The sequence below is a fragment of the Rhodanobacter sp. IGA1.0 genome (assembly GCF_040208325.1).
Taxonomy (GTDB): domain Bacteria; phylum Pseudomonadota; class Gammaproteobacteria; order Xanthomonadales; family Rhodanobacteraceae; genus Rhodanobacter; species Rhodanobacter spathiphylli.
Genome location: NZ_CP157948.1, coordinates 55,856 through 113,016 on the forward strand (window position 1 = coordinate 55,856; position 57,161 = coordinate 113,016).

Below are 57,161 nucleotides of genomic sequence, written 5' to 3' on the forward strand. Positions count from 1 at the left end.
GCTGTTCCTGCTCGGCGCGATCATCCTGTTCCGTCGCTGCATGCACTGGATGAGCTTGCCCGCCACACGCAACGAATGGGGTGCGATGATGCGCGAAACGCTGCACAGGGACGCGGACGAGCCGGCCGCACCTTCCGGGCAGCGTGACGGGGGAACGCCATGAGCCTGTTCGACCGCCTGGCCAAAGTGAAAGCCGCCCAGCTGCGCATGCGGTTCGCGCGGCAGGAACTCGCGACGCCGGCCGCGCTGCTGCTTGCACGGGGCCGCGACAACCCTTTGACCACCGTGGGCGTGGCCGCCGGTGCCGGCGTGGTGCTGGGCACGCTGGACGTGCACCCGCTGCGCGTGCCGGGAGTCGGCTCGCTGTTGAGCGGCGGTCTTGCCGAAGTGCTGGCGCAGGGCACCCGCCTGGTGGCCGACTTCGCCGAGGTCAGCATGGCGAAGCACGCCGCGGCGGACATCGCCGAGCCCGGCGAACAGGCATGAGCAGACCGGCATGAGCGAACCCGAGCCACTGCCGTCGCTGGCGCCCGGCACCCCCGTCGGCCTCGTCGCCGAGGTCGCGGTCGCCGAAGGGTTCGAACCGCCGTCCGGCCAGGACACCCCGCTGCGGCGACGCAATCCGGTGCTCGGCATACGCCGCCACCTGCGTGCGATCCGCCTGGTCTTCAACGCCTTGCTGCTGCTGGCCCTGCTGTACACCATCACGCTGACCAAGGCCTTGCTGATCCCGCTGGTGCTGGCCGCCTTCATCGGCCTGGCGCTGAATCCCATCGTGGCCTTCGGCGCCCGCCTGCGCATCCCGCGCTGGCTTACCGCGATGGTGCTGATGATCGGCCTGATCACCGGCATCGGCAGCGGCGTGGGCCTGCTGGCCCAGCCGGCCATCGGCTGGTTCCACGGCGCGCCCACCGCAATCCGCAGCTTCGTGCCGAAACTGCGCAGTTTCACCAAGCCGCTGGAGGCAGCCAACCGTGCCACCCAGACCCTGGTCAGCGGTTCCAGCACCCGCGCGGCGGTGCCACAGTCCACGCCGATCTCGATCAGTGCCTGGGACGTGGTCTCCACCGCACCGAAGGTGCTGGCGGCCGTGCTCAGCGTGCTGCTGCTGGTGTTCTTCTTCCTGATCTACGGCGACTCGATGCTGCGCCGGCTGGTGGAGATCACCCCCAGCTTCGCCTACAAGCGACACGCGGTGACGATCGTGCGCGGCATCCAGACCGAGATCTCGCGCTACCTGCTCACCGCGCTGCTGATCAACGCCAGCCTCGGCGCGATCACCGCCGGCATGCTGTGGCTCTACAAGGTGCCCGACCCGCTGCTGTGGGGCGCGGTGGCGATGTTCGCCAACTTCATTCCCTATGTGGGCGCGATCGTCACCACCACCTTGCTGGCGGTGGTGTGCATGCTCTACGCCAACGACGCCAGCCTCGAAGTGTTCCTGCCGGTGCTGACCTTCGCCGGCATCACCGCGGTGGAAGGCAACCTGATCACCCCGCTGATCCAGGGCGCCAGCATGCGGCTGAGCCCCATCGCGATCCTGCTGTGGCTGCTGGTCTGGGGCTGGCTGTGGGGCATCCCCGGCGCGCTGCTGGCCGTGCCGATGCTGACCTGCACCAAGCTGATCACCGAGCGCGTGCGTGGCTGGGAGTGGTTCGCCCACATCGTGCAGCGCTAGCCGGCAGGATCAGCTGGCATCGGTTCCGCGCTCGCTGTCGGCGTGATGCCGTGGGCGCGCAGCACCCGGGAAATGTCGAAACGCCAGAGATTGCGCGAGCCGTTCAGCGGCGACTGCAGCCGCCGCTGCAGCGAGGCGTCGTCGTCGCGGGGCTTCGGAAAGCGCACCTCGCCGCGGCGCGCGCTCGACACGAACAGTTCGCCGAACGCCGGCCCCAGCGACGGCGCGTTCTCCAGCGTGCGGCTGTTGACGTCGCCGCCCAGGTGCTCGGGCTTGCTCCAGCCACCATCCGGCTGGCGGAACACGATGTAGATGTCGGCGCTGCCCAGCGCATCGCCTTCGTTGCCCGCGTACAGCAGGAAGCGCCCGGCCGGGTCCACCGCGGGGTCCATGCGGTTGTTCGCGGGATCACCCAGCGGCACCTGCTCCGGCATGGCATGGCCGTGATCGCGCGCCACGTAGATCTGGTAGGCCTTGCCGGAATCCGCGCGATGCGCCGAGAAATAGATGTCGCCGTTGGCCGCCACCGACGGGTTGTAGATCATCGCCCCGTCGTTGAGCGCGCCGTCGACATGCACCGGCGCGGCCCATCCGCCAGCGGCCTGTCGTTCGACGAACCACAGGTTCGTGCCGGGAAAACTGCGTCCGTTCATGGTCGCCGTCACCGGCGTGCCGCCCGGCCGCAGCGGCCGATTGGAGACGAAGTACAGGCGCCGGTCATCGGGCGACAGCGTCGGCTCGGAGTCGTGCCACTCGCCGGAGAACCCGGCGACGCGGCGTCGACCAGCGATCGCCCGCGCGATGCGAGACCATGATGGTGTCGTCGGCTTCGGCAAGATCCGAGCGCATGAAGTACAGCGTGTTTCCGTCCGGCGTCAGCGCAACCGAGGTTTCCTGCAGGCCGGTGGAGATCACGCCCGCTCCCAGCAGTTCGCCAGCGCTAGCCAGCGGTGATGCGAACGCGAGTGCGAGGCTGGCGACGAGGGCGAGGTTACGTGGCGTCATGGCTGGTTCCGGTCGAGTGATGGGGGCTTGCCGCGGCCTCGCGCGAGCGGGGCGCGTCAAGCCACGGTGCCAGCGACATTTTCCAGATGTGGTCGTTGCCGTTGTCCCACGCGCGCATCCGCGCCAGGTCGGCCCGTGCCTGCGCGCCCGTGCGCGGGTAGCTCACCTTTGCGGTGTAGTTGCTGGTGAAGTACAGCGTGCGGGCGTCCGGGCCGAGGTGCGAACCCCAGGGCTCGTAGCGGTTCACCGCGTCGCCCAGGTCGATCGGCGTGCCCCAGCCCGCGCCGTCGCGGAAGGCGATGTACAGCCGGTCGGGTTTGTCCTTGCCCGCGTAGTTCGCGTCGAACACGATGAACGACTGGTCCGGCGCCACCGCTGGATCGAGTTCGTGTGCGGCCGGATCGCCCAGCGCGAGGCGCTGCGGTGCCTGGTAGCGGCCATCGCGCCAGGCCGTGCGGTAGAGATGGAACTCGTGGGTGGCCTCGTCGCGCCGCTGGTAGTACACGTCGCCATTCGCCGCCACGCTGGGCGAGTACACACTGGTGCCCACGTTCACCGCGTCGGGCAACCGCTGCGGCTCGCCCCAGCCGCTGCCGTGGCGGTCCACCCGCCACAACTGGCCGCCGCGCAGCGCCGGACCGCCGGCCACCGCGGCGCGGTTGGAGGTGTACACCAGGAACGAACCGTCCGGCGCCATCGCCGGATCGTGGTCCTGCCATTGCCCGGAGAACGAGGCGATCCGCGGCGTCGACCAGCCGTTCCCCACGCGATGCGCTTCCATGATGAAACCGTTCCAGCGCGCCTGCTGGTCGAAGTAGACGGTATTGCCGTCCGGCGCGAAGGTCAGGCAGTCCACGCCGGACGGACCGGAGATCGCGCCGGGGGCGAAGATTTCCGGCGATGGGGAAGTCGCGCTGGCCGCGTGGATCGCAGTCGCGCCGAAAATTTCCAGCGCGACGAGGCTGCTGGCGAGCAAGGTGAGCGAGCGGTGGGCCATGCGTATTCCTCGACGCGATGATGTGCGGCCGAGTCTGTATAGCGGCGCCAGCGCATCGCCGCCGCTTTGTGACGAGCGGGGAGCCGGCGTGACCAGCGGTCATCAGCGCGGGACAATCGGTCCGGTGTCATCAGGCGAGCCTCGCACCTCACCCCGCGATGATGGCAGGCATCGCACTTCAGCGAATGGGCGCCCAGTCGAGCTTGTACGCTGAGCAATTCGCCGAAGACCAGGCGGCACGACGGATTGCTTGACGAACCCCATCGTGCCGTCGACCATCCGGGCTCACCAGCCGCACAGACGATGGTCACTCATGGGCAATGCTCCCTGTGTGTTTCGTGGCAGCTGGGCCCAATCCAGGAAAAATCACACCACATGTTTGAAAACGCCTTCAACAACATGGACCGCGTCATGCGCAATGACGAGGGCCTGGCGTCCGAACTGGACTACGCCGAACAGACCTCGTGGCTGTTATTCCTCAAGTACCTCGACGACATGGAGAAGGAGTGGGAGGACGAGGCCGGGCTGGAAGGCCGCGAGTACAGGCCGATCCTCGACGAACCGTATCGCTGGCAGTCGTGGGCCGCGCCGAAGACGAAGGATGGCGCGCCCGACCTCAACGCCGCGCGCACCGGCAAGGACCTGATCGAGTTCGTCAACGGCGAGCTGTTCCCCTACCTGCAGACCTTCCGCGAAACCACCGAAGATCCGGATTCGCTGGAATACAAGATCGGCGAGATCTTCTCCGAAATCGCCAACCGCTTCCGCTCTGGCTACTCGCTGCGCGACGCGCTGGAGATCATCGACCAGCTCAACTTCGGCAGTCAGCAGGCCAAGCACGAGTTGTCGGATCTCTACGAAACCCGCATCAAGCGCATGGGCAACGCCGGCCGCAACGGCGGCGAGTACTACACGCCGCGCCCGCTGATCCGCGCCATGATCAAGGTGGTCAATCCGCAGATCGGCGAAACCGTCTACGACGGCGCCTGCGGCTCGGCCGGGTTCCTGTGCGAAGCGTGGAACGCGATGCGCCGCGACGACCTCTCCGCCGCCGACTGGGACACGCTGCAGCGGCGCAGCTTCTACGGGCAGGAAAAGAAATCGCTGGCCTACGTGCTGGGCGTGATGAACATGATCCTGCACGGCATCGACGCGCCCAACATCCGGCATACCAACACGCTCAGCGAGAACGTGCTCGACATCCAGCAGAAGGATCGCCACGACATCGTGCTGGCCAATCCACCATTCGGCGGCGGTGAGCGCAAGGAGGTGCAGCAAAACTTCCCGATCAAGTCCGGCGAAACCGCCTACCTGTTCCTGCAGCACTTCATCCGTAAGCTGAAAGCCGGCGGCCGCGGCGCCGTGGTGATCAAGAACACCTTCCTCAGCAACACCGACAACGCCAGCGTGGCGCTGCGCAAGGAGCTGCTGGAAACCTGCAACCTGCACAGCGTGCTGGATTGCCCCAGCGGCACCTTCCAGGGCGCGGGCGTCAAGACCGTGGTGCTGTTCTTCGAGAAGGGTTCCAGGACGCGCAAGGTCTGGTACTACCAGCTCGATCCGGGGCGCAGCCTGGGCAAGACCAATCCGCTCAATGACGAGGATCTGGTCGAGTTCGTCGCCTTGCAGGCGGACAAGGACGACAGCGCGAAAAGCTGGTCGGTGGCAGTGAGGGATCTGGACACCGCGACGTGGGATCTGTCGGTGAAGAATCCGAACGCGTTGGAAGCCCAGGCGCTGCGCAGTCCCGAGCAGATCATCGCCGACATGCTGGCGCGGGATGCGGAGACGGCGCAGATTCTGGAAGAGATTCGGGGGATGTTGTGAGGTTGCCCGGTGTTGCTCGTGGGTTGAGCCAGCAGAACTGTGTCCCGCTTGGCTCTGTCGTCTCAGTGGAGAAGACCAAGAGCAGGGGACTTTTGCCATACGTAGGACTTGAAGACATATCGAGCAACACTGGTGAATTCACCGGATCGACGTTGCCCGCTCAGGTCAAAAGCGACACCTTTTACTTCACTCCGCGTCACGTTCTTTATGGGCGATTGCGCGCCTACTTGAATAAGGCGCTGCTGCCAACGTTCGAGGGACATTGCTCGACTGAAATCTTCCCGTTGTTGCCATGCGAGAGATTGGATCGGAATTTCCTGTTTCACTGGCTTACATGGTCTGAGACCTGCGAGCGCATAGCAGCAACTGCGACGGGAGCGAGAATGCCCCGTGCCAACATGAATGAGGTGATGGAGTTTGAGATTCCATTGCCGCAGTTGGAAGAGCAGAAGCGGATCGTTGCGGTGCTCGATCAGGCCTTCGCCGCCCTCGACCGCGCCCGCGCCCATGCCGAGGCCAATCTGGTGGACGCGAACGAGCTACTCCGATCGGTGCAGATCACCGCGGCAGCAAACCACAAGGATTGGATCACGGCAGAAATTTCCACAATCATCAAGGTTAGAAGCGGTGATTTTCTGCCGAGCAAAGCTATGGCTGCGTCGGGAACCATTCCAGTGTTCGGAGGCAACGGACAAACCGGGCTGCATAATGAGTCAAATCTGAAAGGAAGAAATATTCTCATTGGCAGGGTGGGCGCCAAGTGTGGGAATGTGCGCGTTGTAGATGGCCCGATATGGCTCACGGATAACGCGTTTCATGTCAGCAAGCTTTACAGAGACTTCGATCTGGACTTCCTAGCCCTTCTTCTGAGCAAGGCTGATCTTAGAACTACGGCGAACCAAGCCGCACAGCCTGCTATTTCAGGTACAACGATTGGAGTAGTGAAGGTTCGGTTCCCAGATTCAATTGAAGATCAAAGACGTCACGTCATGCGAGTGAGGTCCATTGAGACAAAGACCTTGGAGCTTGTCGAAGCTTATGAGCGGAAGCTCTCAGAGCTAACCACCCTCCGCCAATCCCTCCTGCAAAAAGCCTTCTCCGGCGAACTGGCATGAGCGAGCAAACCCCCGTCAAACTGGCCGACCTCGAAGATGCGCTGCTCTTCCTGGACGCGGGTGGCGACACGGAGGCCTGGGTGTGCCGGGACACGGGCACGGTGCTCCGGCACAGCGACGAGTTCGACGAGTTCGATCCGCTGCCGGCGGACATCGAAGACGCGGCGCGCTACGTGGCGTTGCCGAACAAACGCGACCTCGACCTGGGCAAGCCGCTGGCGCTGGAGTTCGCCCGCACGCAGCTGCCGGATTGCTACGAGCAGGTATGCGCGATGTTCTCGCACCGCGGCGCCTACGCCCGCTTCAAGGACCTGCTGGATCGCCACGACAGCCTCGACGCCTGGCATCAGTGGGAGAGGGAACAGACCCGACAGGCGCTGCGCGAATGGTGCGCGGACAACAGCATCACGCTGGCTGAGTGAGCGATGGCGCCAACGTCTGCGCGGTCCCTGCCGCAATATGCGTTTTCGGCCAGCTGCCGTAATGCCGCGCCGCAACCTGTCCACTCGTCAAGGACAGGTCTTACGCGTTGGGATCGGGAGCTGAGTCGCTGACCCAGTCGATCTGCCCATCGTCGCGCAGTGCACTGGCGTCGAAGCCGTTTTTGAGTGTGATGGCACGCGTTTTCAGATGCCCGCCTGAGCGCAGGCGTTCACAGTATTTGTGCAGCGTGGAGGCATCTTCGGTCAGGATGAAATCGATGCCCTCGTGGCCGGCCTGGGCCAGAAGTTTCACGTCGTCGCGCACCACCGCACGGCTTTCCCGGGCGTCCCGCTGACCGAGCGCGCTCCACAGGTTTGCGGCCTTCTGTCCATGCGGAACATTGAAGTCGAGAACGCGGAAGTTGTTCAGTGGCAGATCCGTGATGGGTTGCTTGATTCCGAATTCCGCAGCCACGATGGCCGAGAAGATCATCGGCATGTTGTTCTTCAGCAGGTAGCGGTAGTACTGCTCGGCCGTGGCGTGGTGGGCGCGGTGTTGACTGACGAATGAAATCAGAAAGCTGGTATCCAGCAGCACCGATGCGCTCATCCCTGTCCGCTCCGCAGGCTTTCCAGCCAGTCATCAGGCACGTCCGCCCAAGCCTGGGTGCCCTTGCGCACCAGTTCGCCGAATGCCGCCGCGTCCCAGCTCGGCTGGTGATCCTCGAAGCCCAGCAGGGTGAGATTGCGCAGTTCGCCGCTCTGCAGGTTTTCCTCGGCGGAAATCCGCAGGACGGCTGGCTTGTAGAGACGATTGCGCTCGTCATCGCCCAGCAGCTTTTGCGTGCTGGCGATGGTCAGCACCTTGCCGTTGTCCAGCTTCAGGTGGACGTTGGCCTTGCTGGTGCCGCCCAGGTCGGTGATCTGGCCGTGCAGGTACTTGCTGACTTCCACCCACACGGCGGCTGTCTGGTCCCGGTAATCGGAGTCCGCATCCACACGGATGATGGCCGCGCCGCTCTGATCGGCCAGCGTGTAGCGGCGGCGAGGATTTTTGCGTGCAGCCACCTGCCAGCGTTCCATCACCGCGGCGCGCTTGGGGTCAATCAGACCCAGTTGGGCGCTGTTTTGCAGCTGTTGAACATCAGCCCACAGGGTGGTGGCTGTCAGCAGGCCGACGGCAACCAGGGCGAGTGACCCTTCTTCGATGGCAACCATCACTTGATTGAGGTTGACGTCCTTGCCGGAACCAGCCAGAAACTCGCCTACATCGTTCTGGAACTGCCCCAACAACGCCAGCGGGACGTGCGCAGGCCCGACCTCGGCATCCTCGATGCGGTCGTTCAACGCGAAGCGAAGGGTGTTGGCCGGTTGCATGCGCTTGATTGTAGTGTTTGGCGGTGCCGATTGGGGTAGTCGCCTACCTGAGCGTTGCGTCATCCGCTATCACAAGAGCGACGGTCCGTCGGTGGCGTGAGCGCGCCCGGTGGCTGGCGAGGGTGAGGGCGGCTGAAGGACCGGCAATAAGAACCCCCGCGTAAGTTCCGAGGAACCAAGAGGAGGGGGCATGTTGGGTGCAACTTCAATACATGGGCACGGCGGCAGGCGCACTGGCATTGGAAGGGGTCAGGATTCGCCCCGCCAGAAAAGCGAAAGGCCCCGGTGAACGCACCGAAGCCACGACGCCGGCCGGGATCTCCCAACCCACTTGCGGGCAAGTTTGCTTAGCAGGGGCCGGGCGCGCAAGCGTCCGGCCATCGCGGAACGTTGCACCGAACGTGGCTTCCGGCCACCATCCGGACATCAGGGGCAACATTGACAGGCATGAACGAAACCGAAGCCGATACCCGCGCCAACCGCATCGATCCGGTGCTGCGCGAGGCCGGCTGGGGCGTGGTCGAGGGATCGCGCGTGCATCGCGAGCTGATCTGCCCCGGCCGCATCACCGGCGGTGGCGGGCGCGCCAATCCGCTGTCGGCCGATTACGTGCTGAGCTACTGCGACCGCAAGCTGGCGGTGATCGAGGCCAAGCGCGCCGGCCTTGGCCACACGGTGGGTGTGGGCCAGGCCAAGGACTACGCCACGCGGCTGCAGGCGCGTTTTGCCTACGCCAGCAATGGCATCGGCTGGTATGCCATCGACATGATCACCGGCACGGAAGGCGATATCGCCTTGCCGTTTCCCTCGCCGCAGGAGCTGTGGGCGCGCTGCTTCCCCGAGGGTAACGACTGGCGCGACCGTTTCGGTGCGGTGCCGTTCGAGACCGGCGGCGGCAAATGGCAGCCGCGCTATTACCAGCACAACGCGATCACCGCGGTGCTGGAGGCGATCGCCAAGGGCGAGCAGCGCATCCTGTTGACCCTGGCGACCGGTACCGGCAAGACCTCCATTGCGTTCCAGATCGCGTGGAAGCTGTTCGAGTCCAGCTGGAACCTGAGCCGTGATCCGGTGCGCCGTCCGCGCATCCTGTTCCTGGCCGACCGCAACATCCTGGCTGACCAGGCCTACAACGCGTTCAGCGCGTTTGCGCCCGACGCGCTGTGCCGCATCAGCCCGGACGAAATCCGCAAGCAGGGCCGGATTCCGAAGAATGCCAGCGTGTTCTTCACCATCTTCCAGACCTTCATGACCGGTACGGACCAGGACGGCGAACCGCAGTTCACCTTCGAAGGCTATCCGCCGGACTTCTTCGACTTCATCGTCATCGACGAATGCCATCGCGGCGGTGCCCGCGACGAAAGCAGCTGGCGCGGCATCCTCGAATACTTCGCGCCCGCCGTGCAGCTGGGCATGACCGCCACGCCCAAGCGCGACGCGAACGTGGACACCTACCGCTATTTCGGCGACCCGGTGTACACCTACGCGCTCAAGCAAGGCATCGGCGACGGCTTCCTCACCCCGTTCAAGGTGCGCCAGATGGCCAGCACGCTGGACAGCTACACGTACTCCGACGAGGACGAGGTGATCGGCGGCGAGATCGACCCGGACAAGGAGTACACCGAGGCCGACTTCAACACGAAGATCATCATCGACGCGCGCGAGGAAAGCCGCGTGCACGAATTCATGGACCAGATCGACCAGCGCCAGAAGACGCTGGTGTTCTGTGCCACGCAGGACCACGCCGCGCGCGTGCGCAATGCCATCAACCAGATCAAGGACAACCCCGACCCGCATTACTGCGAGCGGGTGACCGCCGACGACGGCAAGCTTGGCGAGCAGCATCTGCGCGAGTTCCAGGACAACGAGAAGACGCTGCCGACGATCCTCACCACGTCGAAGAAACTCTCCACCGGCGTCGATGCGCGCAATGTGCGCAACATCGTGCTGCTGCGCCCGATCAAGTCGATGATCGAGTTCAAGCAGATCATCGGCCGCGGCACGCGCACCTTCGACGGCAAGGACTTCTTCACCATCTACGATTTCGTGAAGGGCTACGAGAAGTTCGAAGACCCCGAGTGGGATGGCGAGCCGTTGCCGCCGGATGAGCCGACGCCGAAAACTCCACGCGAAACCGATGGGCAGGACGATCCGCCGAAACAGACCGACGGCGGCGTAAGGGAGACGCCGGAACCCACGCCAAAAATCATCGTGAAACTGGCAGACGGCAAGGAGCGCTCGATCCGCTACCTCGCCGCCACCACGTATTGGCACGAGGGCCGGCAGATCACCGCGCAGGAATTCATGCAGCAGTTGTTTGGCGACCTCAACAATCTGGTTGCCTCGGAAGAAGATTTGCGTGCGGTATGGAGCGACCCAGATCGGCGCGAAGCCTTCCAGCAGCGGTTGAAGGATCTCGGCTACGATGCTGATCGTCTGGACGACATGCGGCGCCTGATCGACGCCTCCAACAGCGACATCTTCGACGTGCTGGCCTATGTCCGCTTCACGCTGGCGCCGTTGTCGCGCCACGAACGCGCCGGTAGCGCGCGCGCGACGGGACTGGATGGCTACCAGCGAGAGATGCGCGGTTTCCTCGACTACGTGCTGGAGGCCTACGAGAAGCACGGCGTGGACGAGCTGGCATCAAGGAAAATCGCCGACTTCCTGCGCATCCGCTACGGTGGCACCAACGATGCCAAGCGCCTGCTCGGCCCGGTGCCCGCAATACGCGAGGCCTTCATCGCGATCCAGGCGCATCTCTACCAGTAGTTGCAGCGGTACGCCGAACCATGGAGTAGGCGGAAGCAGGTCGAATCACATGTTCGCAGAGAAAGTTCACTCTGGCCCTTGAGGTTGGCTCAGTAACGCGGGCGGGGCTTTTTCGGCGGTGGACCGGGTTCGGTAAAGGCCATGCCCACGATGGCGGCATCGGCAATGATGGTTTCCAGAGCAGCCTTGCCCGCTTCGTTGACATAGAGCACCGCGGCGGCGGTCAGCGGGTCCTTGAACACGGCCGCGTCGACTGGCACCCGTTCCTCAATGAATGCTTCTTTCACGATCGAGCCGCTCGGACGCTTGGCCGAGCGAGCCTCGTCGATGCATGGGATGAGATTCGTCACGTTGTAGAACCAGCGCGATTCACCCGCGCAGTCCATCTCCAGGAACTGCCCGAAACGTGACAGGAAGGGCTCGAGCGCCGTCTTCGACTTGTCATTCATGACCAAGGCACCAGGCGTCAGCGCACTGACGTCCGCCAGCGGCCTGGGTTTCTTCTTTCCAGGTTCCACGAACACTTCGACCTTGGGCTTGCTTGACCAGGAGAGGTTGGCGCCAGTGGCGTCGAACATGCCCGACTCGACGTCCTTGTCGCTGGCAAAGACCAACGGAGCGAAGTCATTGACGGAGCCACTTTTGAGTTCCCATACCTTCACTTCCATCACCTCAGTAGTCGAATTCATCATTGAGGATGTCGTACCGGATGTCCTGCAGAGCCTTCCGGCCGTTTGCCTGGTTCGAAGGCTTCGCGAGGATCAGCCGCGAGGTCACTGCGAGGTGGTAGGCCGTCGTGTGAATGACTTCGTGCGCTGTTGCCGCATCGAGACCAGGGACCACTGACGTCCATTTCTTTGGGAGGTACGAGCCGTTGTCTGCGTCGTTGATGCCTATGCCCAGCGGAAGAGCAGTGCACGCGAACGGCTCGCGCGTTTGTCTGCGACAGCTACGATGTGATGCGCATCGGCCTGGGCGTGCTTGGTGTGGCCAGTAGCCTTCGAGATGTTGCGGGCAAGTGTGCGCGAATGCCTCACCTTGCGGTTCGCGTCGGCGCGGAGCTTCTTCGCCTTGGCCGGCAAGGTCACGCCGTTTTGATAGCGTACCCGCGCCAGGCGCCGCTGCATAAGAAACTCGTTCCTGAGTTCGTAGGCATTGGCTTGCACGTCGGTCGCGACGATCAGGTTGGCTTCGACCGTCAGCTCGAGGATGTCCTGTGTCGTGTCCGCTGGGGGTGCCGCGAGGTTTGGACTTCCTGTGTCCATCTTCATCTCCCTGTGGTGCATCAGCCGGAATCAGTGGCATTTCGCCGAAGGAGGTACGCCAACTTGCCGCAAGAGTAGTGCGCAACGCGGATGGGTGACAACGCTCGCCGGCGACAATGCGACGTGTTTCAACGCAATCCGAGCACGCTCCGCGCCCCCGCCCGAAACCGCCGACTCAGATCCAGCCGCGTCCCGTCATGGAGCACCACCTCGGCCCCGCCCTTGAACATCGGATGCACCTCGCGAACCCGCGCCAGGTTGACCAGGGTGCCGCGGTGGATGCGCAGGAATTGCGCGGGGTCGAGTTGCGCCAGCACGTGGCGCAAGGTGTCGCGGTGCAGGTAGCGGACGGGGCCGACGTGGATGTGCAGGTAGTTGCCGTCGGCGCGGATCCAGTCGATGTCGTCGACGGCGAGCACGCGGATGTGTTCGCCGTGGCGCACGCTGAGGCGTTGGGCGTAGCCCCCGGCGGCCACGCTTTCGAGCGCCGGGCCGGCGGTGGCGTGCAGGCCTTGCCAGTGCTGGTTGACGCGCGCCATGGCCTGGTCGAAGCGGGCCTGTTCGATCGGCTTGAGCACGTAATCGAGCGCCATCGCGTCGAACGCGCGCAGCGCGTGTTCGGCGAAGGCGGTGGCGAACACCACCAGTGGCAGGCGGTCGGGGGCGAGTTCGTCGAGCAGCTCGAAGCCGTCCATGCCGGGCATCTGGATGTCGAGGAACAGCAGGTCGGGACGCAGCACGCGCACGGCCTGCATCGCTTCGGCGGCGTTGCCGCATTCGCCGACGATGTCCACTTCGTCGTGGCTGGCCAGCGCCTGGCGCAGGGCGAGGCGCGCCAGCACTTCGTCGTCGACCAGCACGGTGCGCAGGCGCGGCGTGCTCATGCGGCGTGCTCGATGTAGGGCAGGCGCACTTCGGCGCGGGTGCCGCCGCCGGGGATCGCGCTGAGCTCGAGTTGCGCCGCGTCGCCGAACAGCATGCGCAGGCGCGAGCGCGTATTGCCCAGGCCGATGCCTTCGGCCGTACCCGCCGGCGGCAGGCCGAGGCCGTCGTCATCGACGCGCAGTTCCAGCTGGTCGCCGTCGCGGCGCGTGGAAATGCGCAGGACACCGGCGCCGGGCTTGTCCTGCAGTCCGTGGCGCAACGCGTTCTCCACCAGCGGTTGCAGGATCAGGTTCGGCACCGCCGCGGCCAGCGTGTCGTCGTCCACGTCGAGCTCGGTGCTGAGCCGGTCCTGGAAGCGCACCTGCTGGATGCCGAGGTAGCAGGCGAGGAATTCCAGCTCGCGCGACAGCGGCACCTGCGGCGCGTGGCGTTGCTCCAGGGTGAGCCGCAGGAAGTCGCCCAGGCGGGCGATCATCAGCCGCGCCTGCAGCGGGTCGGCCAGCGCCAGCGCGGAGATCGCGTTGAGCGTGTTGAACAGGAAGTGCGGCTGCAATTGCATGCGCAGCGCCTGCAGTTGCGCCTGCGCCAGTTGCGTCTCCAGCTGCGTGCGGCGCAGCCGCTCGTCGCGCAGGTGGCGGCGTGATTCCATCCCGCGCAACACCACCAGGATCACCCAGTAGGTGAGCACGGCGAGGTGGAAGCTGTAGGCAAACTCCATGCGGATGTACGCGCCCAGCGTGTGCACCTCCATCCGCCCCGGGCCGCTCAGGTTCCAGAACAGCACCAGATGGGCGAGCAGTTGCAGCAGCGCCACGCCCAGGCTGGCCGGCACCTGCACGGCGAGGAAGCGGCGCCAGCCATGCGTGGCGCTCTGCCGCCCCAGCCAGGCGACCAGCGGCACCAGCGCCATCCACAACCAGGAGTTGGAGAGGTTCCAGCTGAGTGCGCGCAGCCAGCTCGGCGGATAGCCCTCGCTGATCGAGGACAGCCCGCCGCTCAGCGCATAGGACAGCGCCAGCCCGGTCCAGAAGGCGAACGCCAGCGCGTGCTTCTTCCAATGAGTAGTGTCGTGCCCGGTCACGCGATGCTCCCGCGCGCCGGTCGATGGGTGACGCGCCAGGACGGCAGTGTGCCGCCGTGGCGCCGGAGGAAACAGTGCTGGACGGCAGGGCGGTTCCGCAGGGTCGAACTCCGGACGCCCGGTGCCTCGCGCCAGTGCGCTGACAGCGACCGTGTTCGTGGTGGCTCACGCCGAGCCGGAAGCGGCCATCGGCGGGACTCGCGCGCATGAAGTGGATGCTGCCGTCGCCACGGCCCGGCCGCGGCCGATGTATCGGACTTCGCCGCGGCGGACGCAGCCATCGTCGCCGCCGCCGCCAGGCCCGGCGCAAGGATCGAGGAGCAACGCGCGGATCGTCGTTTCATGCCTTCACCCCGGCAGCAGATGCCGCCGAGGCGGGCATCGCGCCGCATCGGGCGTTGCCGTTGCGGTGACAGCCGGCCCCGGCGCGTTGACGAACGGCGTGTTCGCGCCGGCGGGCGGTCGGCGGGATTCACGGCCTGCCGTCAGGCGCTGGATCATCGGCGAACCTCACCACCGTGTTGCTGCCGGGCCATTCGTGGTGCCGGACGATGTCGCTGTCGGCGGGCCGCCACGGCTTGCCCAGTCGGGCGATGTCGTCGTAGCGGCCCAGCCGTTCGAACCTGCGGATTTCGAACGGCAGGCCTTCGCCGCCGAGCGGAGAGCTCGCGTCGGCGACGTGAAAGTGCAGGTGCGGACCGGTCGATTCGCCGGAGAAGCCCAGCGCTGCGATGACCTGGCCCGTGCGCACGCGCTCGCCCACCGCGACGCGGATGCTGCTCTTGCGCAGGTGCTCGTAGAACGCGTAGCGGCCGTCGGCAAGCTGCAGGGCCACGTAGTTGCCCGCATCGTCCGCGGGGACGGGATGAGTGCGCTGCGAGATGCGGGTCGGTTCGTCCATGCCGTCTCGCACCGCCGCCACGCGCGCATCCGCCACCGCCAGCACGTCGGCGCCGTGGCCGTACCATGCCTGCGCCAGGTCGGCGTCGCTGGTGGCGAAACGGCCGTGTTCGTCCAGCTTCACCCAGTCGATGGCGAAGCGGCCGGGCAGGCGGGCGTGGCCGTCGAGGCGGTAGAACACTCGCCGATGGCCGCGCGGCCAGTCCGCGTCATGGATCGCGGCCCACGGCCCGCCGCGCAGCGGTGGCGCCAGCAGCGATGGCCTGGTCCGCGGCAATGCCAGTGGAGTGTCGCTGACCCGGGACCTGCCGCTTGCGCCGGCAACGCGATAGCTCACGCGGTGGCGGAGGGTATCGATGCCGGGGTGGCCCGGCAGGGAAACATCGATGAACAGCACCACCTGCTGGCCGGGCTCGATCACTGTTCCCGCGGCTGGCAGCGAAGATGTCGTGTCCGACGAGGGCGCAGGCACCGCGCCGAAGCGAGCGATGTGCTGATCCAGCGTCTTGCCCGACAGCTTCGCGATGGGCCGTCCGTCGTGCCCGTCGCCCACGACGAATTCCTCGAGCGTGATGCGCCTGGCGGAGCGATTGGCCAGCAACACTTCATAGTCGAGCTGCCCATGACCTCCCACGCGCACCAGCGTGGGTGGTAGCGGAATCGTCAGGTCCAGGCCATCGCCAACCGGGGCGCCGTGTGCGCGGGGGGCGATGGCGCAGGCCGCGACCAGCACCAGGGCCAGCCAGGCCTTTGTCGCAAGGGAAGGTTGCATGGCTACGCTCGGTTCCTGGTCATGACGCCGTCGCGGGAGTCGTGCAGGGTGACAGTGGCCGATGCCGTTGTCGCCGATACCGTGACGACCGGCGACCTGGCGATGACAAGCGGCACGGCGACGGTACGGGCGGCGGTCCGTGCAATGTCATGACCGCCGGGTGCCTCGCTGCATCCGCCTGTCACCGCATGGCGCACCTTCGTCACCGCGACGATGCGGCACATGCGCACGCGCCCCACATTGGCCTGGCGGCGCATCGTCCGCGCAAAGAGGGTCGCAGCAATGCACAAACAACGCAGGTTTTCCGCGGCCGTGGCGTGCACCGCCGTGCTGGCGCTGGCGGTGAACTGGACCATGGCGGCGACCGTCGCCACGGCGACAGGCAGCGATGAGGAAGAACATTCGAGCGCAGCGGTGATCGCGGTCGACCAGCACTGGCTGGAAGCCGAACTCGGTGGCGACACCGCCTGGCTCGACGCCCTGCTGCTGCCCGAGTACCGCTCGATCAGTGCCGACGGGACGGTGCATGCGAAAGCCACGATCATGGCGCACGCCGCGAAGAACCGCGGCAACGACGAGGAGCGACGCAAGGTCGAGGCGTGGCTGAAGACGCACCCGTCGGGCCAGGACGTGGTGATCCACGGCGACACCGCGATCCTCACCTTCCACGACCCGAAGCAGGGCGCGGCCAGCGGTGTGCGTTCGTGCGACGTCTTCGTCTACGTGGACGGGCGTTGGCACGCGCTGTACTCCCAGCACAGCGCGGCTGGTGCCGGCTAGCGCGGGGAGTCTGCCCGTCGAAGATGGAAGCTGCTCACCGGTGGAAAGCGTCGCCGTTCCATCGAGCGTGGAGGGTCGATGCCGTTCGACTTCGGTGCTGCGCACCTGCGTTCCGGGCGAACGGCGGGACGGGCCTCAAACCTCGGGCCGGCTCCGTTCGCGCGGAAGCTCGCCCGCGCCAGCAGGCCCGCGCGGCAGCGGGAGCAGGCAAGCCGACCTGCCCGGCCTCACCAGGCGATGCGCTGGCGGTCGCGATAGAAGCCGCCGGTGAGTGGCGCGGGCAGGCAGGCGGCCCAGACGATGCCCGCTGCGCCGTCGGCGACGGGGCGTCCGCCGGGGCCGCCCATGTCGGTGGCGACCCAGCCGGGGCAGACCGCGTTGACCTGGATGCCGCTGCCGTCGAGTTCGTTCGCCAGCACGCGCGTGTACGCATTCAGCGCCGACTTGGAGACGCGGTAGGCCGGGCAGTTGGCGCTGTCGGTGGTGCTGGCGCCGCAGCCGCTGGAGACGTTGACGATGCGGCCGTAGGCGTGCCGGCGCATCAGCGGCAGCATCGCGCTGGACAGCCTCCAGCTGCCGAACAGATGGATGTCCATCGCGTCGCGCGCCGCGGCAATGTCGGCGGTGGCCGGCCGCACCGCGGGGTCATAGTGGGCACCGGCGTTGTTGACCAGCACGTCGAGCCGGCCATAGGTGATCTCGATCCAGCGCGCCAGCGTGTCGATCTGATCCTGCCGGGTGACGTCGAGCTGCACCGCGATCACCTCGCCGGCTGCGCCGGCCAGCTTGCGCGCCGCATGCAGGCCCTTGTCGAGATCGCGCGCGCCCAGCAGCACGGTCATGCCGCGCTCGCTGAGCTGGCGCGCGACCTCGAAACCCAGGCCGCGATTGGCGCCGCTGACCAGCGCCACGCGGTAGACCGGCGTGGTCGCGGGCGCCGCCGGGACGCGTCGGGCGGGCCGGCTCATGGGGCCGCGTCGCCCTTGGCGACGGCGCTGCACTGCTCGTCGCCGCAGGCCTGCCAGCCGCCGCCCAGCGACTTGTACAAGGCCACGGCGCGGGTGTTGATCGCCGCCTCGGCCTGGGCCAGGTCGTCCTCGGCGGCGAGCTGGGTGCGCTCGGCATCGAGCAGTTCGAGGAAGCCGGTGGCGCCTTCCTGGTAGCGCACGCGGGCCAGGTCGGCCGCGCGCTTGCTCTGCGTGGCTTGCTCGATCAGGTGGTCGACGCGGATGCGCTGCTGGTTGAAGCCGGTGACCGCGTTGTCGATGTCCTCGATCGCCTCCAGCACGCTGCGCTGGTAGTTCGCCTGCGCCGCATCGGCGCGTGCCTCGCTGGCATGCAGGTTCGCGCGCACGCGCTGCACGTTGAGGCCGGACCAGCTGATGCTGGGCGCCAGCGACCACGCCCGCGTCGACGGGCTGCCGAAATCATTGCTGCGCCCGGACAGGAAGCCGAGGAAGCCACCCAGCGAGATGTGCGGGAAGAAATCCGCCTTGGCCACGCCGATGCGCGCGGTGGCGGCGGCGTACTCGCGTTCGGCCATCCGGACGTCCGGACGGCGCGCCAGCACGTCGCCGGCGTCGCCGATCGGCAAGGTCGTGGCGATCGGCGTGAAGCTCTTCGGCGACACGTCGATGTCGAGCTCGCCCGGGCGCTCGCCGAGCAGCACGGCGAGGCGGTACTCGCTGGCGCTGGCCTGGGTCTGCAGCAGCGGCAGTTGCGCCTGCACCGCGCTGAGCCTGGCCTTGGCGCTGGCCACGTCCTGCTCCGCGCCGGTGCCGACCTGCTGGCGCACTTCGGTCAGGTGCACGGTCTGGCGCTGGTTGTCGATGTCGCGCCTGGCGATGTCCAGCCGCAGCTGGCTGCCGCGCAGTTCGAAATAATTGCGCGCGACCTCGGCCAGCAGGCTGACCTGGGCATCGTGCAGCGCGGCCTCGCTGGCGCCGAGATCGGCGCCGGCCGCTTCCACCGAGCGGCGCACGCCGCCGAACAGGTCCAGTTCCCACGACGCGTCGAAGCCGGCCTGGTAGGTCGTGGTGGTGCTGCGCTGGTCGCTGAAGCCCGGCTGCTGGCCGCGGCTGCGGGTGTAGTTCACGCCGGTGTCGATGGTCGGCAGACGGTCGGACTTCGCGTTGCTGAGCAGCGCCCGCGATTCCTGCAACCGCGCCACCGCGATGCGCAGGTCGAGGTTGTTCGCCGCCGCCCGCTGGATCAGCGCGTCCAGCGTCGGATCGTTGAACTGCTTCCACCACGCGGCCTGGAACGCCGCGTTGCTTTCCTGCACGGCGTCGAGGCCCTGCAGTTGCGGCGCGGCAATTTTCCCGGCGTGGTAGTCGGGACCCACGCTGGCACAGCCAGCGAGGATCAGGGCCGCGCTGAGCGCGGCGATCTTCAGCATCGTTTTCATCAGTGGTTCTCCAGCGCCGGCAGCGCATGCGCCGCGGCTCGTTCGGCTGCGCGCGCCTCGCGGCGTTCGACCAGGGCGCGAATCAGGACGTAGAACAGCGGCGTGTAGATCAGCCCGAAGATGGTCACGCCCAGCATGCCGGCGAACACCGCCACGCCCATCGCGTGACGCATCTCGGCGCCGGCGCCGTGCGAGGTAACCAGCGGCACCACGCCCATGATGAAGGCGAACGAGGTCATCAGGATCGGGCGCAGTCGCAGCTTGGCCGCTTCCAGCACCGCCTCGTGGCGGCTCATGCCTTCATGCTGGCGTTCGCGGGCGAACTCCACGATCAGGATCGCGTTCTTGCACGCCAGTCCGACCAGCACGATCAGGCCGATCTGGGTGAAGATGTTGTTGTCGCCACCCGAGAGCCACACGCCGGCGATCGCGGACAGCAGCACCATCGGCACGATCAGGATTACCGCCAGCGGCAGCGACCAGCTTTCGTACAGCGAGGACAGCACCAGGAACACCAGCAGCACGCACAACGGGAACACCAGGATCGCGGTGTTGCCGGCCAGGATCTGCTGGTAGGTCAGCTCGGTCCACTCGAAGCTGAAGCCGTTCGGCAGGTTGTCCTTCGCCAGCTTCTCCATCGCCGCCTGCGCCTGGCCCGAGCTGTAGCCCGGCGCCGGGCCGCCGTTGATCTCGGCGGTGGCGTAGCCGTTGTAGTGCTGCACGCGGTCCGGGCCGGCACCCTGCTGCACGGTGACGAACGAACCCAGCGGCACCATCTGGCCCTGCGCGTTGCGCGTCTTCAGCTGCAGGATGTCCTGCGGCGTGTGGCGGAACGCGGGGTCGGCCGACACATTGACCTGGTAGGTGCGGCCGAAGCGGTTGAAGTCGTTGACGTAGAGCGAGCCCATGTAGGCCTGCATGGTCTGGTACACGTCGCCCAGGTTCACGCCTTCGGCCTTGGCCTTCTCGCGGTTCACGTCGGCGTCCACCTGCGGCACGCTGACCTGGAAGCTGGAGAACAGGCCGGCGAGCGCCGGGTCCTTGCGGCTGGCCGCGATCAGGTTCTGGGTCTGCTGGTACAGCTCGTCGAAGCCGCGGTCGCCGCGATCCTCGATCTGCAGGCGGAAGCCGCCGATCGTGCCCAGGCCCATCACCGGCGGCGGCGGGAACACCGCGATGTACGCGTCCTGGATCGAGGCGAACTTCTGGTTCAGCGCGCCGGCGATCGCACCGGCCGACAGCGAAGCGTCACGGCGTTCCTCGAACGGCTTCAGCGTGACGAACACGATGCCGGAGTTGGTCGAGTTGGTGAAGCCATTGATCGACAGGCCGGGGAAGGCCACGGCATGTTCGACGCCCGGCTGCTTCAGCGCGATCGCGCCCATGCGCTGGATCACGTCTTCGGAGCGGTCGAGCGACGCCGCGTCGGGCAGCTGCGCGAACGCCACCAGGTACTGCTTGTCCTGGCCCGGCACGAAGCCGGTCGGCACGTGCGAGAAGCCGAACCAGGTCAGCGCGATCAGGCCGGCGTAGATCACCAGCGCCAGCTTGCCCTTGCCGACGATGCGCTTGACGCCGCCCACGTAGCGCTCCGAGCCGCGATGGAAGATGCGGTTGAACGGACGGAACAGCCAGCCGAAGGCGCGATCGATGCCGCGGGTGAGGCGATCCTTCGGCGCGTCGTGGCCCTTCAGCAGCACGGCGGCCAGCGCCGGGCTCAGGGTCAGCGAGTTGAACGCGGAGATCACCGTGGAGATCGCGATGGTCAGCGCGAACTGGCGATAGAACTGGCCGGTCAGGCCGCTGACGAAGGCGGTCGGGATGAACACCGCGCACAGCACCAGGGCGGTGGCCACGATCGGGCCGGTGACCTCGTGCATCGCCTTGCGCGTCGCGTTGCGCGGCGTTTCGCCCAGTTCGATATGCCGCTCGACGTTCTCCACCACCACGATCGCGTCATCGACCACGATGCCGATCGCCAATACCAGTCCGAACAGACTCAGCGCGTTGAGCGAGAAGCCGGCCAGGTACATCACCGCGAACGTGCCGATCAGTGACACCGGCACCGCCACCAGCGGGATGATCGAGGCGCGCCAGGTCTGCAGGAACAGGATCACCACCAGCACCACCAGCAGGATCGCTTCCAGCAGCGTGTGCGCCACCGCCTCGATCGAGCCGCGCACGAACACGGTCGGGTCGTAGACGATCGAGTAATCCACTCCCTGCGGGAATTCCTTCTTCAGCTGCGCCATGGTGGTGCGCACTTCGTCGGAGATCTGGATCGCGTTGGAACCCGGCCGCGCGAAGATCGGCAGCGCCACCGCGGGCTTGTTGTCGAGCAGGCTGCGCAGCGCGTAGTTGTTCGAGCCCAGGTCGACCTTGGCCACGTCACTAAGGTGGGTGACACCACCGTTCGCGTCGGTGCGCACGATGATGTTGCGGAAGTCGTCCTCGCTGACCAGCCGGCCGCGCGTGTTGATGTTGAGCTGGAAGGCGGAGTTGGACGGACCGGGCGGCGCGTTCAGCGCACCGGCGGCGACCTGCACGTTCTGCTCGCGGATCGCGCTGATCACGTCAGCGGTGGTGAGCGAGCGCTGCGCCAGCTTCTGCGGGTCCAGCCACACGCGCATCGAGTATTCGCCGGCACCGAAGATCTGCACGTCGCCCACGCCGTTCAGGCGGCCCAGCACGTCCTTCACGTGCAGGCGCGCGTAGTTCGACAGGTACAGCATGTCGTAGCGCTGGTCGGGCGAGGTGAGGTGCACCACCATGGTGAGGTCGGGCGAACTCTTCTGCGTGGTCACGCCGAGTCGCTGCACTTCCTCGGGCAGCTTCGGCAGCGCCTGCGCCACGCGGTTCTGCACGTCGACCTGGGCAGTGTTGAGGTCGGTGCCCAGCGCGAACGTCACGGTCAGGGTGAGCGCGCCGTCACTGGTCGCCTGCGAGGAGGTGTACAGCATGCCCTCCACGCCGTTGATCTGTTCCTCCAGCGGCGTGGCGACGGTTTCGGCGATCACCTTGGGGTTCGCGCCGGGGTAGGCGGCACGCACCACGACGGTCGGTGGCACCACTTCGGGGTACTCGCTGATCGGCAGCTGGAACACCGCGATGGAGCCGGTGATCACGAACAGCAACGACAGCACGGCGGCCATGATCGGCCGGTCGACGAAGAATTGGGCGATGTTTTTCATGCAAAGAGTCCTCGACGAAGCCGTTTCGCGGCTTCGGTCTTTCTTTTGCTCCTCCACCTGCGCAGCAGGGGGAGGTGGGGAGGGGGTAACGCTTTTGCTCTGTGGCGGACTGGAGGGAGTTCACCCCTCCCCAACCCTCCCCTGCTGCACGTCCCGCAAGGGGACTTCCTTCGGTCGCAGGGGAGGGAGCGCGTCGTCAGCCTTGCGGTCGTTTCGGCGCAGCCGCGGCAGCCAGCTCCACATCCTGTTTCGGTGCGGTGGCGCCACGCTCGACCAGCGCCTTGTCCGCCGCCTGCAGCCGGTAGCTCATCGCCACCTTCTGCGGATTGACCTCGACGCCGGGACGCACGCGCTGCAGGCCGTTGACCACCACCAGGTCGCTCGGCTGCACGCCGCTGTCGATCACGCGCAGGCCGTGGAACAAGGCGCCGGTGTCGACCTTGCGGTATTGCACCTTGTGATCCTTGTCGACCACGTAGACGAACTGGTTGCCGAGGTCGGTGCCGATGGCGCGGTCATCCACCAGCACGCGCGACTTCGCCTGGCCGCTCTGCAGCTGCACGCGGGCATACAGGCCGGGCGTGTACAGACCGTCGGCGTTGTCGAACACCGCGCGCAGGCGCATCGTGCCGGAGCCGGTGTGCAGCTGGTTGTCGACGAAGTCCAGGCGACCCTCATGCGGGTAACCGGACTCGTCGGCCAGGCCCATCGCCGCCTCGATCCGCGCGTTGTGGCCGGCCTGCTTCGCGCTGGCGCGCAGATGGTCGAGCTTGAGCCAGGTCTGCTCGTCGACGTCGAAGTAGACATAGACCGGGTTCACCGAGACCACGCTGGTCAGCACGTCGCTGCTGGTGACCAGGTTGCCGGGAGTGACGCGGGCGTTGCTGACGCGGCCGTCGATCGGCGAGCGCACCTTGGTGAAGTCCAGATTCAACCGCGCCGCGGCCAGGGCGGCGGTGGCCGCACCGAGCTGGGCCCGCGCGCTTTGCGCGGTGGTGTCCTGACGATCGGCTTCCTGCTTCGCGATCGCGTGCTGGGCCAGCAGCATTTCGGCGCGGCGCTGGTTGGTCTGCGCCAGGTTCAGTTCGGCCTGCGCCTGCGCCTGGTTGGCGACCAGCCGATCGACCTCGGCCTGGTACGGGCGGGCGTCGAGCTGGAACAGCACGTCGCCCTTGTGCACCAGTGCACCTTCCTGGAAGTGCACCGACTCGACGAAACCGCCGACCCGTGGCTGCACCTGCACCGTGTTGACCGCTTCCAGCCGGCCGGTGAAATCGGCGCTGTCACTGACCTTGCGGGTCAGCGCCTGGGCCACGGTGACTTCGGGCGGCGGACCGCCGGCGGGGGTTTGCGCCTGGCTGTCGGTGCCGTGCAGCAGCACCCAGCTGCCCAGCACGGTGACGGCGATCAGCGGGACCAGCATCCATTGTTTTTTCATCTTGCGCTCCCAGAACCTTGGTGGCCGGGCAGGGGTTCCCGGCGAGGGTCGAGAGAATAGGTGTACTTGTCGGTATAGAAAACCCGGTTCTTGCGCATTACACTCGTGCGCCACAGTCACGAATCGACGAGGAATTGAAGCAATGGAAGACTTTTCCGCCATATCGACCTTCGTCCGCGTGGTCGAGGCCAAGAGTTTCGCCGCCGCCGCCAGCCAGCTGGGCATGACCCCTTCCGGCGTCAGTCGGGCGGTTTCCCGGCTGGAAACCCAGCTTGGCGCCCGGCTGCTGTTCCGCTCCACCCGCTCCCTGCGTCTGACCGACGACGGGGCGTCGTTCCATGCACGTTGCAAGGAGATCCTCGCCGACCTGGCCGAGGCCACCGAGGCGCTGAACTTCGCCAACAGCAAGCCGGCCGGCAAGTTGCGGGTGGGCATTTCGCTGTCGGTGGGTCGCGCCGCGGTGATCCCGCGGCTGACCGAGTTCGAGCAGCGCTACCCGGACATCCGGCTGGAGCTGTCGATGAGCGACTCGCCCTCGGACCTCAACGGCGAAGGCCTGGATTGCGCGATTCGCGTCGGCGAGCTGGAGGATTCCAGCCTGATCGCGCGCAAGATCGGCTACCTCAGCAACGTCGTCTGCGCCTCGCCCGAGTACCTGCGCAAACACGGCGCGCCGCGCAGCATCGAGGACCTGAAGGACCACCGCTGCATCAACTACGTCTACCCGAACGGCCGCCCGCGGCAGTGGCAGTTCGACACGCCGGGCGGCCAGATGAGCGTGGACATCGACGCGCACATGCTGATCAACGACGGCGAATCGGTGCTGCAGGCGGTGGCGGCCGGCATGGGCATCACCCAGATGCCGCGGATGATGGCGGCCTGCCTGCTGGACAAGGGCATGCTCGAACTGGTGATGACCGACACCACCTCCACCGGCAAGCCGGTGTGGATCGTCTATCCGCAGAAGAAGCACCTGTCTGCCCGGGTGCAGGCCTTCATCGAGTGGGTGCGTGAGCTGTTCGACCGCACCAACCAGTGCACGATCGCCACGCCTGGCGTGCCCAGGCCCGTGCGCGAGAAGCCCCTGGCCGCCGTCGCCTGACCGTCACGCTGGCGCCGGCACGGGCAGGGCCACACTGCTCGGCCGTGCGCCGGATCGCGACCGGCGAGTGAGCGGCAGCAAGCCCTCGCTGCCGGCTTGAGCGGCAACTTCATAATTCTTCAGGTGCGTTTCCGGCATTTCATCCGCCGCTCTGGCCTCATGCGCCAGCGGCCGATCGACCGCATTGCCAGGAATTCCCATGAAACATCTGCTTGCCACATTGCTGCTCGCCACCACCACCGTCCACGCCACCGACCTTGCCCGATTGAGCTCGGTCGAGGCGAAGATCGCCGACAAGACCTACAAGGACATCACCAGCATCATGGTGGTCCAGGACGGCAAGACCGTCTACGAACACTATTTCAACGGCAGCACGGCCGACACCCTCAACGACGTGCGCTCGGCCAGCAAGAGCATCACCGCCCTGCTGGTCGGCGCCGCGATCGATCGCCATCTGATCAGCGGGGTGGACGCGCCGGTCTACGACTTCTTCCCCGGCCACAAGCCGGCGGACCCGCGGCTGGCCAAAACCACGCTCGAAGACCTGCTGACGATGAGCTCGCTGTGGGAGTGCAACGACGAGAACGAATTTTCCAGCGGCAACGAAGAGCGCATGTACGTCACCGAGCGCTGGCTGGACTTCGCCCTGGCGCTGCCGGTGAAGGGCTTCGCGCCGTGGATGGACAAGCCGGCGGACAGCCCGTTCGGGCGTTCGTTTTCCTACTGCACCGCGGGCGCCTTCGTGGCCGGCGCCGCGGTGGAGCGCGCTGCCGGGCAGCCGCTCGCCCGGTTCGCGGCGCAGGTGCTGGAACAGCCGCTTGGGATCACCGCGGTGAAGTGGAACACGTCGCCGGAAGGCATCGGCATGGGCGGTGGCGGCACGCGCTACCGCACCCGCGATCTGGCGAAGATCGGCCAGCTGGTGCTCGATGATGGCCGCTGGAACGGCAGGCAGGTGATTTCGGCCAACTACATCAAGGCGATGACGACCCCGCATGCGCAGCCGCGCGAGGACGCGGAATACGGCTACCTGTGGTGGCACTTCCACTTCACGGTCGACGGCAAGGACGTCGCGGCGTGGTCGATGTCCGGCAACGGCGGCAACTACGTGTTGCTGGTGCCCGAACGTCACCTGGTGGCGGTGGTCACCAGCACGGCCTACAACCAGCGCTACGCCCATCCGCAGTCGCGCGAGATCATCAGCCGCTACATCCTCGGCGCAACCACACCCTAGGGCGTGGCTGGCGGCAGGCCGGCGGGCTTCCAGTCGGCGGCCAGCACCTGCTGCCGCTGCCGGGTGACGTCGTCGTTGATGCGAGCCAGCTGGCGGGCGAAATCGGGGTCGCCCGCCAGCGCCGCGAACAGCGGCGACACCTGCAGATAGGCGCGGTCCCGATAGCCCGCATCGATGGCGCGGGCTATCGCCGCCACAGCGCCGTTCCGGTTGCCGTGGGCCAGTTCGAGGATCGCAATTTCCAGCATGCTGCCTGGCCATGGCTGGCCTTGCCGCAGCTCGGAGGTCAGTTCGGCGATGCGCTGATCGATCCGGGCATTCGCCACGCGGGGTTCCCCATACAGCGCCAGCAAGGTCTGCGGCAAGGTCGCCTCTGGACGAAGTGCAACCGCCTTCCGGAATGCGGCCACGGCGCCGGCACGATCGCCGCCTTGCAGCGCCAGTTCTCCCTGCAACACCAGCAGGTCCGGGTGCGGCGTGTGCCGCGACAACGCAGTGGCCAGCGCCACGCGCGCATCGCCATGGCGTCCCTGCGTGTACAACGACCTTGGCCAGGCGATATTGTTGAAGACGTTGTCCGGGTCCAGCTGGAAGATCTTCGCGAAGCGCGCGTCCGCGGCAGCGGTGAAGCCGAGCAGTTCGAGTTCGCGCGCCACTTGCGTGTCGCGAAAACGTACCCGCGGTGCTTCGGCCGGCACCTGCAGGTTCAGGCGCAAGGCGTCGGCCAGTCGGCCTTTCTCCTGGTAAAGATAGGCCACCGACGCGCGGGTGGCGTTGTCCGCGGGATCAAGCGCGATGGCGCGGTCATAGCCGGCGATCGCGTCGTCGATGCGGCCGGCGCAGTCCTGCGCGTAACCCAGCGCGGCCCATGCGGCGGCGTTGCGCGGATCGCGCGCCAGCACGCGCCGCGCCATCGCCTCGCCCTGGGCGATGTCGGCACGGCCGCCATTGAACAGGCATGCCCGCGCACTGGATGCACGACTGAGGCCGAGCATGGCCCGGGTGTCATCGGGATTGGCCTGCAAGGCCTGCTGGTACAGCGATAACGCGCGCTCGTTATTCTCGGGCTGACCGATGACGGCATAGTAGGCGGCGCGGCGCACCAGCGGGCTGACCGGGTCAGGCGCCGCCGAGCGCGACGAGGCCAGCCAGAAGCCCGCACCGGCAAGCACGAGAATGAGCGCTGAGCCGGCGGCAAGCCAGGGCCGGGACGGCTTCCGGCCCGGCTCGGCAGGTTCCGGCGCACGGCACAGTTGATATCCCTTCCCGCGCACCGAGCGGATGTAGCGCGGTTGCCGGCTGTCGTCGCCAAGCGCTTGCCGCAGCAGCTTCACGCGTTGCGTTACGGTCTCTTCGTTGACCACGGCGGGCGCCCAGACCTCGGCCATCAGGGTGTCGATGTCGACCACCGCGTCACCGCTGGCAAGCAGACAGGCCAGCAGGCGGAAATTGAGGCCGGCAACGTTCAGCGCCACGCCGTCGCGGGTGACCCGTTGACTGGCCGTGTCGACGATCAGGTCGAGCAGGCGCATCCGGGTCATGTGGGGCTCAGGTTCCCGCCGGGATGAACAGCAACAGCGCGACGCCAAACGCGATCCGGTAGATCGCGAACGGGGTGAAGGTGTGCGTGCGGATGTAGCCGAGCAGCCACTTCACCGCGATGAACGCGACGACCGCCGAGACCGCGAAGCCGACCAGCAGGGCGGTCCAGTCCTCGTGCACCGCGCCGCCGTCCCTGACCACCTTCAGCAGTTCGTAGCCGGTGGCCGCGTACATGGTGGGAATGCCAACCAGGAAGGCGAACTCGGTGGCCGCGGCGCGGTTGCTGGTGCCGAACAGCATCGCCGCGAAGATCGTCGCCGCCGAACGCGAGGTGCCGGGGAAGATGCCGGCGATCATCTGCGCGATGCCGACCAGGATCGCCACGCGCCAGGTCACCTCGCTGCGCTCGGGCTGGCGCGCGGCCAGCCGCTCGGCGGCGATCATCCACAGGCCGCCGATCACCAGCGCCCACGCGATCGGGGTCACCTTCTCCGGCAGCTTGAAACCCAGCTTCACCGCGATGAAGCCGAGCACGGCGGTGATCGCGAAGGCGACGGCCAGCTTCAGCAGGTAGTCGCGGTTCAGCGGATCGCGCCATTGCGTCAGCAGCTGCCAGATGCGCTTCCAGTAGATCAGCGTCACCGCCAGGATCGCGCCGGCCTGGATGCCGATGTTGAACAGGTCCGAGCGGGCGCCCAGCCCGAACTTCTCCGCGATCAGCAGGTGGCCGGTCGAGGAGATCGGCAGGAATTCGGTGATGCCTTCGATGATGCCGAGCAGGATGACGTGGAGCAGATCGATCACGGGTAAGTCCGTTGCGTGGATGGAGGGTGCCGGCCGGCAGCAGGCGCCATAGCTTACGGGTTTTGCCCCACGGTGGCGCGCGGCCAGGCGGCGTCGGCATCGAACGCGCAGCGCACTGGAACGGTGCAAAGCCCCCCGCTCCGCGCGTGCGACTGGTGCGGAGGCCCCATGGCGGAGGCCCGGCTGCAGCCGGGATCGGGCTGCAGCAAGGCCTGCGCCCGCTGGCACGCGGCTTGCTGAAGCGGCTTGAGGGTCATGCAAAGCGTGAACCGACAAAGATGGACGGACGTCTGGACGTCCATCTGCCGCAAGCTCCGAACGCAGGGGGATGAATTCATGACGCGATACGGATTGGCAGTGCGGTTCTTCGCTGCGTCCTGCATGGCATCGGCGATGACGCCGGCAGTGGCCGGCGAGGCGCCGGCCAGCCAGTGGGTCGGCAATGCCGGCGTGGTCAGCGACTACCTGTTTCGCGGGCTGTCGCAGAGCAACCGCAAGCCCGCCATGCAGGCCGGGGCGGAGTTCGATCATGCCGGCGGCTGGTATGTCGGCGGCTGGGGCAGCAATGTGAGCTGGCTGTCCGATGGCTCGACCACGGCCGCGCCGGTTTCCAGCAGCGTGGAGCTGGATTTCTACGGCGGCTGGCGCGGCAGCCTCGGTGGTGACTGGAGCGTCGACCTCGGCGCGTATCGCTACCAGTACCCGGGCAGCTACCCGGCAGGCTTCACCCTGCCGAACACCAGCGAGCTCTACGCCGCGCTCGGCTGGAAAAGCCTGTCACTGAAGTACTCGTACGCCCTCACCAACCTGTTCGGCTATGCCGACAGCGAGCACAGCGGCTATCTGGACCTGTCGTGGAACCAGCCCCTCGCACCGGGCTGGCAGCTCAACGCGCATGCCGGCCACCAGCGCGTGGAGAACGTGCCCGGCGCCTCGTACAGCGACTGGAAGCTCGGCGTGACCCGCAACTTCGGCAGCACCTGGTCCGTGGCGCTGGGCTACTACGACAGCAATGCGCGCCGTTCCGTCTACACCAATGCGCAAGGCCGCTACCTGGGCCGCGCCACGGCGCTGCTGAGCCTGGCCAGGTCGTTCTGATTCCATTTCCCGCGGAGCCGCCCATGAAAATGATCACCAGCATCATCCGCCCGTACAAGCTCGACGAGGTTCGCGATGCGCTTGCGCGCGTCGGCGTCTCGGGCATCACGGTGACCGAGGTTCGCGGCTTCGGCCGCCAGAAGGGTCACACCGAGTTGTATCGCGGCGCCGAGTACGTCGTCGACTTCCTGCCCAAGCTCAAGGTCGAGGTGGTGGTTCCCGACGAGCTGCTCGACGCGGTGCTGGACGAGGTCCAGCAAGCCGCACGTACCGGCAATGTCGGCGACGGCAAGGTCTTCATCACCGGCGTGGATCAGGTGATCCGCATCCGCACCGGCGAACTCGACGCCGACGCCCTGTGAACCATCCACGCGAGGTTGCCATGAAAGAATTCGAGCTGTTCCGCTTCATCCGCGCGGGCCTGCCCCTGCTGTTGTGCATGTTCGCGCCGCTGCTGCACGCCGAGACCGCCGCGCCGGTGGTCGACAAGGGCGATGTGGCGTGGATGCTCACCTCCACCTTGCTGGTGTTGCTGATGACGGTGCCGGGGCTGGCGCTGTTCTACGGTGGCCTGGTGCGTTCGAAGAACGTGCTGTCGGTGCTGATGCAGGTGATGACGGTGTTCTCGCTGCTGCTGCTGCTGTGGGTGGCCTACGGCTACAGCCTCGCGTTCAGCGGCGGCGGCGCGCTGATCGGCAACTTCGACAAGCTGTTCCTGCACGGCGTCACGAAGGACACGCTGGCCGCCACCTTCAGCGCGGGCGTGGCGTTGCCGGAATACGTGTTCGTGGCATTCCAGGCCACCTTCGCCGGCATCACCGGTGCGCTGATCGTGGGTTCGTTCGCCGAGCGCATGCGCTTCCGCGCGGTGCTGCTGTTCGCGGCGCTCTGGTTCACCTTCGCCTACCTGCCGATCGCGCACATGGTCTGGTACGGGCCGGACGGCTATCTGTTTGCGAAGGGCGCGCTGGATTTTGCCGGCGGCACGGTGGTGCACATCAACGCGGGCGTGGCCGGTCTGGTCGGTGCCTGGCTGGTCGGCCCGCGGCTGGGTTTCGGCCGCGAGCCGATGAAGCCGCACAACGTGAGCTTCACCATGATCGGCGCGGCGCTGCTGTGGGTGGGCTGGTTCGGCTTCAACGCCGGCTCCAACCTGGAGTCGAACGCGGGCGCGGCACTGGCTTTCATCAATACCCTGCTGGCCGCGGCGGCGGCGGTGCTGGCGTGGCTGGCGGTGGAGGCGATCCTGCGCGGCCACGCGTCGATGGTCGGTGGCGCCTCCGGTGCGGTGGCCGGGCTGGTCGGCATCACGCCGGCCTGCGGCACGGTGGGCCCGATGGGCGCGATCGTGATCGGGGCGCTGGCCAGCGTCTGCTGCGTGTGGGGCGTCACCGGCCTGAAGCGCCTGTTGCGGGCGGACGATGCGCTGGACGTGTTCGGCGTGCACGGCATCGGCGGCATCGTGGGCGCACTGCTGACCGGCGTGTTCACCGCACCGGCGCTGGGCGGCACCGGCGCGGCGGGTTTTTCGATCGCCCACCAGCTCGGCGTGCAGGCGCTGGGCGTGGGCATCACCTTGGCGTGGAGCGGGCTGGTCTCGGTACTGGCCTGGTTCGCGGTCAAGGCCGTGTTCGGCCTGCGCGTCTCCGGCGATGCCGAGCGTGAGGGGCTGGACATCACCACCCATGGCGAAAGCGCCTACGATGTCTGAACTGGCCGGTCGGCCCGGATGAGTGTCAGTATTGGTGCAACGGCCCATGGCTGTTGCACCAATATGCCGCATCCGGCTACGCCCGGAACCCCAGGAAAGCCCGCCAGGCCTTGTCCCGCAAGGATTCCGGCCATTGGCACGGGGCTTGCTCAACTCCGTCCATCATCCATCGCCGAGGTTGCTCCATGTCCGCCAACAAAGTGCTCGACCTGATCCAGGAACACGAGGTCGAGTTCGTCGACTTCCGTTTCGCCGACATGCTCGGCGTGCACCACCACGTCACCTTCCCGGCCCACGCGATCGACGAGTCAACGTTCGAGGACGGCAAGATGTTCGACGGTTCCTCGATCACCGGCTGGAAGGGCATCAACGAGTCGGACATGATCCTGCTGCCCGACCCGGACACCGCCCACCTCGACCCGTTCAGCGCGCACGTGCAGCTGATCCTGCACTGCGACGTGCTGGAGCCCAGCACGATGCAGGCCTACGGCCGCGACCCGCGCTCGATCGCCAAGCGCGGCGAGGCGTTCCTGAAATCCACCGGCATCGCCGACACCGCGTTCTTCGGCCCCGAGCCCGAGTTCTTCATCTTCGACTCGGTGCGCTGGCAGAACGACCCGGGCCGCGTGTTCTACGAGATCGGCTCGGAAGAGGCAGCGTGGTCGTCGCGCTACAAGTACGACGGCAGCAACACCGGCCACCGTCCGGGCGTGAAGGGCGGCTACTTCCCGGTCAGCCCGGTCGACTCGCTGGGCGACCTGCGCGCGGACATGTGCAAGGTGCTGGAGTCGCTGGGCCAGACCGTCGAAGTGCATCACCACGAAGTGGCCAACGCGGGCCAGTGCGAGATCGGCGTGAAGTTCAACACGCTGGTGAAGAAGGCCGACGAGCTGATGACGATGAAGTACGTCATCAAGAACGTGGCGCACCAGAACGGCAAGACCGTCACCTTCATGCCCAAGCCGCTGGTCGGCGACAACGGCAGCGGCATGCACGTGCACCAGTCGCTGGCCAAGAACGGCGAGAACCTGTTCGCCGGCGACCTGTATGGCGGCCTGTCGCAGACCGCGCTGTGGTACATCGGCGGCATCTTCAAGCACGCCCGCGCGATCAACGCGTTCGCCAACTCCACCACCAACAGCTACAAGCGCCTGGTGCCGGGTTTCGAGGCGCCGGTGATGCTGGCGTACTCGGCGCGCAACCGCTCGGCGAGCTGCCGCATCCCGTACGTGGCCAGCCCCAAGGGCCGCCGCATCGAGGTGCGCTTCCCCGACCCGATGAACTCCGGCTACCTGGTGTTCACCGCGCTGATGATGGCCGGCCTCGACGGCATCATCAACAAGATCGACCCGGGCGCGCCGGCCGACAAGGACCTGTACGACCTGCCGCCGGAAGAGGAGAAGAACATCCCGCAGGTCTGCTCCAGCTTGGACGCCGCGCTGGAAGCGCTGGACAAGGACCGCGACTTCCTGAAGGCCGGCGGCGTGTTCACCGATGACTTCATCGACGCCTACATCGAGGTGAAGATGAAGGAAGTCACCAAGTACCGCGCCAGCACCCACCCGCTGGAATTCCAGATGTACTACTCGCTCTGAGCGAGTCGGCGATGCGGTGAAGACAACGGGCGCCAGGGCGCCCGTTGTCATTTCCGCGACCGCCCCCGGGCGTTCTGCAACGGCCCGGTCGGGCTCGTGTCCGGCGCGCGTCAGCGCGGTCCGGCTTGGACAGCGCCGGCGGCAATCAGGGCCGCGACGGCCTCCTGGATGGCGGCCAGGCTGGTGTAGCGTGGCTGGTAACCGAGCCGACCGCGCGCCTTCTCCATCGACATGCACGGGCTTCGCGCGATGTGTTCCCAGGCCTGCTCCGCCTGCTCGCGGGTCTGCCCGGCCTTCCATTCGTCGAAAGGCTGGAACCGGATCCTCGGCTCCACGCCGAACCAGCGGAACATGGCCTCGGCGTAGCCACGCAGGTTCAGCGCTTTCTCCGCGACGACGTTGAACGTCTCGCCCACGGAGGCCGGCCTGTTGGCGATGGCCCGCATGACAAATTGCGCGATGTCGTCCGCGTGGACGTGGTGGAGCGTTTCCAGGCCGCAGTTCGGCAGCGAGATCTCCTCGCCGCGCGCCATCCGCGAGAACACCTCGACGTCGAGGTTGCCGCAGGGGCCAATCGGTGCCCAGCCCGGCCCCACGATGTGGCCCGGTCGAAACACCGTGGCCGGGAAGCCGGTGCGGCGGGACTCATGCAGCAGCCACGTCTCGATGGCCGCCTTGTTGATGCCGTATTCGCCGAACGGATTCACGGGTTCACCTTCATCCACCGGGATGGCCGGCTGGTGGCCGTACACCCAGATGGTGCCGCAATGCAGGAAGTGCTCGACCTTCCCGCGCAGCGCATGCACCAGGCTCTGCGTGCCGGGCAGGTCGAACGAAATCAGGTCGACGACGATGTCCGGGCGCAGCCCGGCCATGCGTGATGCGAACGTTCCCGAACGCTCCTCGGCCGTGCGGTCGAGCGTGACCTGTTCCACCGATTGCCAGGCCGCGTGCGGGCGGTACTTGCCGGATTGGCCGCGGCTGACGTTGACCACGTCGTGTCCTTGTTCCACCAGCGCGGGGATCAGATAGGCGCCGATGTGGCCGCTTCCTCCGATGACGATGATTCGGGACATGGGTTCTCCAGTCAGCCAGGCAGAGTCGCGCCATCACGGTCGAGCCGCCCCGATCGGCCAGCGGCCGCCTGCGCCCGCTGGATCATCGCGCAATCGCGGGCTGCTTCGCTGGTCCGGGTGGGCGCCGGCGAGGCGACGATGGCTCGTCAGCGGTCATCGGAAGCGCGGTCCCCGCACCCGCCGCGGGCGCCGACCCCCAGTCGCATCGGCGGCCGGCACCGCACGCGGGACCCGGCCGGCGTGACCTCGGCTTGCGCGGTTCAAGCGCTCCGGGGCGTGAAATGCTGCGCCGCAACCACGTCGACCCGGATACCGGCTCGTACCAAAGACAAAAAGCTATATCAATCAATTGATTGTTCGTCATATTCCCTGGCGGACCGGCGTGCTGTCGTGCAAGTTGACACCGGTGACAATGAATCCCAATCTGATGCCGTTCCGGTGCGGGGAGGCACAGTGGACCTGGCGATCAATCATTCCGAGCTATCCGCGCGCGTCCCGGCGATGCCATTTCTGGCGGCCGACGTGGGCGGGACGTTTGCCCGCGTCGCGCTGATGCAGGCACCCCGTGGCGAGGGGCGCGAGCCTGAGGTGCTGGCCTATCGCAAGCTCGCCTGCGCGGACTTCGCCGGGCTGACAGAGCTGCTGCAATCATTCGTGGACAGCGACGCGGGAGCCGACGTGCGGCACTGCGTACTCGCCTGCGCCGGCCACGTCAGGGACGACGAGGTGCTGAACGACAACTCGCCCTGGCCGATCCATCTGGCGCAGCTGCGCCAGGCGCTGGCGCTGGACGACGTTGCCGTCCTCAATGACTTCGAGGCCCTGGGGCATGCGCTCGGCAACGGCCCGACCGGTGGCTCCCGACGCCTGTGCGGACCGACGGTCCCGAGCGATGGCCCGGTGCTGGTGATCGGGCCGGGAACCGGCCTGGGCGCGGCGGTGCGCTTGCCCGCTTCGGCAGGCGGCCACGTGCTGGCGACCGAAGCCGGCCAGATGGATTTCGCACCCGGTTCGATCCGTGAACGCGAGGTGCTGGCCTTGCTGGCGCCGCACGGCGGCTACGTGGCGTATGAGCGCCTCGTGTCGGGCCCCGGCCTGCTGGCCACGTATGCGGCCTTGTGCGCCTTGCGCGGGGAAACGCCGGCGCTCGCCACACCCGGGGAAGTCACCGCTGCGGCCGCGGCATGCAGTGATGCGCAGGCCGTGGAAGCCGTGCAGGTCTTTTGCGCGTCGCTCGGAAGTTTCGCCGGAAGCCTCGCGATGACGTTCATGGCCACCGGTGGCGTGTACCTGGCCGGTGGCTTCCTGCATTCCATGTTCACGTTGCTCGAGCACAGCGCCTTCGAAGAGCGGTTCCTGCACGGGCGCAGCGTGCGCGCATTCCTTTCACAGGTTCCGGTATGGGTCACGGAGCACGGGCGCCACGGCGTGCTCGGGGCGGCCCAGTGGTATCTCAGGCGTGGCGTGCCCGGTGCGGTACGACAGGCATCAACCAAGAGGTAAGGCTCATGTCCACCCTACATCGCAGACACCCCTTGTCACTGGCCGTATCGATGTCCCTGCTGGCGGCGGTGGCGACGTCGGCAGCGGCATCACCGCGCACGGGTGCGCCGGTGGACGCCGCCGCGCCGCAGGACGCGTCGGCAACGCCCTCGCGCGATGCGGGCAAGGCCGAGCCCGGCAAGAAGGGCGCCGCGGCAGACAAGGACGCGAAGAATGCAGTCGCGCTGTCTACCGTCAACGTCGTCGGCGTGCGCGCCTCGCAGATGCGCGCGATCGAACTGAAGCGCCAGGCGCCCAGCATCCAGGACAGCATCACCGCCGAAAGCATCGGCCAGTTGCCCGACGTGACGATCACCGATGCCTTGCAACGCGTCACCGGCGTGCAGATCAACCGCGACGCCGGCGTGGGCACCACGGTGGACGTGCGCGGCCTGCCCGAGGTGGGCACCATGCTGAACGGGGAGGCGTTCATCACGGCGGACCAGATCGACTCGCAACAGCCCGACTTCACCATGCTGCCGGCCACGCTGTTCCATGGCGTGGACGTGATCAAGTCGCCCACCGCCAGCACCACTGATGGCGGCATCAGCGGCGCGCTCGACCTGCATACCTATCGCCCGTGGGACCTGCCCAGCGGCTTCACCTACAGTTACTCCGCCAACGGCGAGCGCGGGCGCAGCAGCAGCAAGTGGGGGCCGGAAGCCAACGGCCTCATTTCGTACAACGCCGATGGTCGCTGGGGCCTGCTGGTTTCCGCCGACTATTCCGACACCACGCGATCCAATTCGAACGAAGGGCTGGACCAGTACGGCGTGGTCCTGAACGGTGAAAACGCGGCCAGTGCGGGCGGCTACAACGGCTTCCTGACCCCCTGGAACGGCGCGCCGATACCCTCGCAGATCGTGCAGAACCCCGACGGCAGCGTCGACGTCAACGGCGACGGCAGATCCAACGGCGTGTTCATGGGCAGCCAGAACATCGGCCTGTACGACATCACCACCCAGCGCAAGCGCAAGTCGGGCAGCGCCTCGTTCCAGATGGATCTGGGCGGCGGATTCACCTTCACCAGCGACTACTTCTACGCACAACAGAAGCAGTTCGACCGCAACGTCGGCATCCAGATCAACTCCACCAACTGGCAGGGTGCGACCTACGTGCCGCTGCAGTCGCGCGACACCGGCAGTCCGGTGGCCGGTTCCTACGGCACCCCCGAGCCGGGCTGGGACGGCACCCACCTGTACACCACCCAGGTCTACCAAAAGTGGCCGGGCGACGTGGAATCGTTCTCGCAGATCATCCGCAAGGACTCCACCGCGAAAAACTTCAACATGCAGCTGGATTTCGACGACGGCGGCCCCTTTACGGCAAGCCTGCGCGGCATCCACGACACCGCGCGCCAGTCGAACGTGGAGACCGACATCAACATCTCCAACTCCGATGGCGGCCTGTGGTCCAACGTGCTGATGGACGGCGTGCCCGATGACGCCGTGCCGCCGGGTACCTACATCTTTCCCGACCAGCTGGGCGGCAACCGCGTCTTCAACGCCAACGGCATGCCGCAGAATACGGTTCCGGTCACCGCCGACCTGCGTGGCCGCTACCTGACCGTCGGCCTGCCCGCGTCGCTGGCCAGCCAGTTCGCCGATCCCAACGGCTGGACGATGAAGACGCTGGAGTCCTCCGGCGACTACGACCGCAAGGTCGCCCTCAACGTGCTTCGCCTCGACGGGCACTACGACTTCGACAATGGCATCAAGCTGGATTTCGGCGTGCGCAACAGCATCCGGCATGCCGACAACATCGGCTACACGCTGGTCACGCCGGTGTACGCCGGCATGGGCGCCAGCGACCCGAACGGCTGCCTGGTGCGTTACGTCGGCGCCGACGTGGTGTTGAACAGCGGCGCGTGCACCGCCGGCAACGACCAGGGCTATTTCCGTGCCGGCCCGATCTCGGCCTTGCAGATTCCGAACACGCCCGGACCGCTGGCCGACAACTGGAAGAAGTACAGCAACCTGCTCGGCTCGGGGATCACCTTCTGGGCGATCGATCCGCATGCCATGGACAACCCCGAGGCCTACTGGAAGTCGCTTTATCCGCAGACCCAGCGGCAGGGCGAGCCGGGCAGCACCTGGGCGGTGGGCATCAAGGAAACCTCGGCCTACCTGCAGGCCAACTTCGACGGCAGCCTGGGCAGCATGCCGTACAGCGCGAACGTCGGCCTGCGCGTGATCCGCACCAACCTTGGCGTCACCCAGCGGCTCAGCGGCGACCCGGGCGCCTACGGCACGGAACCCGCCGACATCGGCGGCCAGCTCACGCAACGCAGCTACAAGGACTACCTGCCGGCGGCCAACTTCGGGCTGGATCTCACCGACAGCCTGAAGTTTCGCCTGGGCTTCTCCAAGAACATGATGCCGCTCGACCTCAGCACCTGGGGCGGCGGACTGCAGCTGAACTACTCGCTGGTGGAAACCCCGCAGGGCCCGCTGTTCCGCGTGGCGGCCGGCAGCTCCAGTGGCAACCCCAACCTCGACCCGTGGCGCTCCAAGAACTACAACGCCTCGCTCGAGTACTACATCAACCCCACCAGCATGCTCAGCCTGGCGCTGTTCCGCATCAACGTGCAGAGCTTCATCAAGAGCGGCAGCGTCATCGACTGCACCCTGCCCGACGAGGACGGCGTCGTGCGCAATCATTGCGTCACGATCAGCGAACCGATCCAGGGCACCGGCAACAGCATCCACGGCCTGGAGTTCGACTACCGCCAGGGCTTCACCTTCCTGCCCGGCATCCTGTCCCGGACCGGCATGGAGATCAACGCGACCTACGCGCCGAGCAACTCCGGAGCCACCGACCTGGCCGGGCACAAGATCCCGTTCCAGGACAATTCGACCAAGTCCGGCAACTTCATCCTGTGGTACCAGGACGACCGCTTCCAGGCCCGCCTCGCCTACAACTACCGTTCGCGGCGCGCCGTGTCGGAGGATGTCGGCGGCATCAGCGGCATGGAGATGTACGAGGCGCCGCAGAAATATCTGGACGCCTCGGTCTCGTACAAGATCGCCAAGTCGGCCGAGCTGTTCGTGGACGGCACCAACCTCACCAACGAGTACCAGCGCTACTACCTGGTGTGGCCCGACCAGCCGGCGCATTCGAACTTCTCCGAACGCATGTTCATGGTCGGCATCCGCGGCCAGTGGTGATCGCAGCAGGGGCCTCCGCGTGCGTGCCCGCCGCGGCACGGGCGCGGAGGCGGCCCGATTGAGGCCATCCCGCCGAGGCTGCTGGCTGCACCAGCAAGCCGGCGCCACGCAGATACCATTCCTCCCACCATCGAGCCGCGTCCGACGACGCCAGGGTTGACATGCAGGCCAACAGCACCCGATCCACCCGCGGCAGCAGCTTCCATCGCTCGATCGGCCTGTTCACCGGCACCGCGATCAACATGACCCAGATGTGCGGCATCGGGCCGTTCATCACCATCCCGATCATGGTCGCCACCATGGGCGGGCCGCAGGCGGTGATCGGCTGGATCGTCGGCGCCATCCTGGCGATCGCCGACGGCATGGTCTGGGCGGAACTGGGCGCCGCCATGCCCGGCTCCGGCGGCACCTACGTCTACCTGCGCGAAGCGTTCCAGTACCGCACCGGCAAGCTGATGCCGTTCCTGTTCATCTGGACGGTGCTGCTGACGATCCCCTTGCTGATGTCCACCGGCATCATCGGCATGGTCGAGTACCTCGGGTTCTTCTTCCCGCACCTGGGCTGGTGGCCGGTGCACCTGGTCAGCCTGGCGGCGACCGCGCTGGTCACCCTGCTGCTGTACCGGCGGATCGAATCGATCCGCGTGATCACCATCGCGCTGTGGGTGATCATGCTGCTCTCGGTCGTCGGCGTGTCGGCGGCGGGCTTCTCGGATTTTCACCCGGCCTACGCCTTCACCTATCCGCAAGGCATGTTCGGCGGAAAGTTCTTCGTGGGCCTGGGCGCGGGGCTGATCATCGGCATCTACGACTACCTCGGCTACTTCACCACCGCCTACATGGGCGACGAGCTGCGCAACCCGGGCCGCACCATGCCCGGCTCGATCATCATCTCGGTGATCGCGATGATGTTCGTCTACCTCATCCTCAACATCAGCGTGCTCGGCGTGGCGCCGTGGCAGGAGATCGCGCAGTCCAAATCGATCGCGTCGCTGGTGGTGGAGCACAGCTGGGGCCACGGCGCGGCGGCGGTGATGACCATCCTCATCATCGTGACCGCGTTCGCCTCGGTGTTCGCCGGCCTGCTCGGCGGCTCGCGCGTGCCGTTCCAGGCGGCGCACGAAAAGGTGTTCCTGTCGGTGTTCGGCAAGCTGCACGCCAGGCACGGGTTTCCGCACGTGGCCCTGCTCACCATGGGCGTGATCACCGCCATCGGCACCTTCTTCGACCTGGCCGAAGTGATCAACATGCTGCTGGCCGCGACCATCATCGTGCAGTTCATCGCGCAGATCGCCGCGCTGGTGGTGCTGCGCAAGCGCCAGCCGACGCTGCACCGGCCGTACCGGCAATGGCTGTATCCGGTGCCGTGCGTGATCGCGCTGGCGGGCTGGGTCTACGTCTACGCGTCGGCGTCCACCCTGTCGCTGATCCTGTCCGGCATCTGGATCGTGGCCGGCCTGGTGGTGTTCGCGATCTGGGCCAGGGTGAATCACTCCTGGCCGTTCGCCCCCGTGGAAATCCGTGAAGCCTATCTGGAGAAGGACTGACGCCATGCGCATCCTGGCCACTTCCGTGTTGATGATCATGTTGGCCCTGGCCGCATCGGCGGTTGCCCCTTCGGCTCGCGCCGGCACCGCCGCCGCGCCCACGCGGGCCGAGGGTGGCGCCGGTTCCACCATCGCCGTGGCCGGTTGGCAGATCCAGGCCAGCGACAAGGCGCAGGAAAGCGGCGCCGAGATTTCCAGCGCCGCCTTCTCCGCCCAGGGCTGGTACCCGGTCAGCGGCCGCGCCACGGTGATGGCGGGGCTGCTGGAAAACCACACCTACAAGGACGTGTTCTACAGCGACAACCTGCGCGCGGTGCAGGCGCCCGATGCCAGCGGCACGGTGTTCGTGAACCCCTGGTGGTATCGCAGCGAGTTCACCCTGCCCGCGGCGACGCATGGGCGGCACACCCTGCTGCGCAGCAACGGCATCATCGCCAGCGCCGACGTGTGGGTGAACGGGCATCTGGTCGCCGACCATGCCGCGGTCGCCGGCGCCTACCCCGTGCACGAGTTCGACGTGACGCGCTGGGTGCATGCGGGCACCAATGTGGTCGCCTTGCAGGTGCATCCGGCCGATCCGCGCAGGAGCCTGTCGATCGGCTGGGTCGACTGGAACCCGACCCCGCCGGACAACAACATGGGCCCGTGGCGCGGCGTGGACATCGTGCAGAGCGGGCCGGTGCAACTGCGCTTTGCCCACGTGACGCCGACGCTGTCGCTGCCCGATCTCGCCCACGCCGCGCTGACCGTGAAGGTGGAGGCGCGCAACCTCGACGCGGTGGCGCACGAGGCGACGATCAGCGGCGTGGTGGCCGGCGTTTCGCTGAATCGGACCGTCCATCTTGCCGCCGGCGAAACGCAGACCGTCGCGTTCACCCCGAAAACCGATCCCGCGCTCGACCTCGATCATCCGAGGGTCTGGTGGCCTGCCGGCATGGGTGCGCAGCCGCTGTACGCGTTGCAGCTGGCCGCCAGTGTCGGCGGCACCATGTCCGACCAGGCCGGCGCCACGTTCGGCATCCGCAGCGTCAGCTCCAGGCTGACGAAGCAGGGCTATCGCCAGTTCCTCGTCAACGGCATGCCGATCCTGATCCGCGGCGCGGGCTGGGCGCCGGACATGTTCCTGCGTGACGATCCCGCCCGGATGGAGGCCGAGTTCAGCTACGTCCGCAACCTCGGGCTCAACACCATCCGCAGCGAAGGCAAGCTGGAAAGCGCGCGCTTCTACGAGCTGGCCGACCGCGACGGCATCATGATCCTGGCCGGCTGGGAGTGCTGCGACAAATGGGAGTCCGCCGCGAAGACCGGCGGCGCGCCATGGGACGCGGCCGATCTGAAGGTGGCGCAAGCCTCGATGGCCAGCGAAGCGCGCCTGCTGCGCAACCATCCGTCGGTGATCGGCTTCCTGATCGGCAGCGACAACCCGCCGCCACCGCCCATCGCGAAGATGTACGTCGACACCTTGCGTGCCGAAGACTGGGCGCGGCCGATCATCGCGGTGGCCACCGACAAGGGCACCGCCGAAACGGGGCTCTCCGGCATGAAGATGACCGGGCCCTACGCCTGGGTGCCGCCTTCCTACTGGTATGCCGACCAGCTCGGCGGCGCGTTCGGCTTCAACTCCGAAACCAGCGCCGGCGCCGACATCCCGCGGCTGGAGGACCTCGCCCGCATGCTGTCGCCGCAGGAACAGGAAGCCCTGTGGAAGCACCCCGAGCTGCGCCAGTTCCACGCCGCCGCGGACTGGTCGACCTTCGCCAGCATCGCGCCGTTCGCCACCGCGCTGGCCAGGCGCTACGGCGCACCGAAGAGCCTCGCCGACTACGTGGCCAAGGCGCAACTGGAGAACTACGACAACGTCCGCGCCCAGTTCGAGGCATTCAACGCGCACCGCGACGCGGCCAACCCCTCGACCGGGGTGATCTACTGGATGCTCAACAACGCCTGGCCGTCGCTGCACTGGCACCTGTACGACTACTACATGAATCCGGCCGGCGCCTACTTCGGCGCCAAGAAGGCCAACGAACCGGTGCACATCCAGTACTCGTACGACACCCGCGCGGTGGTGCTGGTCAACCAGACGCTGACCGCCGAGCACGGCCTGCAGGCGCGCATCCGCGTGCGCAACCTGGACGGCAGCGTGCGTTACGAGCAGCGCGTGCAGGACCTCGACCTGGCCGGCAACGGCACGCGCCAGGTGGCGACGCTGCCGGCGCTGGCCGGGCTGTCGCCGACGTACTTCGTCGAGCTTGAACTGGCCTCCGCCGATGCCCGCCCGATCAGCCGCAACGTGTACTGGCTTTCCACCCAGGCGGACACGCTCGACTGGGTGCATTCGAACTGGTATCTCACGCCGGTGACGCACTACGCGGACCTGACCGCGCTGCAGTCCCTGCCGACCGCGACCGCCGAAGTGCGGGCCACCCTGCAGCACGAGGGCACGCAAGACGCGGTCAGCGTGACGCTGACGGTGCCGCCGTCGTCGAAAGCGATGGCGCTGTTCCAGCACGTGTCGATCAAGCGGTCTGCCGACGGCGAACCCGTGCTGCCGATCCTGTGGAGCGACAACGACATGACGCTGTGGCCCGGCGAATCGATTACCCTGACCGCGCGCTACGCGAGGCTGGGCACGGCGACGCCAGTCATCGAAATGAGCGGATGGAACGCGCCCGCCCGCAGCGTTCCGGTGGTCCTCCAGCATGCTTCGCCGGAACAGAGCCCTTGAACAAGACCAGACCGTCATGACGCGCGTGACCATCACCGACGTCGCCCGCGCCGTCGGCACCTCGAAGAAGACCATCTCGCGGGTGCTCAACAACGACCCGAACGTCAGCCAGTCCATGCGCCAGAGCGTGCTTGCCGCGATCGCGCAGCTCAACTACCGGCCGCTCACCTCGGCGCGCAGCCTGGCCACCAACCGTTCCTTCATGATCGGCCTGCTGTACGACAACCGTTCGCCCAGCTACATCATGGAAGTGCAGGCCGGCGTGCTGGAGGCATGCGAGGCGCAGCACTACAGCATGATGGTGCAGCCGCTGGTGTCCACCGCGGCGGACTTCGTCGAGCGCGTCGAGGACATCCTGTCGCGGCAACGGCCCGACGGGCTGATCCTGACCCCGCCGCTCACCGATCACCCTCAGTTGCTCGATTGCCTGCAGCGCAACGGCGTGCCGTTCGCCTCGATCGCGCCGCGCCACCCCGAAGGCTGCATCGGCGTGATGCTGCGCGAGCGCGAAGCCGCCGCGGCGATGGTGGACCACCTGGTGGCGCTGGGCCACCGACGCATCGCGCACATTCTCGGCGATCCCGAACACGGCGCCGGCATCTGGCGCCTGGCCGGCTACCGCGACGGCCTGGCGCGCGCCGGGCTGCAGGAAGACCCCGCCTACATGGTGCAGGGCCGGTTCTCCTTCGAGTCCGGCGTGGCGGCCATGCGCCAGCTGCTGGCCTTGCCGCGGCGGCCGACCGCCGTCTTCGCCGCCGACGACGACATGGCCGTCGGCGCGATCTGGGCAGCGGCGGAAGCGGGGGTATCGATCCCGCGCGACATCTCCATATGCGGCTTCGACGACACCACCATCGCGACCCAGGTGTGGCCACCGCTCACCACCGTCCATCAACCCGTGCGCGAGATGGGTCGTCGCGCCACCGAGGAACTGCTGCGGCGCGTGCTGAACAAGGGCGAGGCCACGATGGTCGAGGTCGATTACCAGATGCGCCTTCGCGCCTCGACGGCGCCCACCGCATAGCCCCGCCGCGCTGGCATCCGTGCCGGTTCCGCCCGGGTATGCTGCTGCCGTACCCGTCATCGATCCACAGGAGAGTGCCTGCATGCCCGCCGCCCACGATGCCGCCACGCCGGCCCGGAAATTCCACTTCATTTCCGGGCTGCCCCGCTCGGGCAGCACGCTGCTGGCCGCCATCCTCAACCAGAACCCGCGCTTCCGTGCCGGCATGACCAGCCCGCTGGCCGACATCATGGGCATGGTGATCGCCGAAGCCAGCAGCAAGAACGATTTCTCCTTCGACGTCTCCGACGAGCAGCGCGTCGCCATGCTGCGCGGCCTGGTCGAGAACTTCTACGCCGAGCAGGCGGACGCCGGCGTGGTGTTCGACACCAGCCGGCTGTGGTGCAGCCGCATGCCCTTGCTCGGCACGCTGTTCCCGCAGGCGAAGGTCATCGCCTGCGTGCGCCAGTTGTCCTGGGTGCTGGACAGCATGGAGCGGCTGGTGCGCCGGCAACCGGTCGGCGTCAGCAAGGTGTTCCGCTTCGACACCAACACCACGGTGTACTCGCGCGTCGAGGCGCTGACCGACCCGCGCGGCATGGTGGGCTTCGCCTTCCAGGCGACCAAGGACGCGTTCTACGGCCATTACGCCCCCGGCCACCTGCTGCTGCTGACCTACGAAAGCCTGGTGCGCAACCCGCTGGCGGCGATGCGCGCGGTCTACCAGTTCATCGGCGAACCGTGGTTCGAGCACGACTTCGAAAACCTGGCGTTCAGCGCCGACGAGTTCGACGCCCGCGTCGGGATGCCCGGGCTGCACAGCGTGCGCCCGAAGGTCGAACCCATCGAGCGCAGCTCGATCCTGCCGCGCGAAATTTTTGGGCGCTTCGTCAACGAGTCGTTCTGGATGGATCCGAAGAACAATGTGAGTCAGGTGCCGATTGTGTAGCGCGACCCTGCTGCTTATAGAGCAAGAGCGTTTCGTCCTCCTGCGGAGGCCGAGTGGCTTTCTCTTGCGTGGCCAAGAGAAAGTCACCAAAGAGAAGGCCACCCTCCTCGGCGCTTGCCGGGCTGCGCCCGACAAGTCCGTGAGCCGCGGCCGGGCTTTTCGACAGCACATCCCTGTGCTGGCGAAAAGGCATCGGCGTCATGCCGATGCCCCTGCGGGCCTGTCGTCCACGGCTCACCGCCTCACAAGGGGGATGACCAAGGTCAAAGGCAAACGGTCAGAGCAACGGCACTGAAGTGCAACCTGCCCGAGTAGTCGGGCATATGTGGCAAAACAAGACCTGACCCTGAGGTCACTTCTACGGCCAATACGCTCCGGGCCACCTGCTGCTGCTGACCTACGAGAGCCTGGTGCGCAACCCCCTGGCGGCGATGCGCGCGGTCTACCAGTTCATCGGCGAACCGTGGTTCGAACACGACTTCGAAAGCCTCGCCTTCAGCGCGGACGAGTTCGACGCGCGCGTCGGGATGCCCGGATTGCACAGCGTGCGCCCGAAGGTCGAACCCATCGAGCGCAGCTCGATCCTGCCGCGCGAAATCTTCGGCCGCTTCGTCAACGAGTCGTTCTGGATGGATCCGAAGAACAATGTGAGTCAGGTGCCGATCGTTTAGGAGCCGCGGTTGGGCATCGGGCTCGGGATTGAAACGAACCATCGCGGGCGGTGATGGCGGCTGTCGAGGGGGTGCTCACCGGATATCGGCGAGGTGAACGTCGGGTTTCGACCCATTGCTGCCGGTCGCGGAGTCAATGACCGACGACACGCAGGGGCTTGGTGTGGGACGATCAGAGTCGAGGTATGCCCTAGATGTATGACCCGACCCAGGTCGGTCTATTAGGTACTTAGGAGGCTCAATAGGCACATCATGATCTGTCAAGAAATTATCCGAGGCATAGTTACTCTTCTCGTCGGCTTAGCAATCGCTTGGATCGGGCTGTTGATCTACTTTCGACAGAAAGAATATGAGTTGGTAAAGCAACGATACCTCGAAAATTCTGTCGACCTCATCTCGGCTGAGATAGAGACTTTGGCGGGCGCATTTGGTCACAACTGGGCACGCTGCTTACATATCCTCAAAGAGTTTCGCGACTCCGAAGACAAGTTCGATCAGAGCCAGCTAGCTCTCGGATTCGTAGATGTCTCTGGGTCAAAGTTTCAACGGCCTGCCCATCACAGGTTAAGAACTCTGGTTCAGACAGACACATTTTGGGAGGTTTATCAATTAGCTCTTTCCTTCTATCACTCAGCTAATTCGGTGATAGAAAGGGAAATACCTCATACACTCCGCGCAAAAATGACAGGTGATCTGACCAATGCACCCTATGCGGGCATAGTGGATCGTGCGCTTGATGAGCTGAAGAAGCTTGATGCGGAGAGCCAGAAGTTTGCAGAGTTGCTGGGAGCTCTTCAATCAGTAGCTTCCGAGCTGGAACAGGAGAATTTGAGTTTCAAAGATGTTCGTACTTTTTCTAAGCGCAGAGCGATAGTTGCCTCAGCTCGCGCGCTCAAAGACCGCTTCGCTAGTGAGTTGAGCTCGCGCGTATGAGTCTGCCCCTAAAGATCAAGGCGAAGCCGCTACGCGGCTCGGCTTAGTTCAGGCGTTGACTGTCTGCTCCTTGCCGATCACAGACCTCGCAGGCGCGATGACGCCAAGCAAGCTGCGATGGGCAGAGTTTGACCCTTCTTGGACGTTCGATGTTACGCGATAAGACTGGCGGCTTTTGAGACACATCGGTCATCGATTTGATTGCACAGAATCATGACGCACGGTCCAATTTAAATATATCGGTGCCTGCTCTGGCTTTCGGGTTAACCTTGCAAATACATCAAACGATGTCCTCACAAACTTCGGATTCCCACGAAACAGGTATGTCGTGAGAACACGGCTAAATGAATCAGACATGGACCTGCGTTTCGGAAAGTCTTTTCACCTCCTAGCGCAAGAGGGGCATCTCGCGAAGAGTGCGTTGCTTTCGGGGTTCGACTTTTTGCTGAGAGCCGAGGCGAACGCGAACAAGGACGGGCAGTTTTATGCGGCTTTTTTTCAGCTTTCGATAGGCATAGAAAGGCTTCTAAAACTTGTCGTCGTCGCGCAACACATGCTGGAAAACAATTTTGTATCCCCCACTCCGAAGCAACTCAAGGGGGACTATGGACACGATATTTTGGCCTTGTACGCCAGCGCATTGTCTACTAGGGAAAAGCACGGCTTGCCCCTTTACAGCCCTGAAAAACAAGCTATTTTCGTACTGTCCTTTCTGAGCAATTTCGCCGTCCACACTCGGTACTACAACCTAAATACCCTGAGTGACCGGGCGAAAACGGATAGTCCGCTTGATGAGTGGGCGGATGTAGCGAGCGACTTGTACAAAGGTTCGGTCTCCGCTGGCAAGTCTGAGTCGCAAGCGCTCAAACTGATGCAACAACTCGACAAGATGCCGGGAAACACCGGGGGGACCTATCAACTGGATCGCACCGGGCACCCAATGACCGTGTTTGACGTGTATTGGCGCGCATATAAGATAAAAGCGGCGCGCCCACTAGCGATCTGGATCCTTATACAGGCTCTGCATCCCCTTTACGCTGTTTTCGACGCGATAGGAATGGCAACGCATGAAATAGACGTATCGACCGGTAAGCAGGTTGTTTCAATTCCTTATTTGGAAGAGTTTTTCCCTTTCCTCTTAGCCGACAAACCCACAACTTTGCGGCGGAAAAGATGGCTTTCGATCTTCGAATAGCTCCGAATGACCGATTGATGGACGGAACCGACACCTGAGTGGTCCAGCGAAGTTGCGGACGAACGTCGCCTCTTGGCCGGGAGCCGCCATTGAGACGCTTTGGCGCCCGCCTCGCTTACCCATCCATTCCCCTGACGCCTACTGCCAGAACTCACGAGCGCAAGATCAGGGCCAAGTTCACTTTCTCACGGTAGCAAGTGAACTTCACCCCGATAGTCGTCAGTCAACAAGAAAGACCCGCCCGCGATCCTCCCAGCACCAAACCCGACTCCTTTCCACGGGCGCCTGGCTCGCCGAGTCCCGACGCCGGGTCTTTTCCAGCCGAGCGCGGCTCTTTTTCGGCGGAGCTTGGCTCCCGCGAGTGCCAGGCTTGGTTCTTTTCCTGCGGCGCTTGGCTCGCCGGGTGCCAAGGCCGGCTCTTTCAGTGTGGCGTCTGGTTCCCGGCGCGCGGCGCCTGGGGCTCCCGGGTGCCGCGTTCGGCTCTTTCAGTGCCGGCGCTGCATCGAAACGACCTGGCGCCTGCCTCGCTCGTCATCCGACTCCCCTGACGCCCGCCGACAGAACCTGCGAACGAAAGTCGCTCGTGAGTTTCACTGCACGAGAATCTCGTCAGTGAACAAATGCGCCGGCTTCCCCGCGCCCTCGTGGCCCGGCGGCAGCATGCCGTAGTTCTGCGCGGTGACGCGCAGGTAGCGGGCGGTGACCGGGGTGGCGGTGTCGAAGCGTACGGTGCGGATCATCGCGCGCAGGTCCTTCGGGTCCACCGGGATCGGGGTGGATTGCAGCGTGCGCCAGGTCTTGCCGTCGTCCGACACGGCATAGGTGACGTGGCGCGGGAGCAGGGCCCATGAGCCGCTCTGCTGCAGGAAGCGCATCTGGATGTGGTGGAACGGCGTAGCGGGCAGCAGGTCGATGGTGGCGTCGAGGTCGTTGCCGCGCCAGCCCATCCACAGGCCGTCGTTGAAGTTGTCGTCGCCGATCACGCCGTCGACCAGCGGGCTGCCGGCACCGGCGTAGTGCGGGTCGGGCGCGGTGAGGTAGGTGACGGGCTTGCCCAGCGCCTTGTTGTCGACGGCCTGGAACGTCTGGCTGGGCAGGTACGGCACGCCGTGGCGAAACGGCGCTACCTTGAGCGTGGCCGGCACGTAGCGGTCCAGCACGTCGCCGAAGCTGGGCGACTGTGCGGTGGGCTCGCTGCCGTCCACGGTGTAGTGCAGCGCGATGTCGTCGAAGCCGCGTGCGGCGCGCACGCGCCAGCGGTGTTGCAGCGGGTTGTAGTCGAGCTTGTAGTCGACCAGGTCGCGGTCTTCCGGGCCGTAGGCAATGTGCTGGGCGTCCAGCCACGGGTACTGCGCGCGCAGTCGCTGCTGGAAGTCGGCGTAGTCGTTGGCGTCGGGATTCCACAGGCGTTCGGCCAGCGCGACCGCGCGCGGGTACAGCATCGCCTCCAGGTTGCGCGGGGTGACGTATTCGCTCCACAGCGGCGCCTCGGCGCCGAGCACCTGGTCCTGGTGTCCCGCGAAAGCCGGCGAGGCGAACGGGTTGATGCGGTAGATGTCCTGCGTGGTGAGTTCCTCGATCGGCGTGTCCAGGTAGAACGGCCCGGCGACGATCAGCCGGTTGCCGTTGGCCAGGGCCTTGGCCGCCTCGGCGTCGCCGCGCCACATTTCCACGATGGCGTTGCGGTCGGCGCCGCCTTCGAGGATCTCGTCCCAGCCGACCAGGGTCTTGCCGCGCGCTTCGAGGTCGCGCTGGATGCGCTGGATGAACCAGCTCTGCAGGGCGTCGACGCCGGCCAGGTGCTCGTCGCGCATGCGCTGCTGCGAGGATGCGCTCTGCGCCCATTGCTGCTTGGGCACCTCGTCGCCGCCGATGTGGATGTACGGCGCGGGGAACAGCTCGGCCACTTCACTGAGCACGTCGTGCAGGAAGGTGAAGCTTGCCTCGTCGCCGGCGCAGTAGATGTCGGTGAACACGCCCCAGGTCGCGGGCACCTCGATCGGCTGCTGCGGGCAGGACAGCGACGGGTAGGCCGCGACCGCCGCCGAGGCATGCCCCGGCATCTCGATCTCCGGCACGATCATCACATTGCGCTGGCGTGCGTACTCCACGACATCGCGAATGTCCTGCCGGGTGTAGAAGCCGCCGCTGCGGCTGCCGTCGGCCTCGGTGCGCCAGGCGCCGACGCTGGTGAGCCTGGGGTATTTGCGGATTTCGATGCGCCAGCCCTGGTCGTCGGTGAGGTGCCAGTGCAGCACGTTGAGCTTGTAGCGCGAGAGCAGGTCGATCTGCTGCTTGACCAGCGCCACCGGAATGAAGTGCCGTGCCGCGTCCAGCATCACGCCACGCCAGGCGTAGCGCGGCGCGTCGTCGATGCGCACGGCGGCGATCGACAGGCTGGCGTGATGCCCGGGCGGCAGCAGTTGCCGCAGCGTCTGCACGCCCCAGAACAGGCCGCGGTCGTCGGCCGCCGCGATCTCGATGCGCTGGGTTGTCACGCTCAGCCGGTAGGCCTCCTCACCCTGCACGGAAGGGTCGGTGCGCAGTTCGATGCGCGGCTGCCGGGTGGCTGCGCCGATCCGCAGCGCGATGCCGCTGTCCTCGCGGATGCCGTCGCGCAGGAAGGCCGCGATCTCCTGCGCGCGGCGATCGGCCGGCGCGACGATGCGCACGTTCGGACTCAGTGCGAAGCTGCCGCGGCCTGCCTCGATCCGTTCCGGTTGCGGGATGACCCCCGTTGCCGTTGCCTGAGTGCAGAGCGGAAAGGCGAGCAGCAACAGGGCGACGAGGTGTCTGGGCATGGCCGACGTTCCGGTCAAAGGTGGCGGGGTGATCAAGGGGAATGGATTATCTGCGCCCCCTTCGTTTGTCGAGCGGTCAGTAGCCCACCGTGAAGCGTTGCCGCGAATGCTTCGGCGCTTCCAGTTCATCGACAAGGGCAATCGCGTAGTCCTCCATCGAGATCCAGCTCTTGCCATGGGCATCGTTGAGCAGCTGGTCGCTGCCCACGCGGAACTTGCCGGTGCGCTCGCCGGGGACGAACTCGGCCGACGGCGACAGGAAGGTCCAGTCCAGGTCGCGCTCGCCGCGCAAGGTGTCGAGGAAGCGGCGACCGCCCTCGGCCTCGGGCCGGTAGGCCGCGGGAAAGCCGGGCGCGTCGAGCAGCATGTGCCCCGGCGCCACTTCCAGCGTGGCGGCTCCGCCGACCACCAGCAATCGCTTGACCCCGGCCTGTTTCACCGCCGCGATCAGGGTGGCCGCGTCGGTGGTGGCGAACTTCAGCGCGCTGACCACCGCGTCGTGGCCGGCCAGCAGCGGCGTCAGTTGCGCGGGCTGGCCGGCGTCGGCGTTCTTCAGCACCAGGCCCGGCTGGCCGGCCAGCTTGCCGGTGTCGCGGGCGATGCCGGTGACGCGATGGCCGCGGTGCAGCAGTTCGGCCAGCAGGCGCGAGCCGACGCGTCCGCTGACGCCGAGCAGGGCGATGTCCATGGGTTCCTCCAGGAAGCGTGACACGTCGTTCATTGCCACGACGCGGGGCGTCGGCTCAGACTGCCACGGCGAATGTAAGTCGGGCGTTACACCGATCTTCTTCCGGCGGAGTGCTGACATGAGTGGACAACCCGATACCCCGCGGCGACTGCCGACGATCTTCTTCGGCCACGGCAATCCGATGAACGCGCTGCACGAGAACGACTGGAGCCGCGGCTGGGCCGCGATCGGCCAGCGCCTGCCGCGGCCGCGCGCGGTGCTGTCGGTGTCGGCGCACTGGTACCTGCCGGCCACCTTGCTCACCGCGATGGCCAGGCCGCGCACGATCCACGACTTCGGCGGCTTCCCGCGCGAACTGTTCGAGGTGGAGTACCCGGCGCCGGGCGACCTCGACCTGGTGCGCCGCGTGCGCGACCTGCTGCAGCCGCTGGACGTGGGCGAGGACCGTTCGTGGGGACTGGACCACGGCACCTGGTCGGTGCTGCGCCATGTCTATCCCGACGCCGACGTGCCGGTGGTGCAGCTGTCCATCGACGAGTCGCAGCCGCCGGCGTTCCACTACGGCCTGGGCCGATTGCTGCGGCCGCTGCGCGACGAAGGCATCCTGCTGATCGGCAGTGGCGACGTGGTGCACAACCTGCACGCCTATGCCTGGGGCCGCCACCCGGCCGAGCCGTTCGACTGGGCGCTGCGCTTCGAGGCCAGGGTGCGCGAGCTGATGCGCCAAGGCGACCATCACGCGCTGGTGGATTACCCCGCGCTGGGCCGCGATGCCGAACTGTCGATCCCCACGCCGGAACACTACCTGCCGCTGCTGTACGTGCTCGGCGCCAGCGACGAGGACGATGCGGTGACATTCCCGGTCGAGGGCATGGACGGCGGCTCGATATCGATGCTGAGCGTGCAGTTCGGCTGAGTCGTCCGCCGCGGGGATCAGTCGCCGGCCCCGTTCGCCAGCCACGCCCGCGCGGCCACCATCAGCGTCTGCACGCCGGTTTCCAGGGTCGGATGCAGCACCGGCAGGAAGCGGGGGTTGTGGTTGGTGGGGATCTCGTTGAGGCGATTTTCCGCCTTCGCCTTCGCGTAGGTGTCCGGGTCGGTGCCGCCGACGAACCAGAACACCGAGGGCGCGCACCACTCGGCGCCGAACGAACCGAAGTCCTCGCTGGCCGAGGTCGGCCCGGTCTGGTGGATGCGTTCGGCGCCAAAGTGCCGGCGGAAAGCCTCGGCCACCGTGGTGGTCGCCGCCTCGTCGTTGCTCACCAGCGAGTAGTTGTCCAGCGGGGTGATCTCCGGTGGGCGCGGCGCGCCCGACGCCGCCGCCTCGGCGTTGACGATGCGGGTGATCGCGGCGAGCACGCGCGCACGCACGCCCTCGTCGAAGGTGCGCACGTTGAGCTTGATCACCGCCTCGTCGGGAATCACGTTTTCCTTGGTGCCGGCCTGCAGCGAACCGATGGTGAGCACCGCCGCCTCGGTGGGCGAGAGCTCGCGCGCCACGATGGTCTGCAGGCGCAGCACGGTGGCCGCCGCCATCACCACCGGATCGATGCTCGCCTGCGGCATCGAACCGTGCGCGCCGCGGCCGAACAGGCGGATCTGCAGGCTGTCGGCAGCCGAGGTGATCACCCCCTTGCGCCCGCCGATCGCGCCGGCGGGACCGACCATCACGTGCTGGCCGAGCACCACGGCGGGCTTGGGAAAGCGCTGGAACAGGCCGTCGTCGATCATCGCCTGGGCGCCTTCGGCGGTCTCTTCCGCGGGCTGGAACACCGCCATCAGCGTGCCGTTCCAGCTGTCCCGCGTCTGTGCCATCAAGGTGCTGGCGCCGACCAGCCAGGCGACGTGCATGTCGTGGCCGCAGGCGTGCATCACCGGCACGCTGTTGCCTGCGTGGTCCGTTGCCGTGAGCTTGCTTGCGTAGGCCGCGCCGGTGGCCTCCTCCACGGGCAGCGCGTCCATGTCCGCACGCAACATCACCACCGGCCCGTTGCCGTTGCGCAGCAGGCCGACCACGCCGGTCTTGCCGATCCCGGTGGTCACCTCATAACCGGCCGCGCGCAGGCGCTCGGCGGCCAGGCCCGCGGTGCGGGTCTCCTGCATCGAGAGTTCGGGATGCGCGTGGATGTCGGTGTACAGCGCTTCCAGTTGCGGCAGCAGGTCCTGCAGGTTGCCGGGCAGGGATTCGCTGGCAGGTGTCGACTTCTCGTTCATGGTCCGGGTCCCGTGATTCGATCGTTGTAAAGCTACTCCACGGTGGTCCATCGCAGGTGAGGACGACACGCGGATCTGCGGCGTTGCACCAAATCGAAACATTGTCCATGATGGTGCAATGAACGAACTGGCGTGGCGGACGTGGGCGGAGCAGATGGCGACCGGGCTGGTGCTGGTCGACGCGGAGCTGCGCCTGCGCTGGGTCAATCCGGCGCTGACCGAGTGGCTGGAACTGGGCTTGCGCAGTCCGCTCGGGCAGCCGCTCGGGGTCTTGCTGGGCGATGACGGCGCGGTGGCGCAGGCGGCGCGGGTGCTGACCGAACAGCGGCCGGCGCAGTGGCGCGGGGTGTCGCTGCCGGCGGCCAGCGGTCGCCAGCTCAGCGCGGACATCGCCGTGCAGCCGTTCGACGACGGTCTGCTGCTGGAAGTGCACGCGCTGGCCGAGCCGGTGGAGAGCAGCTCGCCGCTGTCGGCCACGCTGCGCGGTTTCGCCCATGAGGTGAAGAATCCGCTGGCCGGCCTGCGCGGCGCGGCGCAGCTGCTGCAGCGGCGGGTCGACAGCGACGACCTGCGCGCGCTGGCCGGGCTGATCATCGACGAGGCCGACCGCCTCGGCGTGCTGGCCAATCGCCTGCTGCATCACGACGGCGCGCCCCAGCTCGGCCCGGTCAACATCCACCGCTTGCTGGAACGCCTGTGCGACCTGCTGCAGGCGGAACCCGCGCCGCCCCGGCTGTGTCACGACTACGACCCCAGCGTGCCCGACCTGATGGGCGACGCCGATCGCCTGCAACAGCTGCTGCTGAACCTGGCCCGCAACGCGATGGAAGCCGGCGCGCAGACGCTGACCCTGCGCACGCGGATCGAACACGGCCTGCGCGTGGGCGAGCGGATGCTGCGCATGGCCTTGCGCGTGGACGTGATCGACGACGGCGCCGGCGTGCCCGCCGCGCTGCGCGACAGCCTGTTCCAGCCGCTGGTCTCCGGCCGCGCCGACGGCACCGGTCTGGGCCTGGCGCTGTCGCGCGAGATCGCCCACGAACACGGCGGCGAACTGCGCTGCGCCAGCCGCCCCGGCCACACCGTGTTCTCGCTGTACCTGCCGCTGGAGCGCGCCCATGACTGACCCGCGCGCACGCGCTCCACTCCCTCCCCTGCGCAGCCGGGGAGGGTTGGGGTGGGGTCAGCCCTTGATCTTCCTCGCCCGCCCGAGCAACCCCCTCCCAACCTGCATTCGGGCCATCCATGGCCCTCACCCTCCGGGCGGCTGCCGCCGTGCAAATCGGCAATCCTGCCGATTTGTCCTCTGCCAGGCAGGGGGAGGAGCACGGCGGACTCGCTGCACGGCTGACGCACGCGCCCTGCTCCCTCCCCTGCGCAGCCGGGGAGGGTTGGGGTGGGGTCAGCCCTTGATCTTCGCGGCCCGCCCGAGCAACCCCCTCCCAACCTGCATTCGGGCCATCCATGGCCCTCACCCTCCGGGCGGCTGCCGCCGTGCAAATCGGCAATCCTGCCGATTTGTCCCCTGCCAGGCAGGGGGAGGAGCACGGCGGACTCGCTGCACGGCTGACGCACGCGCTCCGCTCCCTCCCCTGCGCAGCAGGGGAGGGTTGGGGTGGGGTCAGCTCTTGATCTTCGCGGCCCGCCCGAGCAACCCCCTCCCAACCTGCATTCGGGCCATCCATGGCCCTCACCCTCCGGGCGGCTGCCGCCGTGCAAATCGGCAATCCTGCCGATTTGTCCCCTGCACGCAGGGGGAGGAGCAAAGCCGCGGCGGAGTAAAGCCATGACGCAAGACATCTGGATCCTCGACGACGACCGCGGCGTGCGCTTCGTGCTGGCCGAGGCCTTGCGCGACGCGGGCCTGGCGGTGCGCGAGTTCGGCGAGGTGGCCGCGGTACGCGCGGCGCTGCAGACGGCACGTCCCGCGCTGCTGCTCACCGACGTGCGCATGCCGGGCGAGGACGGCCTGAGCCTGCTCGGCGAACTGCAGGCGCAGGGCATCGGTCCGGTGATCGTGATGAGCGCGTACACCGACGTGGCCACCACGGCGGCGGCGTATCGCGCCGGCGCGGTCGACTACCTGGCCAAGCCGTTCGACCTCGATCACGCGGTGGCCTCGGTGCAGCGTGCCCTGGCCAGCGTGGCGGCGCCCACCGCGGCGGCCACCCACACGCTCGCGCCCGGTCATGCGCTGCTGGGCGAGAGCGCGCCGATGCGCGAGGTGTTCCGGCTGATCGGCCGCGTCGCCGCCAGCGACCTCAACGTGCTGGTCACCGGCGAAACCGGCACCGGCAAGGAACTGGTAGCCCGCGCGCTGCACGAGGAAAGCGCGCGCCGCGACCAGGCCTTCGTGGCGTTGAACACCGCGGCGATTCCCAGCGAGTTGCTGGAGAGCGAGCTGTTCGGCCACGAGGCCGGCGCGTTCACCGGCGCCACCCGTCGTGTCGCCGGCCGCTTCGAGCAGGCCGAGGGCGGCACGCTGTTCCTCGACGAGATCGGCGACATGCCGCTGGTGCTGCAAACCCGGCTGCTGCGCGTGCTGGCCGGCGGCGAGTTCTATCGCGTCGGCGGGCGCGAGCTGATCCGCTGCAACGTGCGCATCGTCGCCGCCACCCACCAGGATCTGGCGGCGCGCGTCGCCGCCGGTGCGTTCCGCGCCGACCTGATGCACCGGCTCGACGTGGTGCGCATCGAACTGCCGCCGCTGCGCACCCGTCGCGGCGACATCGCGCTGCTGGCCCGGCACTTCCTGGCCGCCACCGCGCAGGAGTTGAAATTGCCGCCGAAGCGCTTCTCGAAGGCGGCCCTGAAACAGGTCGCCCAGCGCGACTATCCGGGCAACGTGCGCGAGCTGGAAAACCTGTGCCGCCGACTGGCGGTGATCGCGCCGGGCAGCGAAATCCTGCCGGCCGACCTGGGCACGCCGGAAGGCGGCAGCCGTGGTGGCGAATGGACCGACGCGCTGCGCGAATGGGCCACGCAGGCGCTGGCCGACGGCGAGGCGGACATCCACGCCCGTGCCCGCGAGGCGCTCGACCAGATCCTGCTGCAGGCCGCGCTGCAGGCGCACGAAGGCCATCGGCAGAACGCGGCGCAGGCGCTGGGCGTGGGCCGCAATACGCTGACCCGCAAGCTGGGGGCTTCGCGTACGCGGCGGCGCTGAGCAGCGTCCCGAACGGGCCCGCTCGCCCGGTGCCGGGCTCCTATGCGGCCACCCGTCCCAAGGTGATGCACAGCCGATGCACCGCACCGTCGGTCGCCAGCGCAATGGGCTCGGCCGCGTCCAGCGTCTGGCCGTCCATTTCAACCTGCAGCACGCCGCGACAGACATGCTCCGGGTTGCGCACCTCGACCTCGTGGATCGTGCCGCGATGACGGTAGCTGATGCGGAAGCCGTCCCAGGCCTTCGGGATGCATGGCTCGATGCGCAGCCGGTCGCCGCGCAGGTGGAAGCCCAGCACCGCCTCCAGGCCTGCCCGGTACAGCCATGCCGCCGAGCCGGTGTACCAGGTCCAGCCGCCGCGGCCGACGTGGGGCGCCACCGAATAGACGTCCGCGCAGACCACGTACGGTTCGACCTGGTAGCGGGCGATGGCCTCGGCGCTGCCGCCGTGGTTGATCGGGTTGAGCAGCTTGAACTGGTCGCCGG

General features: G+C 66.8%; 49 protein-coding genes (2 of these 49 running past the window's edge). 26 read left to right on the forward strand and 23 right to left on the reverse strand.

Features of this window, described 5'->3' with window-relative positions; all coding sequences use genetic code 11:
* The 3 genes in view from ABNK63_RS00265 to ABNK63_RS00275 are tightly spaced (at most 10 nt apart) and all read left to right on the forward strand, a layout consistent with a single transcriptional unit that may run on beyond the window.
* On the forward strand, positions 1-163 hold the final stretch of the coding sequence (locus ABNK63_RS00265; protein ID WP_238530968.1) for an ABC transporter ATP-binding protein. Its footprint begins 245 nt before the window's first position; 163 of the gene's 408 nt are visible here — the last part of the coding sequence; the start codon falls outside the window, past its left edge; it ends in the stop codon at positions 161-163.
* Entirely contained in the window at positions 160-486 is a 327-nt protein-coding gene (locus ABNK63_RS00270; RefSeq protein WP_007809731.1) for a hypothetical protein, read from the forward strand. Before ABNK63_RS00265 ends, ABNK63_RS00270 begins: the two co-directional genes overlap by 4 nt.
* Positions 487-496: 10 nt before the next feature.
* Positions 497-1,678 (forward strand): AI-2E family transporter, encoded by a 1,182-nt coding sequence (locus ABNK63_RS00275; RefSeq protein WP_350016328.1) that lies wholly within the window; start codon positions 497-499, stop codon positions 1,676-1,678.
* Here the strand turns inward: ABNK63_RS00275 and ABNK63_RS00280 are convergent.
* The 3 genes from ABNK63_RS00280 to ABNK63_RS00290 form a co-directional block, all read right to left on the reverse strand.
* On the reverse strand, positions 1,675-2,331 hold the full coding sequence (locus tag ABNK63_RS00280; RefSeq protein WP_350016329.1) for a hypothetical protein: 657 nt from the start codon (positions 2,329-2,331) through the stop codon (positions 1,675-1,677). The two genes, ABNK63_RS00275 and ABNK63_RS00280, sit on opposite strands and share 4 nt — an antisense overlap.
* Before the next feature lie 64 nt (positions 2,332-2,395).
* A complete protein-coding gene (locus ABNK63_RS00285) occupies positions 2,396-2,683 on the reverse strand; it encodes a hypothetical protein (RefSeq protein ID WP_350016330.1) in 288 nt (95 codons plus the stop codon).
* Positions 2,670-3,680 carry a hypothetical protein gene (locus ABNK63_RS00290; RefSeq protein WP_350016331.1) on the reverse strand — a complete coding sequence of 337 codons (1,011 nt, stop codon included), beginning with the start codon at positions 3,678-3,680 and terminating at the stop codon, positions 2,670-2,672. Before ABNK63_RS00290 ends, ABNK63_RS00285 begins: the two co-directional genes overlap by 14 nt.
* Positions 3,681-4,055: 375 nt before the next feature.
* Here ABNK63_RS00290 and ABNK63_RS00295 point away from each other — a divergent pair, with 375 nt between their 5' ends.
* The 3 genes from ABNK63_RS00295 to ABNK63_RS00305 are packed head-to-tail and all read left to right on the forward strand — an operon-like array spanning position 4,056 to position 7,044.
* Positions 4,056-5,507, forward strand: a complete 1,452-nt coding sequence (locus ABNK63_RS00295; protein ID WP_007809726.1) for an N-6 DNA methylase — start codon at positions 4,056-4,058, stop codon at positions 5,505-5,507.
* 23 nt (positions 5,508-5,530) lie between these two features.
* Positions 5,531-6,622 (forward strand): restriction endonuclease subunit S, encoded by a 1,092-nt coding sequence (locus ABNK63_RS00300; protein ID WP_162098653.1) that lies wholly within the window; start codon positions 5,531-5,533, stop codon positions 6,620-6,622.
* Positions 6,619-7,044: a UPF0158 family protein gene (locus ABNK63_RS00305; RefSeq protein ID WP_007809724.1), complete on the forward strand. Its 426-nt coding sequence runs from the start codon at positions 6,619-6,621 to the stop codon at positions 7,042-7,044. The genes ABNK63_RS00300 and ABNK63_RS00305 overlap by 4 nt, the downstream gene beginning before the upstream one ends.
* Before the next feature lie 100 nt (positions 7,045-7,144).
* Here ABNK63_RS00305 and ABNK63_RS00310 read toward each other — a convergent pair whose 3' ends face one another.
* A complete protein-coding gene (locus tag ABNK63_RS00310) occupies positions 7,145-7,654 on the reverse strand; it encodes a PIN domain-containing protein (RefSeq protein WP_350016332.1) in 510 nt (169 codons plus the stop codon).
* Positions 7,651-8,421: a hypothetical protein gene (locus ABNK63_RS00315; RefSeq protein WP_350016333.1), complete on the reverse strand. Its 771-nt coding sequence runs from the start codon at positions 8,419-8,421 to the stop codon at positions 7,651-7,653. Before ABNK63_RS00315 ends, ABNK63_RS00310 begins: the two co-directional genes overlap by 4 nt.
* Before the next feature lie 447 nt (positions 8,422-8,868).
* Here ABNK63_RS00315 and hsdR point away from each other — a divergent pair, with 447 nt between their 5' ends.
* Complete coding sequence (hsdR, locus tag ABNK63_RS00320) at positions 8,869-11,193, forward strand: EcoAI/FtnUII family type I restriction enzme subunit R (protein ID WP_350016334.1); 2,325 nt, start codon at positions 8,869-8,871, stop codon at positions 11,191-11,193.
* Positions 11,194-11,282: 89 nt separating this feature from the next.
* Here hsdR and ABNK63_RS00325 read toward each other — a convergent pair whose 3' ends face one another.
* The 7 genes from ABNK63_RS00325 to ABNK63_RS00355 form a co-directional block, all read right to left on the reverse strand.
* Entirely contained in the window at positions 11,283-11,882 is a 600-nt protein-coding gene (locus ABNK63_RS00325; RefSeq protein WP_235580612.1) for a hypothetical protein, read from the reverse strand.
* Positions 11,866-12,036, reverse strand: a complete 171-nt coding sequence (locus ABNK63_RS00330; protein WP_350016335.1) for a hypothetical protein — start codon at positions 12,034-12,036, stop codon at positions 11,866-11,868. The genes ABNK63_RS00325 and ABNK63_RS00330 overlap by 17 nt, the downstream gene beginning before the upstream one ends.
* Before the next feature lie 50 nt (positions 12,037-12,086).
* Complete coding sequence (locus ABNK63_RS00335) at positions 12,087-12,458, reverse strand: hypothetical protein (protein WP_350016336.1); 372 nt, start codon at positions 12,456-12,458, stop codon at positions 12,087-12,089.
* A gap of 128 nt (positions 12,459-12,586) precedes the next feature.
* Complete coding sequence (locus ABNK63_RS00340) at positions 12,587-13,342, reverse strand: response regulator (RefSeq protein ID WP_350016337.1); 756 nt, start codon at positions 13,340-13,342, stop codon at positions 12,587-12,589.
* Entirely contained in the window at positions 13,339-14,424 is a 1,086-nt protein-coding gene (locus tag ABNK63_RS00345) for a histidine kinase (RefSeq protein WP_350016338.1), read from the reverse strand. Before ABNK63_RS00345 ends, ABNK63_RS00340 begins: the two co-directional genes overlap by 4 nt.
* A 472-nt stretch (positions 14,425-14,896) precedes the next feature.
* Entirely contained in the window at positions 14,897-16,096 is a 1,200-nt protein-coding gene (locus ABNK63_RS00350; RefSeq protein ID WP_350016339.1) for a M23 family metallopeptidase, read from the reverse strand.
* A gap of 2 nt (positions 16,097-16,098) precedes the next feature.
* Positions 16,099-16,452, reverse strand: coding sequence for a hypothetical protein (locus ABNK63_RS00355; RefSeq protein ID WP_350016340.1), 354 nt, complete (start codon positions 16,450-16,452; stop codon positions 16,099-16,101).
* On the opposite strand from ABNK63_RS00355, the gene ABNK63_RS00360 reads away from it, so the two are divergent.
* The gene (locus tag ABNK63_RS00360; RefSeq protein ID WP_350016341.1) at positions 16,451-16,876 is read left to right on the forward strand and encodes a nuclear transport factor 2 family protein; all 426 of its coding nucleotides are present in this window, start codon (positions 16,451-16,453) and stop codon (positions 16,874-16,876) included. The genes ABNK63_RS00355 and ABNK63_RS00360 overlap by 2 nt on opposite strands.
* 227 nt (positions 16,877-17,103) lie before the next feature.
* Here the strand turns inward: ABNK63_RS00360 and ABNK63_RS00365 are convergent, their stop codons facing one another.
* The 4 genes from ABNK63_RS00365 to ABNK63_RS00380 all read right to left on the reverse strand — a co-directional run bounded on the left by ABNK63_RS00365 (position 17,104) and on the right by ABNK63_RS00380 (position 23,912).
* Positions 17,104-17,844, reverse strand: a complete 741-nt coding sequence (locus ABNK63_RS00365; RefSeq protein WP_350016342.1) for an SDR family oxidoreductase — start codon at positions 17,842-17,844, stop codon at positions 17,104-17,106.
* Positions 17,841-19,283, reverse strand: a complete 1,443-nt coding sequence (locus ABNK63_RS00370) for a TolC family protein (RefSeq protein ID WP_350016343.1) — start codon at positions 19,281-19,283, stop codon at positions 17,841-17,843. Before ABNK63_RS00370 ends, ABNK63_RS00365 begins: the two co-directional genes overlap by 4 nt.
* Positions 19,283-22,474: an efflux RND transporter permease subunit gene (locus tag ABNK63_RS00375; RefSeq protein ID WP_350016344.1), complete on the reverse strand. Its 3,192-nt coding sequence runs from the start codon at positions 22,472-22,474 to the stop codon at positions 19,283-19,285. Before ABNK63_RS00375 ends, ABNK63_RS00370 begins: the two co-directional genes overlap by 1 nt.
* A gap of 196 nt (positions 22,475-22,670) precedes the next feature.
* Entirely contained in the window at positions 22,671-23,912 is a 1,242-nt protein-coding gene (locus ABNK63_RS00380; protein WP_350016345.1) for an efflux RND transporter periplasmic adaptor subunit, read from the reverse strand.
* 142 nt (positions 23,913-24,054) lie between these two features.
* Between ABNK63_RS00380 and ABNK63_RS00385 the strand changes: the two genes are divergently transcribed.
* Complete coding sequence (locus tag ABNK63_RS00385; RefSeq protein ID WP_007809700.1) at positions 24,055-25,014, forward strand: LysR family transcriptional regulator; 960 nt, start codon at positions 24,055-24,057, stop codon at positions 25,012-25,014.
* Positions 25,015-25,213: 199 nt separating this feature from the next.
* Positions 25,214-26,248: a serine hydrolase gene (locus ABNK63_RS00390; RefSeq protein WP_350016346.1), complete on the forward strand. Its 1,035-nt coding sequence runs from the start codon at positions 25,214-25,216 to the stop codon at positions 26,246-26,248.
* Here the strand turns inward: ABNK63_RS00390 and ABNK63_RS00395 are convergent.
* Complete coding sequence (locus ABNK63_RS00395) at positions 26,245-27,789, reverse strand: winged helix-turn-helix domain-containing protein (RefSeq protein ID WP_040673543.1); 1,545 nt, start codon at positions 27,787-27,789, stop codon at positions 26,245-26,247. The genes ABNK63_RS00390 and ABNK63_RS00395 overlap by 4 nt on opposite strands.
* Positions 27,790-27,796: 7 nt before the next feature.
* On the reverse strand, positions 27,797-28,594 hold the full coding sequence (locus ABNK63_RS00400; protein WP_350016347.1) for an undecaprenyl-diphosphate phosphatase: 798 nt from the start codon (positions 28,592-28,594) through the stop codon (positions 27,797-27,799).
* A 381-nt stretch (positions 28,595-28,975) separates the two neighbouring features.
* Between ABNK63_RS00400 and ABNK63_RS00405 the strand changes: the two genes are divergently transcribed.
* The 4 genes from ABNK63_RS00405 (at position 28,976) to glnA (ending at position 32,998) form a co-directional block, all read left to right on the forward strand.
* A complete protein-coding gene (locus tag ABNK63_RS00405; protein ID WP_157582352.1) occupies positions 28,976-29,692 on the forward strand; it encodes a TorF family putative porin in 717 nt (238 codons plus the stop codon).
* Between the two features lie 23 nt (positions 29,693-29,715).
* On the forward strand, positions 29,716-30,054 hold the full coding sequence (locus tag ABNK63_RS00410; protein ID WP_007809690.1) for a P-II family nitrogen regulator: 339 nt from the start codon (positions 29,716-29,718) through the stop codon (positions 30,052-30,054).
* Positions 30,055-30,131: 77 nt separating this feature from the next.
* Positions 30,132-31,403 (forward strand): ammonium transporter, encoded by a 1,272-nt coding sequence (locus ABNK63_RS00415; RefSeq protein ID WP_050981473.1) that lies wholly within the window; start codon positions 30,132-30,134, stop codon positions 31,401-31,403.
* Positions 31,404-31,588: 185 nt separating this feature from the next.
* Positions 31,589-32,998 (forward strand): type I glutamate--ammonia ligase, encoded by a 1,410-nt coding sequence (glnA, locus tag ABNK63_RS00420; protein WP_007809686.1) that lies wholly within the window; start codon positions 31,589-31,591, stop codon positions 32,996-32,998.
* A 110-nt stretch (positions 32,999-33,108) separates the two neighbouring features.
* Here glnA and ABNK63_RS00425 read toward each other — a convergent pair whose 3' ends face one another.
* Entirely contained in the window at positions 33,109-34,074 is a 966-nt protein-coding gene (locus ABNK63_RS00425) for an NAD(P)-dependent oxidoreductase (protein ID WP_350016348.1), read from the reverse strand.
* 453 nt (positions 34,075-34,527) lie between these two features.
* Between ABNK63_RS00425 and ABNK63_RS00430 the strand changes: the two genes are divergently transcribed.
* The 9 genes from ABNK63_RS00430 (at position 34,528) to ABNK63_RS00470 (ending at position 47,806) form a co-directional block, all read left to right on the forward strand.
* Entirely contained in the window at positions 34,528-35,577 is a 1,050-nt protein-coding gene (locus tag ABNK63_RS00430) for a glucokinase (RefSeq protein WP_350016349.1), read from the forward strand.
* 5 nt (positions 35,578-35,582) lie between these two features.
* Positions 35,583-38,783 carry a TonB-dependent receptor gene (locus ABNK63_RS00435; protein ID WP_040673541.1) on the forward strand — a complete coding sequence of 1,067 codons (3,201 nt, stop codon included), beginning with the start codon at positions 35,583-35,585 and terminating at the stop codon, positions 38,781-38,783.
* A 161-nt stretch (positions 38,784-38,944) separates the two neighbouring features.
* A complete protein-coding gene (locus ABNK63_RS00440) occupies positions 38,945-40,330 on the forward strand; it encodes an APC family permease (RefSeq protein WP_007809678.1) in 1,386 nt (461 codons plus the stop codon).
* A 4-nt stretch (positions 40,331-40,334) separates the two neighbouring features.
* Complete coding sequence (locus tag ABNK63_RS00445; protein WP_350016350.1) at positions 40,335-43,055, forward strand: sugar-binding domain-containing protein; 2,721 nt, start codon at positions 40,335-40,337, stop codon at positions 43,053-43,055.
* Between the two features lie 16 nt (positions 43,056-43,071).
* Complete coding sequence (locus tag ABNK63_RS00450) at positions 43,072-44,079, forward strand: LacI family DNA-binding transcriptional regulator (RefSeq protein WP_007809674.1); 1,008 nt, start codon at positions 43,072-43,074, stop codon at positions 44,077-44,079.
* Between the two features lie 82 nt (positions 44,080-44,161).
* On the forward strand, positions 44,162-45,007 hold the full coding sequence (locus tag ABNK63_RS00455) for a sulfotransferase (protein ID WP_350016351.1): 846 nt from the start codon (positions 44,162-44,164) through the stop codon (positions 45,005-45,007).
* A 410-nt stretch (positions 45,008-45,417) separates the two neighbouring features.
* Positions 45,418-45,678, forward strand: coding sequence for a hypothetical protein (locus ABNK63_RS00460; protein WP_350016352.1), 261 nt, complete (start codon positions 45,418-45,420; stop codon positions 45,676-45,678).
* 252 nt (positions 45,679-45,930) lie between these two features.
* Complete coding sequence (locus tag ABNK63_RS00465; protein ID WP_350016353.1) at positions 45,931-46,611, forward strand: hypothetical protein; 681 nt, start codon at positions 45,931-45,933, stop codon at positions 46,609-46,611.
* Positions 46,612-46,966: 355 nt separating this feature from the next.
* The gene (locus ABNK63_RS00470) at positions 46,967-47,806 is read left to right on the forward strand and encodes a hypothetical protein (RefSeq protein ID WP_350016354.1); all 840 of its coding nucleotides are present in this window, start codon (positions 46,967-46,969) and stop codon (positions 47,804-47,806) included.
* A 590-nt stretch (positions 47,807-48,396) separates the two neighbouring features.
* Here the strand turns inward: ABNK63_RS00470 and ABNK63_RS00475 are convergent.
* Together ABNK63_RS00475 and ABNK63_RS00480 are read right to left on the reverse strand one after the other, a co-directional pair.
* A complete protein-coding gene (locus ABNK63_RS00475; RefSeq protein WP_350016355.1) occupies positions 48,397-50,607 on the reverse strand; it encodes a family 20 glycosylhydrolase in 2,211 nt (736 codons plus the stop codon).
* Between the two features lie 76 nt (positions 50,608-50,683).
* Positions 50,684-51,295 (reverse strand): NAD(P)-dependent oxidoreductase, encoded by a 612-nt coding sequence (locus tag ABNK63_RS00480; protein ID WP_350016356.1) that lies wholly within the window; start codon positions 51,293-51,295, stop codon positions 50,684-50,686.
* A gap of 118 nt (positions 51,296-51,413) precedes the next feature.
* On the opposite strand from ABNK63_RS00480, the gene ygiD reads away from it, so the two are divergent.
* Complete coding sequence (gene ygiD, locus ABNK63_RS00485; RefSeq protein WP_350016357.1) at positions 51,414-52,211, forward strand: 4,5-DOPA dioxygenase extradiol; 798 nt, start codon at positions 51,414-51,416, stop codon at positions 52,209-52,211.
* A 17-nt stretch (positions 52,212-52,228) separates the two neighbouring features.
* Here the strand turns inward: ygiD and ABNK63_RS00490 are convergent, their stop codons facing one another.
* Complete coding sequence (locus tag ABNK63_RS00490; protein ID WP_350016358.1) at positions 52,229-53,509, reverse strand: M20 family metallopeptidase; 1,281 nt, start codon at positions 53,507-53,509, stop codon at positions 52,229-52,231.
* Between the two features lie 118 nt (positions 53,510-53,627).
* On the opposite strand from ABNK63_RS00490, the gene ABNK63_RS00495 reads away from it, so the two are divergent.
* Positions 53,628-54,635: an ATP-binding protein gene (locus tag ABNK63_RS00495; protein WP_350016359.1), complete on the forward strand. Its 1,008-nt coding sequence runs from the start codon at positions 53,628-53,630 to the stop codon at positions 54,633-54,635.
* Between the two features lie 660 nt (positions 54,636-55,295).
* Positions 55,296-56,675 (forward strand): nitrogen regulation protein NR(I), encoded by a 1,380-nt coding sequence (gene ntrC / locus ABNK63_RS00500; RefSeq protein ID WP_350016360.1) that lies wholly within the window; start codon positions 55,296-55,298, stop codon positions 56,673-56,675.
* A 40-nt stretch (positions 56,676-56,715) separates the two neighbouring features.
* Here ntrC and ABNK63_RS00505 read toward each other — a convergent pair whose 3' ends face one another.
* Positions 56,716-57,161: the end of a glycosyl hydrolase family 65 protein gene (locus ABNK63_RS00505; protein WP_350016361.1), read on the reverse strand. Its footprint extends 3,433 nt past the window's final position; only the last 446 of its 3,879 coding nucleotides appear in the window; the start codon falls outside the window, past its right edge; the stop codon is at positions 56,716-56,718.

What these genes read in the sequence shown, in the direction of transcription:
- ABNK63_RS00445 (WP_350016350.1), top strand. Translation starts at nt 40,335, where the DNA reads ATGCGCATCCTGGCCACTTCCGTGTTGATGATCATGTTGGCCCTGGCC.
- ABNK63_RS00365 (WP_350016342.1), bottom strand. Translation starts at nt 17,844, where the DNA reads ATGAGCCGGCCCGCCCGACGCGTCCCGGCGGCGCCCGCGACCACGCCG.
- ABNK63_RS00350 (WP_350016339.1), bottom strand. Translation starts at nt 16,096, where the DNA reads ATGCAACCTTCCCTTGCGACAAAGGCCTGGCTGGCCCTGGTGCTGGTC.
- ABNK63_RS00470 (WP_350016354.1), top strand. Translation starts at nt 46,967, where the DNA reads ATGGACCTGCGTTTCGGAAAGTCTTTTCACCTCCTAGCGCAAGAGGGG.
- ABNK63_RS00340 (WP_350016337.1), bottom strand. Translation starts at nt 13,342, where the DNA reads ATGAGCACGCCGCGCCTGCGCACCGTGCTGGTCGACGACGAAGTGCTG.
- ABNK63_RS00395 (WP_040673543.1), bottom strand. Translation starts at nt 27,789, where the DNA reads ATGACCCGGATGCGCCTGCTCGACCTGATCGTCGACACGGCCAGTCAA.
- ABNK63_RS00375 (WP_350016344.1), bottom strand. Translation starts at nt 22,474, where the DNA reads ATGAAAAACATCGCCCAATTCTTCGTCGACCGGCCGATCATGGCCGCC.
- ABNK63_RS00425 (WP_350016348.1), bottom strand. Translation starts at nt 34,074, where the DNA reads ATGTCCCGAATCATCGTCATCGGAGGAAGCGGCCACATCGGCGCCTAT.
- ABNK63_RS00325 (WP_235580612.1), bottom strand. Translation starts at nt 11,882, where the DNA reads ATGAATTCGACTACTGAGGTGATGGAAGTGAAGGTATGGGAACTCAAA.
- ABNK63_RS00440 (WP_007809678.1), top strand. Translation starts at nt 38,945, where the DNA reads ATGCAGGCCAACAGCACCCGATCCACCCGCGGCAGCAGCTTCCATCGC.
- ABNK63_RS00315 (WP_350016333.1), bottom strand. Translation starts at nt 8,421, where the DNA reads ATGCAACCGGCCAACACCCTTCGCTTCGCGTTGAACGACCGCATCGAG.
- ABNK63_RS00305 (WP_007809724.1), top strand. Translation starts at nt 6,619, where the DNA reads ATGAGCGAGCAAACCCCCGTCAAACTGGCCGACCTCGAAGATGCGCTG.
- ABNK63_RS00490 (WP_350016358.1), bottom strand. Translation starts at nt 53,509, where the DNA reads ATGAACGAGAAGTCGACACCTGCCAGCGAATCCCTGCCCGGCAACCTG.
- ABNK63_RS00415 (WP_050981473.1), top strand. Translation starts at nt 30,132, where the DNA reads ATGTTCGCGCCGCTGCTGCACGCCGAGACCGCCGCGCCGGTGGTCGAC.
- ABNK63_RS00295 (WP_007809726.1), top strand. Translation starts at nt 4,056, where the DNA reads ATGTTTGAAAACGCCTTCAACAACATGGACCGCGTCATGCGCAATGAC.
- ABNK63_RS00385 (WP_007809700.1), top strand. Translation starts at nt 24,055, where the DNA reads ATGGAAGACTTTTCCGCCATATCGACCTTCGTCCGCGTGGTCGAGGCC.
- ABNK63_RS00285 (WP_350016330.1), bottom strand. Translation starts at nt 2,683, where the DNA reads ATGACGCCACGTAACCTCGCCCTCGTCGCCAGCCTCGCACTCGCGTTC.
- ABNK63_RS00275 (WP_350016328.1), top strand. Translation starts at nt 497, where the DNA reads ATGAGCGAACCCGAGCCACTGCCGTCGCTGGCGCCCGGCACCCCCGTC.
- ABNK63_RS00475 (WP_350016355.1), bottom strand. Translation starts at nt 50,607, where the DNA reads ATGCCCAGACACCTCGTCGCCCTGTTGCTGCTCGCCTTTCCGCTCTGC.
- ABNK63_RS00370 (WP_350016343.1), bottom strand. Translation starts at nt 19,283, where the DNA reads ATGAAAACGATGCTGAAGATCGCCGCGCTCAGCGCGGCCCTGATCCTC.
- ABNK63_RS00380 (WP_350016345.1), bottom strand. Translation starts at nt 23,912, where the DNA reads ATGAAAAAACAATGGATGCTGGTCCCGCTGATCGCCGTCACCGTGCTG.
- ABNK63_RS00290 (WP_350016331.1), bottom strand. Translation starts at nt 3,680, where the DNA reads ATGGCCCACCGCTCGCTCACCTTGCTCGCCAGCAGCCTCGTCGCGCTG.
- ygiD (WP_350016357.1), top strand. Translation starts at nt 51,414, where the DNA reads ATGAGTGGACAACCCGATACCCCGCGGCGACTGCCGACGATCTTCTTC.
- ABNK63_RS00360 (WP_350016341.1), top strand. Translation starts at nt 16,451, where the DNA reads ATGGCGGCGACCGTCGCCACGGCGACAGGCAGCGATGAGGAAGAACAT.
- glnA (WP_007809686.1), top strand. Translation starts at nt 31,589, where the DNA reads ATGTCCGCCAACAAAGTGCTCGACCTGATCCAGGAACACGAGGTCGAG.
- ABNK63_RS00465 (WP_350016353.1), top strand. Translation starts at nt 45,931, where the DNA reads ATGATCTGTCAAGAAATTATCCGAGGCATAGTTACTCTTCTCGTCGGC.
- ABNK63_RS00335 (WP_350016336.1), bottom strand. Translation starts at nt 12,458, where the DNA reads ATGGACACAGGAAGTCCAAACCTCGCGGCACCCCCAGCGGACACGACA.
- ntrC (WP_350016360.1), top strand. Translation starts at nt 55,296, where the DNA reads ATGACGCAAGACATCTGGATCCTCGACGACGACCGCGGCGTGCGCTTC.
- ABNK63_RS00390 (WP_350016346.1), top strand. Translation starts at nt 25,214, where the DNA reads ATGAAACATCTGCTTGCCACATTGCTGCTCGCCACCACCACCGTCCAC.
- ABNK63_RS00435 (WP_040673541.1), top strand. Translation starts at nt 35,583, where the DNA reads ATGTCCACCCTACATCGCAGACACCCCTTGTCACTGGCCGTATCGATG.
- ABNK63_RS00455 (WP_350016351.1), top strand. Translation starts at nt 44,162, where the DNA reads ATGCCCGCCGCCCACGATGCCGCCACGCCGGCCCGGAAATTCCACTTC.
- ABNK63_RS00495 (WP_350016359.1), top strand. Translation starts at nt 53,628, where the DNA reads ATGAACGAACTGGCGTGGCGGACGTGGGCGGAGCAGATGGCGACCGGG.
- ABNK63_RS00480 (WP_350016356.1), bottom strand. Translation starts at nt 51,295, where the DNA reads ATGGACATCGCCCTGCTCGGCGTCAGCGGACGCGTCGGCTCGCGCCTG.
- hsdR (WP_350016334.1), top strand. Translation starts at nt 8,869, where the DNA reads ATGAACGAAACCGAAGCCGATACCCGCGCCAACCGCATCGATCCGGTG.
- ABNK63_RS00270 (WP_007809731.1), top strand. Translation starts at nt 160, where the DNA reads ATGAGCCTGTTCGACCGCCTGGCCAAAGTGAAAGCCGCCCAGCTGCGC.
- ABNK63_RS00280 (WP_350016329.1), bottom strand. Translation starts at nt 2,331, where the DNA reads ATGAACGGACGCAGTTTTCCCGGCACGAACCTGTGGTTCGTCGAACGA.
- ABNK63_RS00355 (WP_350016340.1), bottom strand. Translation starts at nt 16,452, where the DNA reads ATGGTCCAGTTCACCGCCAGCGCCAGCACGGCGGTGCACGCCACGGCC.
- ABNK63_RS00410 (WP_007809690.1), top strand. Translation starts at nt 29,716, where the DNA reads ATGAAAATGATCACCAGCATCATCCGCCCGTACAAGCTCGACGAGGTT.
- ABNK63_RS00450 (WP_007809674.1), top strand. Translation starts at nt 43,072, where the DNA reads ATGACGCGCGTGACCATCACCGACGTCGCCCGCGCCGTCGGCACCTCG.
- ABNK63_RS00405 (WP_157582352.1), top strand. Translation starts at nt 28,976, where the DNA reads ATGGCATCGGCGATGACGCCGGCAGTGGCCGGCGAGGCGCCGGCCAGC.
- ABNK63_RS00310 (WP_350016332.1), bottom strand. Translation starts at nt 7,654, where the DNA reads ATGAGCGCATCGGTGCTGCTGGATACCAGCTTTCTGATTTCATTCGTC.